Genomic DNA, 57,671 nt, shown 5'->3' with positions numbered 1-57,671 from the left:
GGAGAGGTCAAACTCAGCGGAGAACATCTTCGAATAGGATCGTCATCCGTTGCCGTCAACAGAGGGACCGCCGCCCTTCTGGCAGCGGCCGTGACGGCGGCGGAGGTACTAAAACAACCGCCACCATTTGCCTATCTCGTAGGCGATACGGGAACAGGGAAAGGAAGCGGGCGGTTATATCGCCATATGACCGACGTTTTGCCTCATATGTCCTTTCAAACGATCACCTTTCACTATATCCAACCCAACATCCACTGGCACAAGAGTTTGCATGTCGTGATCGGAAGCCTGAGCCAACGACCGAGTCTGATCGCCGATGCGGGATCCATGTATGCAGCCAAGATGAGCGGAGAGGCCTTGCTGTATGATCTCTTTACTCCCGATGTGGGAGAACTGGCCTTTCTGGCCGACGAGGAAGCCCCTCATCCCTTTTACACCCGGGGATTTATCCTTCACGAAGAGAATCGTGTTCCCGATCTCATTGCTAGGGCGTATAAGCATCATAACGCCGCCCGTTATCTTCTTGTAAAGGGGGAAAAGGATTATCTGGCCGATGAAAGTGGGATCCTTGAGACTGTGGATGACCCTGTCGAGGAGGCTTTGGAGGCCATCGGCGGGACGGGGGATACCTTGACGGGCCTGGTCTCCGTTATGATTGACGCAGGGATGAATATGCGGGAAGCGGCCGTGGCCGCCATGCAGGTAAACAGGACGGCAGGAAAGGGCGCACAACCCACACCGGCCACCCAGATCGAGGAAATTATCAGGTGCATACCGTCGGCTCTCCGGGATGTGCTGGGAGAAGAAGTGTTAAAAAGACTGAGGCGTGGGTAGGCATCATCATGGGTGAAATACCCTTGGCTGTTACATCGGAAATGGCGATTCTCGATGTGATCAGCCAACATCGAGAAACCGAGGAAATATTCAAGAGGCTTGAGGAAGAAACGGGGTCCTGCGTGTGCTGCCAGGGGTTGTTCTTATCCATAGGAGAGGCGGCGGAGCAATTCGGTTTTGACTTGGAGCGCGTGCTGTCAGACATTAACCTCGTCATTCATAACGAGAACAAATAAGTTTTTTCTCCCTCGAATTTTAGAGTAAATCTTTCCCGGCTTGTTTTGCCGAAGTCCAGCTGTTCTGCTGCGGAAATATCGTATCCGGATTACAGCGGTAAGATGCTTTCCCAGTCTGTTGTTCCCTGCAGAGCACCAACGACCCTTTCCTTCTGATCCGCATCAACCCGCACACAGACTCCGCAATCAGAACTGATATGCCGGGGTACAGGGATCAGCTTATGGTCGATTTTCCGATCTTTGAGGATCTTTTCCGCCTTCAGGACATGACTGACGGAAGGGAACAGGAAGACAACGTACTGTGGATCTGGAACTCGCATCATAAGGAACTCAGGGCAGCCCCGACGGCCCCCACGATTTGCGGGTCAGGGGGAACAAACACGGGCTGCCCCATCTCTTTTTCGAGAAGGACCCGTACACAGTCGTTGTAGGCGACGCCTCCGGCAAAAAAGATTTTTCCCGGCCCCGCAATTTTTTTCAGGAGTCCCACCGAACGGCTCACGATGGCCTTGTGAATACCCAGGGCCACCTCATCTCGCGCTGCTCCCTGCGCGGTCAGGGACACAACCTCGGATTCGGCGAAGACCGTGCACGTGCTGTTGATCTTGACCGCCTTGCCCGCCGAAAGGGCCGCCTTGGAGAATTCTTCAATGGTGAACCCAAGCGCCGTTGCCATGACCTCCAGAAAACGCCCCGTGCCTGCGGCACACTTGTCGTTCATTTCGAACTTTCTCAAATTCCCCTCTTGGTCCAGAGAAATGGCCTTCGTGTCCTGTCCGCCGATATCCAGGATGGACCGGCAATCGCTTGAGAAGAAGCGCGCCCCCCGGGCGAATGCCGTGATTTCGCTGATTACCGGGCAGTCGAGATGTCCTTTAATCAGATGGCGGCCGTATCCGGTGGCGGTGATGACATCGAATACGGCATCGCCCATCAGTTCCTGGGCCGTTGCCAGGGGGTTGTAAGAGGTCATCGTCTTCCTGGAGAGGATCAGCCGGCCGTCTTCAAGGACGGCCAGCTTGACGGTTCGTGATCCGATGTCAATGCCGGCGATTCTCATTTTTTCTCCAGCCGTTCGATAAAGGCCTCGATCCGCGTCTTGAGCTGTCCCGCGTCTTCCTGGCTGTAGTCGGTTTCCAGGCGCAGCGTCGGGATGCTCGCATGTTCCAGTTCCTTCTCGACGGGGCCGCTTTCGACGATGTAGGGCTGGCAGAATTGGAGGCTGTAGTGAATGACGCCCTGGGCATTGAGCTTTTTTGCCATCTCCTTCACGTATTCGACCCGTGAGGGATTCGGCGTGAAGACGGCGCAGTCGATGCTGAAATAGCGCGCCGTGATGGCGTCCAAGAGATCCTCCACCGTGCCGTCCTTGGATTCCGTCAGCCAGCGGACACCCCGCTCGCCCACGCAGGATTCCTCGCCGACGATGACCGCATTGCTTGATTCGATCAGCATGGGGAGTTTCCAATTGGGAACGGCCATGGGGCACCCGGAAACGAGGACTCGCGTTGTCTCCGGCGCAGAGACGCCGATTCCGTTTTTAACACGCTCCTCCAGTTCGTCGCAGAGCTGGTTGACCGAATGAGTAAAGCGAACCGGGTCGTCATAGAAAAACACCTGGTTGACCAGGAGGGCGTCCAGGCCGGAGATCGGCGCCGGGTCGGCCGCCCGGATCGCGGCCAGCCTTTTTACGGCAGCCCGTTTCGCATTGACGATTTCAATTCCCATCTTGAGCGATTCGGGGGTGATCTTCTTTCCACTGACACGTTCCAACTTCGCCATGAACCTGCGGTATTCCTCCTTCAGGAACGTCCGGCCCATGTCGGTCTTCATCTGGGGGAGATCCATGACATAGAGATCCTTGACCATCGGGGCCAGAATCTCATAGGATTTTTTCTTGCCGTCGCAGGTGTTCTCTCCCACGACCACATCGCTGGCTTCCAGGTAGGGGCACACTTTCCCGAGCTTGAACCCGAAGGCGGACTTGATGAGCGCGCAGGTATTTCGCGGCAGGACCTCTTCGGCGCCCTCGAAATTGAATTCGGCCCCGGCGCACAGTCCCACGGACACCCCGTCCACGGCCAGGATCAGTTCTTCCGGGACGAATACGCAGTACGAGCCGACGACGATCCTTCTCTGTGCCTTTGCCTCCATGAGCTCCTGGATGCGCAGTCCGTGAACTTCGCTCATGACGAAGTCGAAATACTTCATTCCCTCGGGGCGGTTTTTCTGGGAAAGAAAGATGTCTCCATAGGCGCTGCCCAGGATGGACAGCAGCGCGTTGTGACCTTCCAGGTCAAGGCCGAGTTCCGACCACATTTTTGTATAATCCGCCATGATATGCCTCCCAATATTTATTTTTTGAGTTCCAGGTTCTCGAACAGGGCCTCCACCCTCGTCCGGATCTGTTCGATGTCGCCTTTGGAGTAGTCCGTTTCGATCTTCAAACAGGGCAAACCGTGCTTCTTCTGGACATGCTTGCGAATCTTGTGGGACTCCACATTATAGGCATGGCAGGCGTGCAGGACGACATCGATGACGGCATCCGGTGAAAACCGGGCGATCATTTTGTCCAGCAGGTCCAGGCGGCGTCGATTCGGAGTCATGCAGGAGCAGGGAATGCTCAAGGTGCTTTCCGCCACGGCCCTCAGAGGGTCGCTGCTTTCCTCGGTGATCCGGACAAAGTAGTTTTTCATTCCGCTGCACGCTTCCATCGCCACGACCACACCGCCGGCTTCCTCGATGATCTGAAGAACCTTGCACGCGTCCCCCCCGACGGGACAGCCGCTGACCAGAATCCGAGGGGAGGAAAACGTACCGAAACATTGCCCCAGGGCAATCCGCTGATCAATACTGGAGGAGATCTTTTCGATCAGGTCCTGAAATTCATCACCGTTCGCCACATGTTCAAGGGTGATGACATCGTAGATCTCACGCCAGGAGACCGGGATCGGGCGACAGGCCAGATAGGCGAAAAAGCGGTCCATGAGGCGGTTCTTGCGATTGGTTTCCCGGATCTCCGCCTCCAGCCGATCCGCGGAAAGGGACGTCTGAAGGGTCTTTTCCAGAAAGCCCTGAAGCTTGAGGACACTTTTTCTCCAGCGGTCCAATACCTCCGTGTCATCGGGAAGTTGCGGGAGATCCATGATGAATGTCGGTTTGAGATGGGCGATCAACTCGAACATCTTCTTCTTGCCGTCGCACGTGGTTTCGCCGATGACGGCATCAGAGGCCGCATAGAAGAAGCAGGCGTTGGTCCGGATGAATCCGAAGCTGGATTTGATCATCGGGCAGAGATTCGCGGGCAGGATCGCCTCCGCGGCGGGAATCGTCCACTGTGAAGCGGAGCAGAGGGATACGGGAACGGCGCCCATCGCCCGGATCAGCTCAACCGGGGCATAGCCGCAATAGACGCCGACGACGGGGTTTCCCTGCTCCCTTTTGTTCAAGACATATTCAAGGAAGCGGCGAACGGGGTCCGCAATCTGCGCATTCTCAATCAGAGGCGGGACTGCTGCCATTGCTGCCTGCATGACTTTGGTTTTCCTTTCCGCTTCACGATATTCCCTTACATCCGGGCTGCATTGATCAAATGCTCTCCAGCAGAGCCTCAACCCTCGTCCGGATCTGTTCAACGTCCCCTTCGGAGTAGTCCGTTACGATTTTCAGATAGGGAAGGTTGTGCTTCTCTTTTACGTGGGTCATGATCTTGTAGGCTTCGATGTTGTATGAGTGGCAGGCGTGAAGGACCACCTCGACGATGGCGTCGGGCTGGAAACGATCAATAACCTTGTCCAGCTCGGTCAGGCGTCGCGTATTGGGGGTCATGCAGGAGCAGGGGATCTCGAGATAGTGTTGGGCCACGGCGCCGATGGGATCGCCGGTTTTTTCTTCAATGTCGGAAAGGAAAGGTTTCATTCCCGAACAGGCGTCCATGGCCACGACGATGCCCCCCGCCTCTTCTATGATCCGGTAGACTTTGGTCGAATCGCCGCCCACGGGGCAGCCCGTGACCAGCACCCGGGGGGAGGACGGGCTTCCATAATAAATGCCCTTGTCCTCTCTTTCTTCAATGGTTTCAAAGATTTCTTTGAAGATCGGCAGGAGGTGCTCCGTTGTGGCCACCTGGGCAAGGTAGGACAGTTCGTAGAGTTCCTGCCAGCTCAATAGCGGTGGCTTTTTCTCCGCATATTCATAGACGCGCCGGATCAGGCGGTTCTTGATGTTGGTTGCCTGAATCTCCGCCTCGATGCCTTCCGATGTTCCGGACGTGCCGAAGGTATTCTCCAGAAACCCCTTGAGTTTGGAAATCATCGTCGCCCAGTTCGATCGGGCCTCCGCTTCGTCGGGGAGCTGGGGCAGGTCCATGACGAACATGGGCCGATGGGAGGAGATCAGTTCAAACATCTTCTTCTTCCCGTCACAGGTCGTTTCCGCCACGACGGCATCGGAAAGGCCGAAAAAGGGGCAGGTATCCGTGATGATGTAACCGTAACTCGACTTGATCAGGGGGCAGAGATTGGCTGGCAGCACTTCTTCCGCCGCCGGGATAGGCTTGTCGGCGAAGGCGCAGAGGATGGCCGGTACGGCCCCGACGGCGCGGATCACCTCCAAGGGGGCGTAGCCACAGTAAAGCCCCACCACCGGCATGCCCGAGGCGCGTTGATTCGAGATATACTGGAGGGCCCGCTTGGTCGGCTCTCCTGTAAACTCGTCATTGATCAAAGGTTTTACATCCGATACATTGAACGTCATTCTTCTTTCCTCCATTTTATCCGTTCGTTCCAGTCGCGGAAAAAGCAGCCTCCCGTTCGAGGATCGAGAGGATGCGCTCCGCCAGTTGTCCATAGGCCGGATGGGCCCGGTCCCGCGGACGTTCCGTGTCCACATCGAAAATCTCCAGGATTCTACCGGGACGGGCGGACATGACCAGAATTCGGTCCGCCAGATAGATGGCCTCGTCGACGCCGTGGGTCACAAACAGGATGGTCTTGCGGTAATTTTCCCAGACGCGCAGCAGTTCCTTCTGCAGCAGGATTCTCGTGTGGGCGTCAAGGGCCCCGAAGGGTTCGTCCATGAGCAGAACATCCGGGTCATTGGCAAGGGCCCGGACAATGGCCACGCGCTGCCTCATCCCCCCGGAAAGCTCATGGGGAAAGGCCCCGGAGAAATTTGCCATCCCCACGAGGCGCAGGTACTCCATGGCCTTTGCTTCGCGTTCAGCCCGGGGCGCTCCGCCGAACTCCGGACCCAGGGCCACATTATCCAGCACCGTTCTCCAGGGGAGCAGGGAATATTCCTGGAAAACCATCCCGATTTCCTTCTGCGGCCGCAGGACCGGATTTTCCCGGTAGCCGATCCGGCCGGAGGAGATCGATTCGAGGCCAGCGATCATCCGGAGCAGGGTCGATTTGCCGCACCCCGAGGGTCCCACGATGCACACAAAGTCATTTTCGGAAACATCGAAGCTGGCCTCCGCCAGGGCTTCCAGTGCCCCGCCGTTGTTCGTCCGGAAGGTCTTGCTCAGCCCTTCGATGCGGAGAATGGGGCCGGATGTCATCGGGTCAATCTCGTCCAGACGAATTTCCGGTCCTCAATCAGGCGGAAGAAGAGGTCCAGCACGGCCCCGACGATGCCGATGCTGATCATCCCGGCAATGACGATATCCGTCCGGGCCAGGGTGTAAGCATGGGTGATCAGGTAGCCCACGCCGGAGATGCTTCCCGGAAGCATCTCCGCGGACACGAGGCACATCCAGGCGACCCCCAGCCCGATCCGCATGCCGTTGACGATAGAAGGCGAGGCGGCGGGCAGCAGGATCTTCCGGAAAATGTCCCACTCGCCGGCTCCCAGCACCCGGGCCGAATCCAGCAGGGTGCTCCGCACGCCCATCACACCGTGGATGGCGCTGGTCAAAACCGGGTAGAAGGCCCCGATGAAGATGATAAAGACCATCGATAACTTGAGATTGTTGAGGTACAGATAGGCCGTGCCTTCTTCCACTCCGAAGATCGAGGCGAGACTGGCCACCCCGAACCACGCCAGCACCAGCGGCACCCAGGCAAGAGGGGGAATGGGCCGGAACAGGGCGAGGAAGCCATTGAGGAGCCTGTGGGCCGTTCCGTAATAGCCCATCAGGATTCCCAGGGGGATGGCAAGGCAGACCGCAAGCAGATAGCCCGCCAGGACCCGGACGAGACTGATGGCCACATTGGTGGCGAGAGAACCCATGGCGATGAGGCTCTCCGTCGGCTGGAGGAACAGGGCGGCCACCTGTCCGACGCCGGGAAGGATCACCTCATTGTTCAATTGACGGTCGATCACACCCCACAGGACGAGAAAAAGAACAGGAACCAGCAGGTAAGCGCCGATCCGGACGAGTACAGTTCGAAACTCCATGACTACAATTTCACGTTGTCGATAAAGCGCATATCGAAAAGGACCGGTTTGACTTCTTGAATCGTTTTCCCTTTCAGACGGCCCGTAAAGTTGCCCATCGAATTCAGGATGGTCAGATACTTGTCGGCGTTGTGCATCCAGTTTTTCGTGAATTTCGGGAGGTAAACGAGCTGTGACGTCCTGGCGGTATCTCCGGGAAGGCCGATCCACTCGGCGGTCAGGGTTCCTGCTTCGATCCTGTGCTTATTGCACCAGACGTTTGTTTTGGCGATGAGTTCCACAAACTTCTGCACGATGTCGGGATGTTTGGCGATGGTCAGTTCGCTGGCCGCCGTGACGCAGCAGGGAAAGTCATACCAGTAGCCCTTAGGCGGCAGATCCCGCAGATTGACGATGATTTTTCCCACTCCCCGGCTGACGGCCACTTCCGGAAAGGGTGAGGGGCCGACGATGGCCTCGACCTGCTTGCTCGCCAGAGCGGGCACCATATTCGTCGTTTCTTTCAGATCAACGAGGAGAACCTGCGCCGACATGTTGGTGGGATCGCTCGTGACCCGGATCCCGGAGAACTTCAGGGAGCCTTCCAGGACGATTTTCGGTGCGCTTGTGGGTGAATGGTAGCCCACCTTGACGGGTTTCTTCGCCTTTTTCACGTAGGCCAGAAAGGAGTTCCAATCCTTGAGGGAGGATTCCCGGGGTACCACAAGGCCCATACCTTCCGTCTGGAGGGGAGAGAGAATCTTGATCGGTGTGCCCTTGTCGATTCCGGACATCATGGCGGTCACCGAAGCCATGGCCAGATCGAGCTGATTCCTCGCGAACAGAGACGCCGTTTCCGTACCGCTTTTTGCCACGATCAACTGAAAATTGGCGATCGGTTTGCCGTCGGCCACCAGTTCATACCTATCCTTGGCAATAAGCGGCCGCAGATAGACGCCCATGGACTTGAAGGCCTCCCCCTTCGTTGCCGCCACCATGAACGGGGTGTGGTGAGTCGTGAAAATATAGCCCACCTTCAGGGTGGGGATCTCCGCCGCCCGGGCTGCGGGAACCAGAAACAGGGCGGTAAGGGTCAAAAAAAGAATGGTGAATTTCAGATTTTTCAACATGGGTTGCTTGTGCCTCCTTAAAAGTGTCTTTATCCGGCGTGGCTGTGCCGGTTCCATATATAGCAATCCGGCATGTGTCCAATGAATAATTGTTATACATATGCCTGTTGTATAAACTTCTTGAATTTATGTGTGTACCGGATGCAGATAGTCAGAAAACAAGCCGAGCAAACTGCCTGAAGAGAATAACTTCTTCTCTATTATTCAATTTATTTATTGGCACTGCTGTCCAAATTATGTGCGATTTAGGATTCCGAGGTTTGAAATCATTACCAATTTGGACGCCTTTTTGCTGTTTTGAAAAACAGGTCTAACTCTTATATTTTCCTGCTGTCCCAATTAAGCGAGAGCCAGTTTCAATTGTTCCCGCGCATATGGAGCAGGAGGTGTCTCGAAAGGTTCATTCAGCCAAGTCCACAAATCCCGATAGGTAAAGAGGTTCATTCGCAGTATGGCAACAAGATTTGACAACGACCAATTGAACGTGGATTTGATCTGAAGATAACGTAGAATCAGCATGGCGATCAATGCTGTCCAAATTTGAATCTTAACCGCATTAGGCGTTGTTCCCACAAAGGTTTTGATCTTCAAATTCTGTTTCAAGGCTTTGAAGAATAACTCGATTTGCCAGCGATCCTTATAAATAGCGGCAATGGTTGTCGCGCCCAGCTTCAGATTATTTGTGAGAAAAACAAGGATTTCATCTTTCTCTGTATCATAGAACTCAATCCGTCGCATGGGGTAAGGACATTTTTCTGCCGCACCCGTTCCGCTAAAAAGAATGACTTCATCCTTGAGAACGGAACGTTTTTTAGGAAGGGTTCTCAACTTTCGCAGGTGCAAATGACTCTTAACATATTGTAATTATTAATTGTATAGCGTCACAACGTGTGATATATGGGTTTTGTTCGCCAACAATAACCCTTTACAACACGAGGTGACGCTATGAGCAAAATTGTAACAGACATCGTTTCCTGTGAAAACCAGATTCATCAATTCTTTCAAAATCAGAGAATCAGTAGCCTGCTGAAGCGCAGCAACATCGATAAGGAAAAAGGGATTGCTCCTGTCACTTTATTCCGGATGCTGTTCACACTGGTCTTTACCGGCAAGAACCTGTACCGCACCCTCGAAGGAGGTGGAAACTGCGGTATGGCCAAGGACACGGTGTATCGCTTCCTCAATTCGGTTCATACCCATTGGAGAAGGTTCCTTCTATTGTTAAGCTCCCGGCTGATCCGAGAGGAGCTGAGGCAACTAACTGGCGCTGGCAATATGAAGGTGTTGATCGCCGATGATACTCTTTACCGGCGCAATCGGAGCCGGCAAGTCGAGTTGCTATCGCGGGTTTTTGACCATACCGACCATCGGTATTATCGCGGATTCAGAATGCTCACCCTGGGTTGGTCCGACGGTAACAGTTTTCTGCCTGTTTCCTGTGCTCTGCTGGCTTCCAGCAGTGAAAAGAATCGTCTGGTTCCCATGCATTCAGATCTTGACCGTCGCACCAACGGAGCGAAGCGACGCCGGGAAGCGATCCGCAAGGCAACCGATGTCCTGGTCGAGATGGTCGCCGAGGCCACGGCAAGTGGGATCGAGGTCCGTCACCTTCTGTTCGATAGCTGGTTCGCTTATCCCACAATCATGAGGAAGTTGCTTGCCCAGGGGATGCATACCCTCTGTATGCTCAAGGTTACGGAAAAGATCTTCTATCGCTACCAGGGGGAAGATATCCATCTGGCAGCCCTCTACCGGAAGATCCGCAAGCGGCGAGGCCGCGCAAAGATTCTCGCTTCGGTCAGAATCGAGATTGGCAAGGACGACAAGGGCGTTCCGATTCCGGCGAAGATCGTCTTTGTGCGGGACCGCCGCGCAAAAAAGTGGCTGGCCCTGCTTTCCACCGATACAGCCCTGAGTGACGAAGAGATCATCACGACCTATAAGCGCCGCTAGGACATTGAGGTGTTTTTTAAAATGGCGAAATCGTTCCTCAATCTCGCCAAGGAGTGCCAGAGTCGGTCTTATGACGCTCTTGTTGCTCAGGCCCATGTGGTGTGCTGCCGATACATCATGCTGGCCCTTGCCAAGCGGACGAACCAAGATCCCCGAACTTTTGGGACCCTGTTTCACGCCTGCTGTGAAGAACTTGAGCAGGTGACTTTTGCGGAAGCGCTGGCCATTTTACTGATACTCTTAAAGCAGGCATTGGAAACCGTTCCCGAAATGACCAGGGATCTGATTCGATCCATGATCGAACGGTTTCTTAGGGAACTTCCGCCAATTTATGGGGCACGCTGGCTACTAGACTGGCAAAAGAACGCTGTTTCTTGTTAATGAACAAGCACTTAAGGACATTTAACCTTGTGCGAAAGTTGAGAAGGGTTCTTTCTTCTATGGTCGTATAGGTTGCATTACTTTTTTGCCGCGTCACGAAGAAAACCCCTTCCGACGTCCATTTGGCAAACAAATGATAATCGTTGTACCCTCGATCATCGACCACAATGGTGCCGGGGTCAAACTTTAGAAGATAAGCAACCTTTACCTCATGACACTTGCCATCGGTAAGGACGGCAAATGAAGGAAGATAACCGTCATGATCCAGCACCAGATGCAGTTTGATCGCTCCCTTGGTCTGGCGGAACTTCGCCCAGTCATACATGGACAAACAAAGGTCAATGACCGTGGCATCCAGGCTGACCAGCTTGTTCTTGAAACGAAACTTCTTCTTTCCAGTCATCTGATTCCTGCAAAGCTCAAAGAGATTGAAGAAGATCTTCTGATAAAGTTCCCACGGCCGGTGCTCATTGGCATAGGATAAGGTAGATCGATTCGGTGCCGTTATTCCCAAGTGCTTCAGTTTGCCCTCACAGCTACGAAGACCATTGGCGATTTCTCTCAAAGAATGGGCTCTGCCCAGCTGACAGAAAAGCATGGCTACAAACTGACCCCAACAGGTAAAGCCCCTTGCATGGCGTTCGGCTTTTGTCTCTTTCACAAGATGTTGAAATTCACGCCGAGGGAATAATTGTAACAACTGACTAAATATGCTACTGAACCTCATGGTTGAGCCCTCCTTCTGGTGTTTGTGATTTGGCCAAAATTCCTATACCAAATCAGGGCTCAACTTTCCCTTCTTAAAAAAGCTAATTTGGACAAGAGTGATTTATTGGACATATTCTATCAGGAAATATATTGGTAATCCGCTTTTAATAAACCGGTAAACCGATGGATGCCATGACCTTTGTGTTTCCACCCTGGCGGACGTCGGGGATCCCGCAGGGAAAAACCGTCCAAAATACCATGCCGCGACGCTTTGGGGGGACAGCCCACAGCGTAGGCTGGTGGGGTGCGTCCTTATTTAGGGCGTGCAGTGGTCAAGGAGAGGGATGTGGATAAAAAAGGGAGTGGGATGGAAAGACGGGCGTTTCTGAAGGCGGCCATGGCTTCTACGGTCGCCGCCGCGACGATGAAACCGGGCCGCCTGTCGGCAGGGTGGTTCCAGGCCGATTCGCTTCAGGTCTGGTCCTGCGGGGGGTTGGCGGAAGCCATGAATCCGGCGAATCGTATTTATGAGCAAAAGACGGGAATAAAAATACAATATACCGGCGCATTTGCGGCAGCACTGGGCAAATCGCTGCAGGGAAGTGCCGTCACGGATGTCTTTGCAGGGCGTGTCCTGAAACTGGCAAAAAGCCTGAAGGCGGCAAAAAAGATGCTTTATTTCCGTCCTTTTTGTTTTACCGAGTATGTGTTGATCACCCCGCGGGGAAATCCTGCCGGCATTTCCTCGGTGGAGGATCTGGCCCGTCCGGGCCTTCCGGTGATCCTGCCCCTTGGTGCCTCTCCGCCAGGCGGCGATGCGGTGATGGGCATCCTCAAAAAGGCAAAAATCGACCAGGCAGTTCTTAAGAACGCGATCAGGATGGAGACCTGCGTGATCAAAATGATGCCGGCGATCATCGCCGGGGAAGGAAAGGCTTCCATCGTGGAAAGGCGCCTGACGCGCATGGTGAGATATGAGGGGAAAGTAGACGTGATCCCCATTCCGGAGACGCTCTTTCCGCCGGGACCGCTGACGTTCACCATCGGGGTCATGAAATACGCGAAAGACCGCCCCCTCGCCGATGACTATGTTCAGTTTATGTGCTCCGACGAAGCGCAGGCGATCTTCGAGCGGCAGGGCTTCATTCCCGCTGCCTCTGAAAAAGGCCGGATGCTGATTGAAAAACTGGGGGTGAAAGATGTCTGAGAGCGATGTAAAGTTAAAAGTCCGCAACGTTCTTCCGTGGATTCGCAGAGCGACCCAGGCAGGCATGCTCGCCGTCCTGGGCCAATGGTCCTTTTACGGCATCTTCCGATGCCCCTTCCTTGTGCCTTTTGTCGATTGTCAGAACTGCCCGGTCATCACCTGCTGGGGAAGGATAACGACTCTCTTCTGGGGGTTCTGGCTCTTTCTTCCCCTTTCCGCCATCCTTTTCGGGCGGGCCTTCTGCGGCTGGCTCTGTCCCGGCGGTCTCGTCAACCAGATGATTGGAAAGATCGCGATTTTCAAGCTGCGCACCCGGAACCCCCTCCTGAAGATCGCCCCTCTGGGGCTCGGGGTTGGATTGGCCGTGGCCCTGTTTCTTTGGCTTGGCTATCACAACCCCCGCTCGATGGTCCCGATCCGGGTCGGTGAATTCTGGAGCGCAATCCGCCTTTCCTTCGAACATGCCTCTCCTTTCTGGCTGACCCGCACCTTTGTCGTTCTTGGACTGGTCGCGGCAGGATTGATCGTCGCCAATCTATGGTGCCGCTTTGCCTGTCCAACCGGCGGCCTGATGGAACTCGTCAAGCGGATTGCCCTGTTCCGGGTCTTCAAGACCAGCGCCTGCAACGACTGCAATGCCTGTCTTAGGGTCTGCGAGATGGGGACACGCCCCGATGAAGTCAACTGCACCAACTGTGGAGACTGCTTGAAAATCTGTCCCGTCGATGCGATTCAATTCGGCAGAAAGAAGAAATGAGATGACTCTGACGGGACTGTGTGAACGAAGAAGCCTTCTCGATCACCCCTGTTTTTACAGGAGCGCCGGTACACGGTGGGGTCGGGTTCACCTGCCCGTGGCGCCAAACTGCACCATCCAGTGCAACTTCTGCAACCGCCTCTACGATTGCGTCAACGAAAGCCGTCCGGGAGTGACCAGCCGCATTTTGGATCCCGCCGAAGCCCTGCTGTATCTGGACCGTCTTTTGAAAGCGAGATCGGATATCTCCGTGGTGGGGATCGCCGGACCGGGAGATTCCCTGTGCGACCCGGAACGAACTCTGGAAACGATGCGCGCCGTGCATGCCGCCTATCCGGATCTGCTCCTCTGTTTATCCACCAATGGGCTTAATCTGGCCGAGCATGTCGACGATCTCGTCGCAGCCGGAGTGACCCACATAACCGTCACCGTCAATGCCGTTGATCCGCTCATCGGGCAAAGGATTTATGCCTGGGTTTCCATCAATTCCATGATTTATCGAGGACTTGAAGCGGCGCAGCTTCTTCTCTCCCGTCAGGAAGAGGCCATGTCGAGGCTGAAGGGGAGGGGCCTTACGGTCAAGATCAATTCCGTTGTTGTTCCGGGAATCAATGCCGGTCACATCACGGCGATCGCCGAGAAGGCGGCGGAATGGGGAGTCGATCTGATGAACTGCATTCCCATGATTCCCGTTCAGGATACCCCCTTTGAGTGTCTGGGGGCGCCTGCCGATGCCGAGATGGTCCGTATTCGGGCACTGGCCTCCCTTCATCTCCCTCAGATGTATCACTGCCGGAGATGCCGGGCCGATGCAGTCGGTCTCCTCTGTTCGGAAAAATCATGAGAATGCCTGACGGCAGACAGGGGCAATTCAATCTTCATGGTTATTAATCTTATGAATACTTGCGTTATACTATTCCATATTTCTATTTGACGCATGCGTAATAATATAGTAGCCACCTTACCGTAACTCCAATCCAGCGATTGAGCTTGTTTTCAACAATGCAGAGAAATGAAGAGAAATTCAGGAAGATGAATAGATTAACTTTAATTTTCATACAGCAGATATGAAGCGCCTCTAGAGAACTTGGACGGTTCTCTAGAATGTGCTTTTCCGCTCCTTTCCTCCCGCAGGCCGAATAGGCCACGTCCCGTCCTGCCGTGATGAAAGCGGCGGAGTACGGGGAGAAAGCCACGTTTGGTCATCCAAATCCAAACCGCATTACCCCGAAATTAATTCCTTGAAAAAACGTGACGTCACCGGATGTTCCGCGCGTACTTTGCGCCTTGCTGAGTCCGGCTTTTCTTCCCGTGCGCATTGAATCCCCCTCTTTCTGTGGGCTTCAGCACCTTTTGCACAATCGTTTTCGTTCAGAAAGCACGGGACGATGGGCGCGACCGGCAACAGTAAAACTTCCCGTTCCCGGAAAGGAGAAAACGAAAAAGGGGAATCGTTTTCAGGAAATCAGAACCAGGCCATTTAACGAACATCTTTTAAGAAGGGGTATGGAGAAATGGAAAAAGAGCAAGTTGAACAACTGTGCAAAAGTTTAACGGACCGTAATTTTGGCGACGTCATGATTGTCGGTGGAGGCATCAGCGGGATCCAGGCTGCCCTTGATCTCGGCACGGCAGGATTCAAGGTCTATTTTGTCGAGAAATCGCCGACCGTCGGCGGGAAGATGGCCCATCTCGACAAGACCTTTCCCACCAACGACTGCTCCATGTGCATCGAATCTCCCAAATTCGTTGAATGCAAGCGGCATCCCAATATCGAGATGATCACCTATGCCGAGGTGGAGAGCGTGGAGGGGGAAGCGGGAGACTTCACCGTCACCGTCGTGAAGAAGCCCAGGTATATTGACGAGAGCAAATGCACGGGCTGCACCACCTGCGTGGAATACTGCCCGGTCGTGTATCCCGATAAATTCAATCAGGAGATCTCGAAGAACAAAGCGATCCATATCTACTTCGCTCAGGCCATCCCTCTGGTTCCCTATATCGATGACAGTTGTCTTTATCTAAAGGAGGGGAAATGCCAGATCTGCATCGGCGTCTGCCAGTCCAAGGCCATCGATTTCAGTCAGAAGCCGGAGAAGGTGGAAATCAGGGTCGGGGCGATTATTTTGTCTCCGGGCATCGAGGCCTATGATCCCCGGGCGAAGGAGGAATATCATTATGACGATTTTGCCAATGTGGTCACCGGCCTTGACTACGAGCGGCTCCTCTGCGCCACAGGTCCCCATGAAGGGGAAATATTGCGTGCCTCCGACATGAGGCATCCCCACAATGTCGCCTGGATTCACTGTGTCGGCTCCCGGCGGGTCACCCCGGGCGACAACAGCTACTGCTCCGCGGTCTGCTGCACCTATACACAGAAACAGGTGATTCTGACCAAGGATCATGACGACGGGGCCCATTGTACCATCTTCCATAACGATATCCGTTCCTACGGCAAGGATTTCGAGCGGTTCTACCAGAGAACGGAGAACCTTCCCGGAATCCGCTTTATCCGCAGTTATGCCTCCATCGTCCGGGAAGACCCGGTCACGAAGAATGTGACGATTCGATACACGACCCCCGAGGGCGTCAAAGAAGAAGAATTCGACATGGTGGTCCTTTCCGTCGGCCTGGTTCCTCCCCGCAATGTAGAAAAAATTGCCCAGGCCTTCGGAATTGAACTCAACGATCACGGCTTCTGCAAAACCGGACCCGCCAATCCCCTGGAGACGACGCGCCCGGGAATCTTTGTCAGCGGCGCTTTCATCGGTCCTATGGATATTCCCGAAGGGGTACTGGGCGCCAGCGGCGCCGGTTCCATGTGTGGCGAAATCCTCTCTTACCGGCGCGGAAACCTTTCCAAGGCAAGAGTCTATCCCCCGGAAAAGGACGTCTCGCAGGAGGAGCCGAGGATCGGCGTCTATGTCTGTCATTGCGGGGCCAATATCGGCCGGATCGTCAATGTTCCTCAGACGGTTCAATATTCCCTGACCCTGCCCCATGTCGTTCACGCCGAAGAAAGCCTTTTCATCTGTTCGACGGAAGCCGCGGCCATGCTGGCAAAGGACATCAAGGAAAGAGGCCTCAACCGTGTGATCGTCGCCGCCTGCACTCCGCGGACCCATGAACCGCTCTTCCGCGACACCCTCCGGGAAGCAGGGATCAACCAGTATTACTATGACATGGCCAATATCCGCGAGCACTGCTCTTGGGTCCACTCGAAGGAAAAGGAGGCGGCCACGGAGAAGGCGGAGGATATCATCCGGATGTCCGTCGCCAGGGCCCATTTTCTGGAACCCCTGCAGGAATTCGATCTTCCCGTCGACAAGAGGGCGATGGTCGTCGGCGGCGGCATTGCCGGCATGACGGCCGCCTTGTCCATCGCCAAGCAGAGGCATGAAGTCTTTCTGGTGGAAAAGGAGAAAGAGCTGGGAGGGATGGCGAAACGGCTCCACTACACGCTGGAAGGGTTGGATGTTCAGGCCTATGTGAAGGATCTGATCCAGCAGGTTTATTCCAATCCCATGATCCATGTCTATACGGGGGCGTCCATTCCGGAGACGACCGGTTACGTTGGGAACTTCACGACCACGGTACAGAACGGCCGGGGAACATCGGTGATCAAACATGGGGCCACCGTACTTGCCATCGGCGCCGACGAATATAAGCCCACGGAATACCTCTACGGCCAGGATGAGCGGGTCATGACCCAGCTGGAGCTGGAGGGCCGGATCGCCCAGGGAGAGGAGAAGATCGTTTCTGCCGAGAGCATGGTGATGATCCAGTGCGTAGGCTGCCGGAACGAGGACAGAAACTACTGCTCCCGGATCTGCTGCAGTCATGCCATCAAGAATGCCTTGAAACTGAAAGAGAAAAATCCCCAGATGGAAATCTCCATTCTCTTCCGGGATATGAGGACCTATCGTTATTTCGAGAATTATTACCGGGATGCTTCCAACAAGGACGTCAAATTTGTCCGCTATGAGCCGGAAAATCCACCCCAGGTGGAAGCCGTTGTGGAAGAGGGAAGGCCGGTTCTGCGGGTGACTGCGGCCGATCCGATTTTGGAAAAGAAGCTTGCCCTGGACGCCGATTTTCTGATCCTGTCCGTCGCCACAATTCCTGCGGCGGAAAGCCAGGAAATATCTAATAAATTCAAGGTAGCCCTGGGTCCGGATGGTTTCTGCCAGGAAGCCCATGTCAAATTACGACCCGTCGACTTCGCCGCAGAAGGGATTTACCTCTGCGGGATCGCACACTATCCCAAGCATATCTCGGAAACGATCGCCCAGGCTTACGGGGCCGCCGGAAGGGCCTTGACCCTGCTGGCCAATGATACCGTTGTCGCCTCGGGCTCCGTCTGTTCGGTGAACGAAAAGATGTGCATCGCCTGCGGAGCCTGCATCCCGGCCTGCACGTACGGCGCGGTCGAGTTCAAGGAGACCAAGCAGGGCAAAAAGGCCTCGGTCATCCCCGTCCTCTGCAAGGGATGCGGGCTGTGCAACTCCAAGTGTCCGACCGGGGCGATCCAACTGAAGCATTATACCGATGTCGAGCTTCTGAACCAGATCGACGCGGCGGGTTCCAAAGAACTGGTTCTGGGGTCTGCTGAAGCGGCTCTGGCAGAGGCATAGAGAGAACTCAACCCACAATCTATTTAAGCAGGATGATCCATTTAAGGAGGTATAAAAAGTATGAGTGCGGACGCAAGTTTTAAACCGAAGATGCTGGGTATTATTTGCAACTGGTGCTGTTACGGCGGGGCGGACCTGTGCGGTGTTTCCCGCTTTCAATATCCGACGTATATACGATTGATCCGGGTGATGTGCTCCGGAAGAGTCGACTTGAAATTCATCTTCCGGGCTTTTTTGACCGGACAGGACGCGGTGTTCGTCGGCGGCTGCCACATCAACGACTGCCACTACAATCCGGAGGGAAATTACGATGCCTACAGCATGGTGACCCTGTGCAGGAAACTGCTGGAGCACATCGGAATCAACCCAAAAAGATTAAGGATCGAATGGGTTTCCGCCGGTGAAGGAATCCGGTTCGCTCAGATCATGAACGAGTACAGCCGTGAGATTCAGGAGTTGGGACCTCTGGGAAGCAGTGAAGGCATCGACGAAGCCGAAATGAAGGCTCGACTGGAGGAAATGGCCAGGCTGATTCCCTACTTCAAGCTGGCAAAGATGAAGGAGCTGGCCTTGCACGATCATGATGAGGCGGCCTACGCCAGACTTTTCACCACCGAGGAGGTGGAACGGCTCATTCGCGAAGCACCGTCGTACTACATCGATCCGGAAAAGTGCCAGGCCTGTATGACCTGCGCCCGGAAATGCCCGGTAGACGCTATTATCAGCGCCAAGGGGCAGGTCCATGTCATTGATCAGGACAAGTGCATTAAATGCGGAACCTGCTTGTCCGCCTGCCCCCCTAAATTCAGCGCTGTGACGAAACTGGTCGGCCAGCCTGCACCGCCTCCTCTTCCGGAAGGCCAGAGAGCGGTCGTTAGAAAGAGCAAAGAAACAACAGCTTAAAAGACAGGTATCTTGCTTACATATTGCAACGGGCATCGGATTCTGCTCAGGCATACCTGTTCGAATTGAAACACTATCAGGTGCGTTCCGGTGAGAAGAAAGGGAGGAAATCGAATGAGACGATAGCTCGTTACAGAGACTTATGAACAAGCTGATTTCCCTTCGGAAGCCGACGTCACCATCCTTTAAACGATGTCCGGGATTCCCGCAAAAGGACTCATGCCGAGTCGCGTGAGTCCTTTTGCATGCTTGCTGAGCGCCTTGTCTGACTCATCCCCGCTATTCGTTTCCGATAAAGACCTCTTCTCTGTTGCCGACAATTTGTGGAGTGCATTGGTTGCGGTCATGGTAGAATTACGCTGTTTGTCGCTGACGAGTGAAGAGATTGGTCCTCGTGCGCGTTCCGAAAACAACGTTGATTCGTTTTAAAAATCCTTTCCCTGAAAAAAAGGAAAAATATCAATGATCAACCAATTAAATGGAGTCACCGTTTTAAGATTTACGAAGGCCTTTAGAAGCGGCGGCGGCATAGAGCAGTACCTTGATGACCTCGATCGTACGTTATTGAAAAGAAATAAGGCTCATATCATTCGAACGTATCTTGAGAAAGAATCAACTGCCGGGGAAGCAATCAACACGGAAATCGGACAGGGGCGTTTGGTTGAAATTCCCTTGCCCTTCACCGTCGGAATGCCAACCGACTCCATCTACAATATGGATAAATCGGGCCGATTAAAAACTGCCCAAAATGCCCCGCGCCCCGGACTTTTTCAAATAAGAAATGCGGCAGAAAAATTCAGAAATATACACAAGCGACACAAGGTTGATTTGCTCATCATGCATTACCTTGGCACAGTTGATAGTCTCGAAATAATGGAAGAGGCAAAGAAACTTACCATCCCTTCCATTTTTATCAATCATTTCTCAAATTCTTATTTTAACGATCCCTCAATCAATGCTCAATTGTGTTATTGTACCGGCTTAGCCGGGGTTTCAGGTATTGGTGTTCCAAGGAGGTTGAAAGGAGCGTTCTGTAATCTGTCCGATGGGATAGACATGGAGGTGTTCAATCCTGCCCATGCATGGCCATTGGAAATCGGGACGGATATTCCGATCATTTTCTATCCGGCTCGAATTCTCAGGCTTAAAGGCCAACACGATGTCATCAAGGCCTATGCCGCACTGAGGCGTGAGGGGTTGCTCGCTAAAATTGTGTTTGCAGGCAGAACGGATTCCGCTGAATATGAAGAGGAACTCAGAGGGTTGGTGAGTAAAGACGGGCTTACAGATCAAGTGTTATTTATCGGAGAACTAAATCAGGAAAGGTTGCGTGACTGGTATGGGGTTTCATCAATGATGGCTTTTCCGACCTATCATCATGAAGGCCTGGGAAGGATACTGATCGAGGCCCAGGCGATGAAGGTGCCTGTCGTTGCCTACAGAATTGGAGGAACCCCCGAAGGGATTGTCCATGGAAAAACGGGATTCCTCGTCCGTAAGGGAGACCTCAAATCTTTTGCCGATCGATTAAAAGAGCTTTTAACCGACGGAAAAAAGAGAAAGGCCATGGGAGAAGAAGGCAGGATGTTCGTTCAGAAGAAATTCAGTCTTGAGGCATTTGCAGACCGGCATGAGCAATATTACGCGACGATTTTGAGTCATTCCCGTAATGTTGAACATAGCGAGTTGCGCTGATCGTTGATTGGAATCCAGCAATGCCCGGTCAAGCAGTTGCACACCAATTGTGAAAGCCGGGCGGTTTTATAACCAGACGCATCGACAAGAGGGCCGGTGATGTCTGATTGTTATTTCCATTCCCGGATCCGGTGCTTTAAAAATTGAAGCATCTGGTTATTGGACCTTTCATGCGCCATTTTGAGGGCTTAGCCGGATCGGATTAAGCCCTTTTTCGTGACTTCATCTTATTGCCGCACCCCGGGTTTTTTTATTTTGTTCCCGATAAATCCGGCTTGCATGGCATGAGAGGCAAAACAAACTCTTATGGGAACAGCAAGGTGCAAAAATGCTCCCGTTGGATGTTCGGGATGCTCTGGTTGTGTTCCTATCTGCGCAGCGTAGCGATCAGCCGCCCGGGTTTCAGCAACAGATCCAGTGCGGCGTTGATATCGGAGATAACCAGATCACAGTTTGCCATCGTCTCGGAGGATGCCCCTTCAGGACCAAGAATACATATCCCCAAACCGGACTCCTTCAACATGGATGCGTCATTTGAGCCATTTCCCATGGACACCGTGACCGCACTGCCCAGTTGCCGTACCAGTCTGAGCTTCTGCTTCTGTTCATCGCCCGGATGGAGGATGTGGATTTTAACGCGAAGATCCTTGCCCAATTCCTGAGCTTTACCCCGGGTATCCGCCGTGACGACGACGATGTCGACCAACCGGCGCAGCAATTCCAGTCTTTCGGGAACCCCTTCGATGACGGCGCCGTCCAGGGAAATCGTTCCGTTGAGGTCCAGGACCAGGTGTTCAAACCTGTAAACGCCTTTCCCAGGGACATCAATCTCTATCAATCTTCCTTCACCTCACGATCATCTTTCTCTTCGGTTCATCCACAACTTTTCCGATTACAGCTGCGTCGTCAACACCTGCTTCATGGATTGATCTGAGTCGGCTCCGACATATTCCGGAGCCGTGCGGGAATGTCCCATTTCCTCATGAGGTGCGCCACACAGGGAGGCACCAGATGTTCCCACGGGCCACCCTGGATCATCCGGTTGCGGACGTCTTCCGCACTGATCCCCTTTGCCTCCAGGGGCACTTCCCAAAGGACATGGGTTTTGATCCCCAACGAATTGAAGTACTTCAGCTTTTTTCTGCCCCAGTCGTCATAGATGGAAAGAAAGAAGACGGCGTCCATGGGAACATAATATCGGTAAAGTTCGGGAAGGTTGATGGGAAGGGGAACGATGGAGAAATGCGACGACTCGATTCCGGCCTCCTCGAGCACGGTGCGGATCATGACGTAACGTTCATAGTAGGTAAGCGGATTGGCTAGGGAACTGCTGCGCTTCTTATCCGCGGCTTCTTCCATGGTCAGCTTCGGGTCCGGGTTGGTGATGCCCACCACCAGATGCCGGCAGAGCCGCATTCCGGCCAGAAGGTACTTGAGATGATCGTTGTGAAAAACCTGAAAGCGGCCGTGGATTACCCCTGTTTCGATTTTTGGGACTGTTTCGCCGATCATTTTATTATGCCCCTTCATCCTTTGCATGGCGTTGTTTTCCATCGGGCAGAGATACCCGGATCAGCAACGCCAGAAATTTTCCGACCTCTCCCTGGTTTCTCAGATAGAATTCAGCCTCCGTGCTTCCCCCGACGGCAACGGTTATCCCGTCTTCCCGAACTGCCCGGAATGCCTCTTCATCGTTCGTGTCATCTCCCATATAGACCGGAAGCCTTCCTTTCCCGACCTCCTTCAAGAGCTGCCGTACCGCGCTTCCCTTGTCCGGTGCGCCTTGCGGAAGGATCTCGAAGACTTTTCTCCCTTCGTTGGCGACGATCTCTCCCATGAACTTCCGGGCAATTTCCTGGAATAAATCGAAAAAATGTTCCAACAGCACGGGTGCTATCTTTCTGAAATGGATACTGACGGTCAACCCCTTGTCCTCTATCTCTACCCCGGGCAGGCATTCCAATGCCTGCCGCGCCGCAGGAAGAAAGGCATCAAGTGCGGCGCGGCCGCCGACATCGGCTACTCCATTGTCCGTTTCCATCCCATGGTTTCCTGCATAGACAAGGCCCGGCAAGCCGACACGATGCCTGATGTCGTCAAGACGTCTGCCGCTGATTACCGCGACGGGATGATGCTCTTGAAGCACGGAGAGGAGTAGGGAAATGTCGTCCGGCATGGCCGCCAGTTCAGGCTGCTCAACGATCGGGGCGAGGGTGCCGTCGAAATCCAGGCAGAAAAAGAGATCCCGACCGGCAAGGCGGCCGGCGATTTCATCTTCATGCGTGAGGGCATGTTTTCCTCCCTGTTTCATCACTGGGAGAAGGGAAAGCTCGTCCAGGATGTTGTCTACCCAGGAATAAATCGTATTTCCCTGCACCTGTCCCCGCAACTGCATCATCCGCTTCTTTTTCTCCCCGCTGGATAGAGTGAGAGCCCTATGGATAGCCGTGGCGAACATCTCGATATCGGTTGGATCGACAAGGATCGACTCGGTCAGTTCTTCGGCTGCACCAGCCTGTCTGCCCAGGATAAGAACGCCCTTCCCGTCTCCTCTTGAAGCTACATATTCCTTGGCCACCAGGTTCATCCCGTCATGAAGAGGAGTAATGACGGCCACATCCGCCATCCGGTACCAGGAAACAAGATCCTGCCGTTCGAGCTTGCTTCCGAAATAGATGATCGGTCTCCAGTCCGCCTTGCCGAACTTCTTATTGATTTCGGCGATTTGGTCCTCAACTTCCTGCCGGTAGCGCAGGTACGGCTTCCCGCTCCGAGTCATGACGGCGACTTGGATGAAGGAAAATCTCCTGTGGAATTCCGGATTGCGCTGGAAAAAAAGCTCAAGCGCCTGGAGTCGCTGAAGAATTCCCTTGGTGTAGTCGAGTCGGTCGACGGCAAGACCGACACGCCGGGGCAGATGGTGTTGCTTCCTGATTCGCCGAATCCGGGCAGCCGTGGAAGCAGAGTTCGCCAAGGCATTGAAACACTCGAAGTCGGTGCTGATCGGAAAGGTCCGAATCTGGGTGGTGCGTCCATCCCAGGCAACGGTCATGGCATCGTCATCGATGACTGCGCCAAGCCGCGCTGCGGCACAATCCATGAAATTTCGGGCATAGAGAGGAGTCTGAAAGCCAAGGAGATCATTGCCGAGAAGTCCGGCAAGGATTTCCTCGCCATGGGGGGCGCAGTCATACCGTTCCCGTTCGGGCCAGGGTATGTGCCAGAAATGAGCGATGATCCGCTCCTGATCGGCCGCGCGGATCATCCGGGGAACCCGGCAGAGGTGATAATCATGGATCCAGATCGTCGAATTCCAAGCGCATTCTTCAAGAATCGCCTCGGCAAACGCCCGGTTGGTCTTTTCATACTCCTCCCAGAAAGAGGGTAAGTAGACGACGCGATCCGTTTCACCATGAAAGAGCGGCCAGAGGACCAGATTGCAGAATCCGTGATAGTAATTTTCCTCTGCCGATGCGGAAAGCCAGATCCTTCTTAGGGTATAGGCAGGGTTTTCCGGCGGTACCAATAGACGGCCGCCGGCATCCGTCTGCTCCATGTCGCCGCTGCCGCTGCCCCAGGCGACCCATGTTCCCCCGGTCACCCGCAGGACCGTATCAAGAGCCGAAACGACTCCGCCGACGGGAATCTCCCATCGCAGGCCCTCGGGGGTTTTCCGGTGACAATAAGGTTCCCTGTTGGAGGCAACAATGAGGCCACCCCGGAACCTGTCACCCCTTCCGGAGAGCCGGGCGTCCTCTGGAAACCGCGGTTTCATGGGTTCAGCCCATCAGCAGGGGGGTGAATCGGCCCGGAGAAAACGGCTGGTCGTCGGGCGAATCCATGAGTCCCCAGAGCTTTCCCCGATCCAGGAAGTTGAGCACCAGATACATGAGTTCCTTTCCCCGGACGAGGCTGAGCCCGCCGGCGGCACAACTGACTTCGTCGAATTTTCGAACGTCATCCCTCCGCACATATTTGCCTGTCATGACCAGCGGCACGCTCTCGCCGGTATGGATCATCGTGCCGGAAGCGGCGGTGGAATGATCGGCGGTCACGATGAAAAGGACGTTCTCGTCGGGGACGATCTCTTTGACGGCATAGTCCAGCGCCGTGTCGACCGCCTCGATCACCCTTTTCTTGATCAGGGGATTTTTCGTGTGACCCGCCTCGTCCGTGACCTTGGTATGAACGTGGATAAAATCATATTTCCGCGCCCGATGCGCCCTTTCGAGCCGCTCCCGAAGATCCCTCCCGGGGTCTTCCGTATCTCCGACCTTCTGGATATCCATGCCGATCACCTGCCCGATCCCATGGTAAACTGCACCGGAAGCGATCATCAAGCCCTTGAGCCCCCACTTTCCCGAAAACGAAGGCAGTCTGCTCATCATCCCGGCCCGCTGGGTGCCGACGGCGTTGATGGGAGGAAGCCCATTTTCAATCCGGTTTTTGTTGAGAGGATGCTCCGAAAGCGTCCAATGGCTCCAGCGAAGATAGGCGTTGAGGACTTTGGCGGTTTTCCGGGCGCTGGGATTCTCGGCTGCCGTTCGCAGGGGAAGGACCTGCATGAGAGGGCGCCCTTCGGCGATCGGATTGGAATCGGTGACGGCTTTGGATACGTCCCCACGAAGCAGGAGGATGCCCGCTATCCCTTTGGTGGGTAGAAAAGCCACCGAAATGTCGTCCAGGGTGAAGCGCCCGACGGCCTCATGGAGAATTCGGCAGCTTTTCCGATCCAGCTTCGGATTCTCATGACGGAGGACGAGGGTGTTCCCGTCCCTGACCACGGAAAAGATCCGGGCCAGGAGGGCCGTGTCCCCCTCACGGATGCCGATCCCTTCCCCGAGCGCCTCCACGATGCCCCGGCCCGGGAATTCCTCAAGGCGATATCCGAACATCAGGAAATGGGCCAGTTCGCTTGGCAATGCCGTTCCCTGGAGGTGGGAGTGAAAAAGTCCGGTCATGCCGATTTCCGCGATTTTATCGAGATTTGGGGTGCAGGCCGCCTGGAGAGGGGTTTGGCCGTTCAGAACGGGATGGCTTCGGTCACCGAGGCCGTCGAGAAGAAGAAGGATGCAGCGCATGTCCACTCCCTGAAAAAGCTACTCCGGCTTGCCTGGGATTCCTTATGCGGCAAAAAGTGGCAGCGGCTGACTATGCCGTTCCGCGACAGGCGGAATGGAGCGGCAATCGAGGTATGTTTCGAGAAAATTGCGGGTCGAGAGAACTTCCTCCGGATTCATCAGTTCGATAACCCACCAGTCGCAGGGCTCTGCCAGACTGAGGAGATCCAGACGGCTGGCGATGTCCTGCAGGCTCGTAGGGGGTATGTGCCCATACCCTTCCAACTCGGTATTATAAATATGGGCATTGAGAAGCTTATCCCTGTTGGGGAGAACATACTCGCCGCAGATGTTCATTTGCGGATGAAGATGCCTTACGGCATGGGCATGTCCGATATCGATGGTCACGAATGCATCGCTTCGGGAAACGATGAAATGGAAGAGAAAGGGATCATTGGTCAGCGGGGTCATCAAGTTTTCCAGGGCAACGGCTACACCGTTCCGTTTGCCGTATTGCACAAGAACGGATAGATTGTCGATGGCTCTTGCCAGGCTGATCCCTTCCCCGGAGCGATTGCCGAGGCCGGAATGGATCGTCATGTGTCCTTTGCCGGTCTTGGCCACCATATCAACGGTACGCATCAGCAGCGCAAGAGAGTCGTCGCCACGCCGGTCGGCATAGGCGATGTCCACTCCGAAGAAGCGGCAGTGAAAACGAAGCTGGAAGTCGGAGAGGGTCTCCACCCGGGAGAGAAACTCCTCTTCCGGCAGAGACGGGTCGATTGACCAGTCGATAGCCGAAAAACCATGCCGGGAAGCGAATTCCGCCAGCTGATCCGCATCCTGGTCAAAGATATTGCACATGGCGATCTGTGGCTGCATTTTTATGGAGAACCTCACCTTTGAAATAAATTTCAATTGGCCGATACAAAAAATAGAAGCCCTTGATGGATATCCCCAAGAGCACAGTAGACGGATTCCTACCAGCAGGCGCTTATTTCAGGCCGAACAGGATGCCTGGGCCATCGAGAGGAAATGTAAAAAATCCTTCCGTCACAGAGCGTACGGGTTAACAGAAATGGAAATAAACGTCAAATCAAGAATATGCATAATAGATTTGTATTATTCCTTTTTTTTATAGAGGATACGGATTGAGATGAGGAAGGTAAAATGACGTTACATAACAAAAAGGAATAATAAACCGTCATGCATCAAGAGGATGAATTTGACTAATAACTCTTCGTTCTATACTAGTGGGATTCATTGACAGCTGATTTTTTAGCAGACGTCGGAAGCAGTAAAACAAGTGATTCAGGAGGATCCCATGAGAAAACAATATGTCGTTGCAGCGCTTGCCGTGATCTTTTCCCTGTTTGTTCTAACCGCTGACTGTATTTCGGGCGAACTGGAAGCCTTTGGAGGGCAGAAAGGGACCTTGAAGATCTCGGGGGGTACGGCTCATATTCCCGTAATGAAAGAGGCGGCTCAGAGGATCATGAGCGCATTTCCCGACATCCAGATCAGTATTGCCGCCGGGGGCTCCGGCGTCGGCATCAAGCAGGTGGGCGAAGGTCTGGTCAACATCGGGAACACCGGAAGAAAACCGACGGACGATGAAATCGCCCGGTATCAGCTCAAGGTGCATCAGTGGGCTCTGGACGGCGTCGGAGTCGTTGTCAATCCGAAAAATAGAGTCAAGGCGCTCACCAAGGCGCAGGTGATGGATATTTTCGCAGGCCGGATCGACAACTGGAAAAGCGTCGGTGGCGAAAACAGGAAAATAAACCTTTACACCCGTGATGAAGCAAGCGGAACCCGAGAGGTTTTCTGGGAAAAAGCACTGGACAAGGGGACGATTTCGCCCAGTGCCAATGTGGTGGTTTCCAACGGGGCGATGAAATCGGCGGTTGCCCAGGATTCTTATGGCATCGGTTACGTTTCCGTCGGTCATATTGACAGTACCGTGGCGCCGGTCGCCCTGGACGGCGTGATCCCAACGATCAAGACGGTTAAAGAAGGCAAATACAAGATTGCCCGTGGGCTTTACAGCAACACGAAAGGCGAGCCCACCGGTCTGACCAGGGCCTTCATCAATTACCTGTATTCTCGGGAAGGTCGTAAAATTGTAGAAAAGGGAGGATTTATTCCCTTCCCATGAATAACTGGAAGGAAAGGGGCATTGAGAAGATTTTTCTCCTCTCCACCATAATCAGTTCATCCATAACACTGCTGATTCTCGGTTTCATGGCGTACATGGCTTTGCCTCTTCTCCGTGGTGGTCTTTTCCGTCTTCTCACGGAGCCATGGATGCCTCAGCAGGGATTTTACGGGATCTATCCCATGATCGTGGGGACCTCGGTCATCTCGCTTCTCAGCCTGCTTATTGCCTTTCCCGTGAGTCTCGGTTGTTCGTTTCTCATCAGCTCGATCGGCCCGAAATCATTGAGCGCTGTCTTCCGGAGGATCGTTCAGATGATGACGGGCATTCCCACCGTGATCTATGGCTTTGTCGGCATTTTTCTCCTTGTTCCGTTGATCCGGGAATTTTTCCAGGGCGGATCCGGGATGTGCATTCTCACAGCGGCCCTGATGCTTGGAGTCCTGATTTCGCCGACGATGATCCTCTTTTTCTGTGACAGTTTCGATCGGGTCCCTCGATCGTACATCGACGCAGCCGATTCCCTGGGCGCGAACCGCGTGCAAACGCTTTTATACGTTATTCTTCCCTCGGCACGGGAGGGCATTGTCATCGGGGTTCTTCTGGCTTTCGGCCGTGCGGTGGGGGACACCCTCGTTTCCCTCATGATTGCGGGAAATTCCATTGCTGAGCCGAAATCGATCCTGGATTCGGTGCGCACGCTGACGGCCCACATCGCCCTGGTCATTGCCGCTGATTACGAGAGTCCTGAATTCCGTTCCATCTTTGCCTGCGGTCTGGTTCTGTATCTTTTCATCACCATAGTCATTCTTGCCGTGCGACGCCTGGCCTTCCGGAACAGCGAGGAACGGGCATGAAGCAAGCGGGGGAAAGACTGACGATCTGGTATTCCTGGACTTGCGGGCTGATTCTGACCGCCGCCGTTTTCTCCATTCTTGTCTATCTTCTTTTCAAGGGGGCCGGTGCGTTTCATCCGAAGCTGATCTTCGGGGACGTTTCCCCTCTCAAGGCCGTTCTTCTTCAACAGCGCGTTTTCGACGGACTGTTCCCCGCCGTTGTCGGCACGTTGATGCTCGTCTCTCTGTCCGTTTCCATTGCTCTGCCGATCGGGTTTGCAACGGGCATTTACCTGGCGGAATACGCGGACTTTCGGATCAAAAACGCATTCAACCTGATTTTCGACATCCTTGCCGGCATTCCGTCCATCGTGGTTGGGCTCTTCGGGTTCGCGCTGGCCGTTTTTCTCCACAAACACTATTCCAGCAGCATACAGCCCTGTCTGCTCATATCGGGTCTTGCCCTCGCCTTTCTTGTTCTGCCGTACATCATCAGAACTACGCAGATCGCCCTGGAAAGTCTTTCTCCCGAGATCCGCCTGACGGCTCTTGCCCTGGGAGCGACGAAACTGCAGAACCTGGTTTATGTCCTTCTCCCCCAGTCTCTTACCGGGATGATCAGCGGGGTCATTCTCGCCATCGGCCGCTGCGCGGAGGATACTGCGGTCATCATGCTTACGGGAGTGGTGGTGGCGGCGGGGGTTCCAAAATCCGTTTTTGCCCCCTACGAAGCGCTGCCGTTCTACATCTATTACATTTCTTCCCAGTATACCACTCCAGAAGAACTAATGAACGGCTATGGAGCGGCACTGCTTCTGCTTCTGTTATGTCTGTTCCTTTTCGCCCTTGCCTTCGTCATAAAAAAGCGTCTTTCTTATCTCGCTTTCTATCGTCCATGAACACGACTCTTCCGGATAATACAAAAATACGGGTTGCCGATCTCAACTTTTTCTATCGGGAACGCCGAATCCTTCAAGACCTGACGGTCCATTTTGCAGAACATTCGATCACGGCGCTCATTGGCCCCTCAGGGGCGGGAAAGTCCACCTTTCTGATAACGCTGAACCGGCTTTGGGAAAACCTCCCAGAGGCCAGGATGAGCGGCAAAGTGGAGATTACCCTCGGTGGTCTGCGCCGCGATATCTATCAGGAGGCCTTTCCTGTGACGGAGTTGAGAAGAAGGGTCGGGATGGTCTTCCAAACCCCAAACCCTTTGCCCATGAGCATCTACAAAAACGTTGCCTTTCCCTTGAAGATGGCGGGTGGTACTGATCAAAAGGAAATGAGGCGCAAGGTGGAACAGACTCTGAAAATGGCCTATCTCTGGGAGGAAGTCAAAGACCGAATGAACGATGACGCCCGCAAACTTTCCGGGGGACAGCAGCAGCGGCTCTGCATCGCCCGGGCGCTGATTCTCGAACCGGAGGTTTTACTGATGGACGAGCCCACATCATCACTGGACTCGACCGCCACAGAAGTCATTGAGGGTCTGTTGCTGGAGCTGAGAAAGCACATGACCATTCTGGTGGTTTCGCATTACCTGGATCAGGTGAAAAGGGTAGCCGATCGGGTGGTCAGCTTTGAAGAAGGCGCCATTGTTTCGTCGTGAACCCCCCCAAAAAATCCGTTATTTGGAGCTTATTTCTCAATGATATATAGTCGAGATATATATAACAAATATGAATTTGACAAATGCAATTATGTTATATATGGGAGTGCAGTATCGAGGTGCCGATTTCAGGCAGACTTATTCAGACTCATCTTTTCAGGCTTTTCCGTAATTGCTGTTTTAAAATATTTCGATTGATCGAGGTAAAACAATGGATCCGGCATTGATTAAATTAGCTCTTGGGGGAATCGCATTTCTCGGCTGTATCGGTCTTTTATTCGGCATTGGTCTGGCTCTCGCGGCTCAGAAATTTGCTGTCGAAGCTAACCCAAAGGTGGAGGAAGTCCTTGAAGTCCTTGCTGGAGCGCAGTGTGGTGGATGCGGTTACGCAGGTTGCGAAGCTTATGCGGAAGCGGTTGTTAACGATCCGGAGGTACCTGCCAATCTCTGTTTCCCGGGCAAGGCGGCAGTAGCGGAAGCTGTTGCGGAAATTACCGGGAAAAAGGTGGCCGGTGCCGCCAACATGGTCGCTTCAATGAGATGCTCCCGTCTTGAGGGAAACGTCGGACAGAAATATCATTATCTTGGTGATCAGACCTGTGCGGGTGCGAGCATTTGCTTTGGTGGTGGACCCCAGGAATGTGCTTATTCGTGCCTCGGTTTCGGGGATTGTGTTGAGGTTTGCCCCTTTGGGGCCATTACCCTGGAGAACCACTTCCCAGTCGTAAATGTTGAAAAGTGCGTAGGCTGTGGTTCCTGCGTTCGGATATGTCTCAAGAAGATCATTGAAATCATTCCCCTAAGCGCTCGCGTCTGGGTGCCCTGCAGCACGAAGGATCCTGGAAAGGTGGTTCGGTCCGTGTGCGAAGTGGGGTGCATAAGCTGCAGGATGTGCGTCAAAGCCTGTCCGGCAGAAGCCGTGAGTTTAGACGGCAATCTCATCCGAGTTGATCATGGAAAATGCGCGGCCTACGGTGTCGACTGCAAAGAAATCTGCGTTGAGAAGTGCCCTCGTAATATTTTTAGGCCGTTTAAGTCATAAGCAGGAGGTGGGGGCTATCCCAAAAGACGAGTTGCATCAAGCCTAAATTTTACCATTGCGGCCTTTCGTAAAGGTCCTTTACCTCCCCCTTTTTTTATCCTGAAAGGATAATTTTATTAAGCCCCCTTTTCTAAAAAGTTGAAAGACAATCCCGTGCAGGCTAAAAAAGCGCGAAGTTGGGTCAAGATTAAATGGAGTACTTGTTTTTACAGGGCTCGCCAGGTTGAAAGCAAAATCGATTTGTGCTGAAAAACATCTTGAATGTCAACTCGAGCTGTGATACAAAACAGCCGTTTTGTGAGTACGGTTAAGCTTAGGATTGGTGGAAACGGAAGTATCTCGTTGTTTTTAAGAGTAAATTATATTGATGACCTTCTCCTGTGGCCGCACCGCCGAAATCCGTTGCAGCCTATATCAGCCTTCCTGCCGTGATACAAGCTCTTTGTCACTTGTAATGAAGATTTCTTCCCTCAGGGGAGTAATGGATTTGAAAAATAGGGATTGAAAAAAAATTGAGGGGGTGATAAGCAAGCGTTACTTTGCAGTAACAGGGATGTTAAATATTCTTATGGAGGTGTTTAATGGCTGGAGTACCAAGTGTGATTAAAACGTGGCAGATGGTGACGCCATGGGGGAAGAACAAGGAAACGGGAGAAAAGATTGAAGGGAAGCTGGCGCTAGCTGAACTGCCCGTACCGGAACTTAAAGAGGGCGAAGCCCTGGTTGAGATTGCGGGTTGCGGTGTCTGCCATACCGACCTCGGTTTTTTCTATGACCGTGTACCGACCGTTAACAAACCGCCGTTGACATTGGGCCATGAAATCAGTGGAACCGTTGTTGCGGGCGATAAAGCATGGGTAGGCAAGGAAGTGGTTATTCCCGCCGTTATGCCCTGCCGCAAGTGCATCCTTTGTAAAACCGGCCGTGGCAACCGCTGCCTTGCTCAGCTCATGCCCGGTAACAGCTTGGGAAATTATGGTGGTTTTTCAAGCCATATCGTCGTTCCTACCATAGACCTCTGTGAAATTCGCAATCGCGGTAGTTATCCGCTGGAAAATTTTGCCGTTGTGGCAGACGCCGTGACGACGCCTTACCAGGCTTCCAAGAGGGCGGATCTCCAGCCCGGCGACAACTGCATCGTCATCGGTGCAACCGGTGGTGTCGGTGTATACATGGCTCAGACGGCGAAGGCCCTTGGGGCAAAAACGGTCATCGGCATGGCGAGAAACCAGGAGAAACTCCAGAGAGCGCTCGGCTATGGCTGTGATTTCGTCATCAGCACCCAGGATAAAACCACCAAGGACATTTCCGGTGAGTTAAGCGCGATCCGCAAGGCCAATGGGCTTCCCAACGTAGGCTGGAAGATCTTTGAAGTATCCGGAACCAAGGCAGGTCAGGATCTGGCCCTGGATCTCCTTTCCTTCACGGGGAAGATGATCGTTGTCGGGTTCGGAATGGCTAAAAATGAATACATGGTTTCTCGGCTCATGGCCTTTGACGCAGAAATCATCGGGACCTGGGGATGTCTGCCCGAGTACTATCCCATCGTTCTCGATATGGTGCAGTCCAAGAAGATCGATATCGATCCCTTCGTGGAAGTCCGCCCGATGAGCACGATTGCGGCGACCTTCGATGAGATTCACAAGGCCGGCTCTCCTGCAAAGAGAGTTGTTCTGAAACCTGATTTTTAATGTGCAGCAAGCACTAACACCCAAAAAATAACACCAAAAAACGAAAGAGGAGAAAAGTATGAGTTTAGCATGGATGCCAAGAGAAAATGAGATGAAGAACCATGACCGACACACCTCTCAGTGGTGGGGCACGGAAGCACCCTGCACCGTATACGAGAAGCGGCCCCTGAAGGACCCCAAGGGCAATGAAGTTCCCGGTCTGTTCACTTCCTGGATTCGCCTGAACAACCCCGCCCAGTACAATTCCTACACGACCGAGATGGTGAAAGGTGTTATCGCCGGTTTCGAGAATGCCTCCACGGACCGCAGCGTTGTCGCCGTCGTCTTCACGGGCACGGGCCCCTTCGCCTTCTGCACCGGTGGAAACACGAAAGAGTATTCCGAATACTACAGCATGAGGCCGGAAGAGTACGGTTCCTACATGGAACTCTTCAACAACATGGTCGACTCCATCCTGATGTGCAAGAAACCGGTCATCTGCCGTGTCAACGGTATGAGAGTCGCCGGTGGTCAGGAAATCGGTCTGGCCTGTGACATCGCCGTTTCCTCCGACTTGGCCATTTTCGGTCAGGCCGGTCCCCGTCACGGTTCCGCTCCGGTGGGCGGCTCCTCCGACTTCCTGCCCTGGTTCCTCAGCAACGAAGACGCCATGTGGAACTGCGTAAGCTGCGAAATGTGGTCCGCCTACAAGATGAAGGCTAAGAACCTCATCTCCAAGTGCCTTCCCGTCCTGAAGGACGCCAATGGCAACTTTGTCCGCAATCCCCAGGTCATCACCGAATCCTACGTGAAAGACGGCGAGATCGTCTACGGCGAGAACAAGACGGGTCAGGAAGCCAAAGACGCCCGCGCTTTCGTCAACGACGCGCTGAAGGCCGGCAATTATGATTTCTCCCTGATCGACGCGGAAGTCGAGAGAATCATCTGGATCTTCGCCAACCTGTTCCCCGGCTGCTTGATGAAGTCCATCGACGGCATCCGCCAGAAGAAGAAATCCTGGTGGGATCAGGTGAAGAACGACCACCGTTACTGGCTGGCCACCAACATGATGGGCGAGGCCTTCGCAGGCTTCGGCGCCTTCAACACCAAGAAGATCACCGGTGTGGACACCATCGACTTCATAAAGAACCGTCAGCTCATCGCCGAAGGCGCCCTGAACAACGAAGCCTACTTCGAGCAGATCCTCGGGAAACCCAAAGCGTAATCAGTTCTTCGCTCAGTTGGTGAAATTCAAGGGGGGGGTGGGTATCCCCCCCTTTTTTATTTCGGACCGGCACGCCGGAATGAAGTCATTCAGGAACGTTCCTGACTTATAAACGTTACATCAGAAGGAGGAAGGGAGATTCTTATGGGATTCGAACATATTACATTTGAAAAGAAGGATAAGGTCGCCACTATTACCCTCAATGAACCGCCATCCAACTGGCTGACCATCCTGATGATGAAGGAGATCAATCGGGTTCTGCTGGATGTCAAGATGGATCCGACCGTACAGCTCCTCGTTTTTGATGCTGCAGGAGGAAAGGCCTTCTGTGACGGTGTCGATGTTGCCGATCATACCCCGGATAAAGTGGATGAGATGATTTTCGTTTTCCACGAAATGTTCCGAATTATGGCCAGCCTGGATGTTACGACCGTGGCGCTGGTCAACGGCCGTTCCCTGGGTGGCGGCTGCGAACTGATGGCCTTCTGCGATATCGTCATCGCTTCTGAAAAGGCCAAGATCGGCCAGCCGGAAATCGCCGTCGGCGTCTTCCCGCCTGTTGCCGCTGCCTGGTTCCCCAAGATCATCGGCCTCAAGAAAACCATGGAACTGCTCCTTACCGGAAAGATCATTTCGGCAAAAGAAGCGGAAGCCATTGGCCTGGTCAATGTGGTTCTGCCGGCAGAGAATTTCAAGGAAGGCGTGGACAAATTCCTGGCCGATTTCCTCAACAAGAGCAGACCGGTTGCCATGTGGACGCGCCGCGCCATTATGGCCGGCCTCAATCTGGATTTCATTGGAGCCCTCAAGGCCTCCGAAATTCTCTATCTACAGGGTTGCATGGCGACGGACGATGCCAAGGAAGGCATTTCCGCATTCATGGAAAAGAGAAAAGCGGTATTCAAGGACAAGTAACGACTTATGATCTACACGCCGAAAGAAGAAATTCAAAACCGGACGGCAAGATTAAGGGCGTTAATGGAGAAGGCCTCACTGGATGGGGCCTTCTTCCATTACAAGATTGATTATTATTACCTTGCCGGCACCATGCAGGATGCGATCCTCTATGTGCCCCTGGAGGGAGAGCCCACGCTCTTCGTCCGTCGGGAGATACGCCGGGCTCGACGCGAGTCGCCCCTTTCTGAAGTGATTCCCATCCGCTCCCTCAAGACCATTAAGGAATACATTGGCAATCCCCGCCGGGTAGGCCTTCAACTCGATGTTCTGCCGTACAATTTTGTGACAAGCTTTAAAAAGGTCCTGGGTGATGTGGAACTGGCAGATATCTCGCCGCTGATTAACAACCTCCGTAAGATAAAGAGCGTCTTTGAAATTTCATTGATGGAAAAGGCGGCGGCGATTGCCAAAAAGGTTTATGAAAAAATCCCCGAAGTCCTCCGGGAAGGTATGATGGAAATCGAACTCGGCGGGATCCTGGAAGCTTATGCCAAGACCCTCGGACACGAGGGTCTGCTGCGTGTGCGCTCCCAGAATTTTGAAGCCTACAGCTGGCATATCCTCAGCGGCAAAGTGGGAAGCGTTGTCAGCCAGATGAATTCTCCCATGGGAGGTTTGGGGATGTCGCCGGCCTTTCCCGTGGGGGCGAGCCGCAAGAAAATCCGCCGGGGCGAACAGATCATGATTGATTTCGGTATCTGCTACCACGGATACCAGGTGGACGAGACCCGGATGTTTGCCATTGGTTCCATACCGGAATTGTTCAGCAAAGCCTATGAAGCCTGCCGGGAGATCCACTACCGGGTGCTGGACAAGGCCCTGGAGGGGGTGACCTGCGCCGAGCTGTTCCAGTATTCCGTTGATTTAGCCGAGAAGCTGGGATTCGGGGACAATTATCTGGGATATGCCCCCCATAAGGTCAATTTTCTTGCCCATGGAATCGGCATTGAACTTTCCGAGCCGCCATTTATCGCGACAAACATGGATTACCCCATTGAGGAGGGGATGACCTTTGCGATCGAACCCAAGATGGTCTTCCCGCGAAAGGGTTGCTGCGGCATCGAAAATACGGTGCTCATGGAAAAAGGCCGCTACCGTGTTCTGTCGGAGATCGACGAACGGATCATTATCGTTGATTAAGTTGCAGAATTCCCGGCAGCCGGGTACGGGACTCGAACGGGAGCTTTGTTTCAGCATCTCCCGGAATCAGGAACCGGTGATCGCCGGCCATGACACCGAAACGAGGTCATTATGCAAATAAAGAGAGTGGATCATATCTGTATTGCCGTCAGGAACCTCGATGAGGCCCGCAGGACATGGGAACCTCTGCTGGGTAAAGACAAGCCGGACGATGTCTACATCGATGAACCGGAAAAGATCAGGGTCGTACGCTACTGGATCGGAGAAGTGGGGTTCGAACTGATGGAATCCCTGACGCCCGACGGCGAGGTCGCCAGGTTCATCGAAAAGAACGGTGAAGGCGTGATGCTCGTCAGCCTCAATGTGGACAATACCCGGAAGGCCGTGAAAGAGTTTCAGGAAAAGGGCTATCCGTTCATTCCCGACAGCCGGGGCGGGTTTGTCCGGCCGTTCCGCAAAGGGGAGTTTGCCTTCCTGTATCCGAAGAAGCTCAACGGAGTCCTGATGGAACTGATCGACGACGACGGGCTGGAATCTTCCGGCAGTCTGCTGCAGGACTGAACCGCGTCCCGTTCCCTGCGGCAGAGATTTCCATCGAAGTTCCGCGGCGAAACCAACGGAATCGGTAACATCCGGCGTTGCCGCCTTGGTCAGTCGAAGGGGGTTCCGAAATCGTATCTCCGTTTTACGTATTTTATAATGACGGCCGTCTCGACTTTCTGGATCCCATCGATACGGCTGAGGCGGTTGTAGACGAGATCGTGAAGGTCCTCCAGGTTTTTGACGACAAATTCGGCGTTCAGGTTGGAGCTGCCGGTGGTTGAAACGATATACCACAGTTCCTTGAATTTGCTGATCGAGCCGATGACATGTTCCATCTTTGCGATGTCTACGCTGATATAGAGATCCCCCGTGATCTCGAACCCGACCTTGAGAGGATTCGTTACGGCAACGATCTGGATGATCTCATCATCGATAAGGCGCTTTATTCTTCCCCGGATCGTTGCCTCCGAAACCGAAAGCGACTTCCCGATTTCCGTGTTGCTGATTCTGCCGTCCGATTGAAGAATCGCAATGATCTTTGCGTCGAGTTCATCCATGTGTCTTTTTTCAGATGTCATAAGAATCGTCTTTTTTAGCGCCATAAGCATAAGCTTGCGGCGGTCTAATAGAGCTTATCCAGTTCCTCCTGGCTCATCGTGAACATGTGCTCGGGACCCGGGAAGGCCCCTGTCTCTACGGCCGTTTTGTACTGGATAACGGCATCCCGGATCATGGGCGTGAGATTGAGGTACTGCTTCGCGAACTTGGGAATGAACCGTTCAAAGAGGCCGACCGTGTCGTGATACACGAGAACCTGGCCGTCGCAGTCTTTCCCCGCACCGATGCCTATGGTGGGAATCTTCAGCTCTGCCGTGATCCTTGCCGCCAGGGTATCCGGTATGCATTCAAAAACGATCATGAAGGCCCCTGCCTCCTCAAGATCCTTGGCGGATTGTATCAGTTTCCTGGCTCCTTCCGCGTCTTTTCCCTGTACTTTGAACCCGCTGAGCATGGTTGCCGTCTGCGGTGTCAGGCCGATATGAGCGCAGACAGGTATCCCGGCTCTGACGATCGCCCGGACGGTGGAGGCGAAATCACTTCCCCCTTCCAGTTTCACGGCGTCGCACCCGGCCTCCTTGATGAAGCGCCCGGCATTGTCAACCGCCCTCTCATCGCTTCCCTGGTAGGACATGAACGGCATGTCCGCTATGATGAAAGCGCTCTGAATCCCCCTGGCGACCGCCTTGGACATGAACAGCATCTCCTCCATGGTCACGGGAACGGTTGATTCATATCCCAGGGCAACCATGCCTCCTGAATCTCCAACCAGGACCGTGTCGATCTCTGCCTGATCCAGGATCCTTGCCGTCGGATAATCGTAAGCCGTGAGCATGGTGATCTTCTCTTTCTTCTGTTTCTTCTGCTGCAATTCAGCAATGGTAACCTTTTTTCTGCTCATGTTTTATCTCCCTCCAAAACGCGTATTAAGGTAACTTCCTGTGAGATCAAAACCACCATCCAGTCCTCTCCGGCCTTTATTGCTGTCAGGGCCGCGAAGTCTCAGGGCATGCACCTGCTCGACAGGGCCTTCCAGGTTCATGGATGGGGCTATTATTCGATATTCGATATATTTGTCAATATATATTTCGATTTATATTAAATATATTTTTATAGTCTACGATATTAGCAAAATTGCTTGGGTTGAAGAGTGACAGGCAGGTTTCCTGCAGGGGAAAGTTTATCCGGTCTCGTTTCTTCCGGCGGTCGTTTCGACCGCTGGGAAGGATTTCTATGATCCTTAAATCCAGAGTGAAAGAGGGGGCGATAAGAAGGCCTGCTGAGGCTGACGGAATAAAGCGAGTCGGGAAAAATCAGGAAACTCAGGAACGTTCCGGCCGGTAATTACTGCGATAGCGGCATCCCTGCCGGGCATCCCGCCGCTCCATCTCCCGGTCGATGGCGTTGAGAACGACCATCTTGTTGGTGGCCCAGGCGGGGGCCAGGTAGATATCGGCATAGCCGTCGGCCGTCAGGCGCTGAATCACCATCTCCGGCGGCAGGATTTCCAGGACATCGCAGACCGTCCGGACATACTCCTCCTGGCTCCAGAGACTGAAGCCTCCCTTCTGATACTCTTCCCCAAGGGACGTACCCTCCAGAACCAGCAGGGAATGGATCTTGATCCCTGCAATCGGCAGAGAGGCCAGGGTTTGCGCCGTCCCCAGGACATCCTCGGGAGTTTCGCCGGGCAGGCCGACGATGATGTGGGTGCAGATCAGCAGATTTTCATCGGCGGCCCGCTTGACGGCATCAAGAAATTCAGCCGCCGTATGGCCCCGGTTGATCCGCAGCAGCGTTGTGTCGGAAATCGACTGCAGTCCGTATTCCAGCCAGACATGAGCATTCCGGGCGTAGCCCTTCAAGAGATCCAGGACATCGTCGGGTACACAGTCGGGGCGGGTTCCCACCGAAAGGCCGATAACGTCTTCCTGGGCCAGGGCCTCGTCATAGAGGCGCTTCAAGCGGTCGCAGGGGGCGTAGGTATTGGTGAAAGTCTGGAAATAGGCGATGAACTTTTTTGCCCCCTTGCGGTTCCGATAGAATTCCCTTCCCCGCCGGATCTGTTCGCTGACGGAGGGTAACGGGCCTTCCCGGCGGAGGCGCGATCCCCGCCCGTCGCAGTAAGTGCATCCCCCCGTCCCCCGTGAGCCGTCCCGGTTCGGGCAGGTGAAGCCGGCGTCCACGGGCAGTTTATACACCGTGCATCCGAAGCGGTTTCTCCAGTAGGTCTTCAGGTCACAATAGCGTTTCAGGCGGTTTTCCGGCTGCGATGCGGACACGAAATGCGGTCTCCCTCTTGTAATTTTTACGCTTTATACTATTATAGGCCTCCCCTTTTCAAGGGGGCATTGTCAAAGCGAAGAATCGCTTCGATAGTTCCAGAAAGAGACACCGATGAAGCAATTTGACGTGATAGTCGTAGGGGCCGGCCATGCCGGCTGCGAGGCGGCGCTGGCGGCGTCCCGGATGGGGTGCGAAACCCTCCTGCTCAACATCAATCTCGATTCCATCGCCCTGATGTCCTGCAACCCCGCCATCGGCGGACTGGCCAAGGGGCAGCTCGTCAAGGAAATCGACGCCCTGGGCGGCGAGATGGGCAGGGTGGCGGACAGAACCGCCGTTCATTTCCGCATCCTCAACGCCTCCAAAGGGCCGGCCGTCCAGTCATCCCGGGTCCAGTGCGACAAGCAGCTTTACCGGCTGACCATGAAATCCATCGTGGAACGGCAGCCGCGGCTTCATCTCCATCAGACCCTCATCGATCGCCTCCTCATCGAGGATGGGCGGGTCACCGGCGTGGTGGACCACACGGGCGTTTGCTACGGCGCCAGGGCGGTGGTCATCACGCCCGGGACCTTTCTCAACGGGCTGATCCATGTCGGCACAGCGCACTATTCGGCGGGAAGGGCCGGAGAGATGGCTTCCTTGCCCCTGGCTCAGTGCCTCTGTGATCTCGGCTTTGAAATGGGCCGGATGAAGACCGGAACGCCGCCGCGCCTGAAGGCCTCGACGATCGATTTCTCCCGTCTGGAGCGGCAGGACAGCGATCCCGCCTTTGAACCCTTCTCTCTGTCCACGGAACGCCTGGGAGAAAATCGGCTTCCCTCCTATTTCGGGTACACGACTTCGGAAACCCACCGACTGATCCGGGAAAATATTCAATGTTCCCCTCTCTATTCCGGGGCCATCAAAGGAGTCAGCGCCCGCTACTGCCCGTCCCTGGAGGATAAGGTGATGCGCTTTGCCGACCGGGGGCACCATCCCGTGGTTCTGGAGCTGGAGGGACTGGACACGGAAGAGGTTTATGCCAAGGGATTGGGCAACAGCCTGCCCCTCGACCTCCAGGAACAAATCGTCCACAGCGTGCCGGGTCTGGAGGAGGCGGAAATTATGCGCTCAGCCTATGCCATTGAATACGATTTCGTTCAGCCGACGCAGCTTCACCATACGCTGGAAACGAAGAAAATCCGGGGGCTTTACCTGGCCGGACAGATCAACGGCACGTCGGGATACGAGGAGGCCGCCGCACAGGGGATGTGGGCGGGAATCAATGCCGCCCTGGCGGTGCAGGGCCGTCCGCCTTTTGTTCTGGATCGCTCGGAGGCGTATATGGGCGTCCTGATCGATGATCTTGTAACCCAGGGCGTGGATGAGCCTTATCGGATGTTTACCTCGCGGGCGGAGTACCGGCTGATCCTCCGGGAGGACAATGCCGCCCTCCGACTGACCCCCAGAGGCTTCGAACTGGGCCTGATCCCACCTGAACATTTCGGGCGGATTTCCGATCGGATTCAGAGGATTTCGAAAGGAATAAAGCGGCTTTCCTCGCTGCGGATCTATCCCGGTGCAGATGTGAATTCAAAGCTGGAGAAAAAGGGGAGCCCGGCCATCAAAAACCCCCTTTCCCTGTTTCAGCTTCTCAAGCGCACCGATTTCTCCTGGGAGGATCTTGATCTTTTTCGGGATGTTCCGGATTTTCCGGAGGATGTTTTCGCGGACTCCGACAGGCACGTCCGGAAGCAGATCGAAATTGAAGCGAAATACGAGGGATACATCTCCCGCCAGCGGGAAGCCGTCGCCCGGATGAAGAACCTGGAAAGCCGAAGGATTCCTGAAGGATTCGATTATTCGGCCGTTCCGGGACTGTCCAATGAATTGAAGATGAAGCTTTCCAGGATAGAGCCGGAGACGCTCGGGCAGGCCCGGCGCATCACCGGGATGACCCAGGCCGCCCTGGCTGCTGTTCTGATCATGATCAAGAAAAGGGAGCAGGAGATGAGAGGACCGGCTCCTGCTCCTCCCCAGTCAGACTGATTCCATCCCCTCCCTGTCCCCGTCGTTTCCCGTATGGTCCCGGCGTTCACATTCTTTTTCCCGGCGGCCGCTTTGGCTTCATAATTGCGTTATCTTCGCTGAAACAGGCGCCATGCGCGAAAAGTTCGTTCCGGGACGCCGTTCAAATCTCCCGGACGGCCTGATGAGAAGGAGGCGGCTTCCGCTCGGCCTCAACGTTCATGGAATCCCGGTACATTTAAAAGACATGCATTCAGGCAGTTTATCGAGCATAGGTCCCTTTATGCCGGGATGAACATCGGATAAAAATTTTTGGCGCCATTCCTGGAAATAATCTTGCGGATGCTTCGCGATGCTGCTACAAAAATGTATCGATGTCCTGAAACGATTCTGATGATGGTGATGGAACGTGAGCAGTCATAATTATGAAGAACTGGCGGCACTGCACGCCATTGCCAGAACCCTTGCCCAGCCGGGGGAACTTCGGGATCAGCTGGAACTGGTTCTTCAGGCCATGAACCAGCGGGTCGGCATGCAGCGGGGGATGATCTCTCTGCTGGACCGCGAAACGGGTGAAGTCTGGCTCGATGTGGCCCATGGGGTCGATATCCAGGGGATGGAGGTCTCGTACGCGCCCGGAGAGGGCATTACCGGGAAGGTGGCCCAGACGGGCCGCCCAATGGCCGTAGCCAATCTCGGACAGGAGGCGCACTTTCTCGACCGTACCGGTGCGCGGCGCTTTATCAACCGTTCGGACCTTTCTTTTCTCTGCGTGCCGATTGTCTATGACGAACGGGTTGTCGGAGTCTTATCGGCGGATAAGGCCGTCCTCCAGGTGGAGGACCTCGACCGGGAACTGGCCATGCTTTCCTCCATCGCCGAACTCATCGCCAAAAGCGTTCACAGCCGCGCCCTGGAAGAGGATAACCGGCGTCTTCGGGATATGCTGGGGCGTTCGACCATCACCCATTCCGAGATTATAGGCCATTCCAAGGTCATGCAGGAAGTTTTCGGCCTGATTGTCCAGGTGGCCGATTCCAATGCGACCGTATTGATCAACGGGGAAACGGGAACGGGGAAGGAACTGGTCGCCCGGGCGATTCATAACCGCAGCCCTCGGCGCAAGGGGCCGCTCATCCAGGTCAATTGCGCCGCCATGCCGGATACTCTCATCGAAAGCGAGCTCTTCGGCCACGAGAAGGGGTCTTTTACAGGGGCCTTTCATCACCGCCGGGGCCGTTTTGAGGAGGCCCACGGAGGGACTATTTTCCTCGATGAGGTCGGCGAACTGTCCGCAGCGGCGCAGGCAAAGCTGCTCCGGGTGATCCAGGAGAAGAAATTTCAGCCTCTGGGTGGGTCCCGGGTCGTCTCCGTGGATGTCCGCATTATCGCCGCCACCAACCGGAACCTGGAGCAGGATGTGGCCTCGGGCCAGTTCCGGGCCGATCTCTATTACCGGCTGAATGTCTTTCCCCTTTACCTTCCGCCCCTTCGAGAACGGGGCAGCGACATCATCCTCCTGGCGGACCACTTTATCATGAAGTACAATAAAGAGCTGGGAAAATCCATCAAGACCATTTCCAATGCCGTCCTGGAAGCCTTTTTGAGCCATTCCTGGCCCGGCAATGTCCGGGAGCTGGAAAACTGCATCGAGCGGGCGGTACTCCTGGCAACGGGATCTTCCATCGAAACGGTCCACCTGCCCCCCTCGCTTCAGACTCGGAGCCGCGAAGGGGAGCGAAAAGAGTCCGGCAAGCTCAATGCCATGATTGAAGCCCAGGAGCGGGGGATGATTGTGGACGCCCTGAAGGAAAGCCGGGGAAACCAGAGCCAGGCCGCCCGAATCCTTGGGACGACAAAGCGGATCATTCAATATAAAATCCAGAAGCTCGGAATCGATCCCCGGAGATTCAAGGCGAAATATGCAAGCCCCTCCTCACCCCGGGATTGAGGCAGGAGGACAAGAGGTGATCCGGGACAACCGGGAATTTTCGGACAAATTTGTTCTCTTTGAGATGTTATATACAATTTTGTTTTGTTCGTTCCTGGCATTTCTTTTCTTGAAAAAAAAAGAACTTCCTGTTGCCGCCAGAGATTTTATCCATTGATATCAGGTTGCGTTTCATAAGCTGACAGGCCTGGCGAGGGTAAGGCGAGGTGCCCGCGTGTCGGGGGTTCATCGGGAGCCGGGACAGATCCCATGCTTGAGCCTCTATGGCACGCTTTTGGCCTTTTCTATCGTGTCCTGTTCCAACGAAGCCGATGCAAGCCGCGTTTTGAGGTGAAATGGGATTTTTGCCCGCTGACGTATGAAGAAAGGAGGCTTCAATGTTCAACTGCCAAACGAAGGAAGAAGTTCATAAGATCGTCAGGCAACAAAACGTGAGTTTCATACAGTTCTGGTTTACCGATGTCCTGGGGGTGCAGAAAGTCTTCAGCGTGACCCCTTCGGAACTCGAGGAGGGCATGACGGAAGGGATGGGGTTTGACGGGTCTTCCATCGAAGGCTTCTGCCGCATTGAGGAAAGCGACATGATTGCCATGCCGGATCCGACCACCTTTCAGATGATCTCCTGGCGGCCGTCGGAACGCCCGGTGGCCCGCATGATCTGCGATATTCTGAATCCGGATGGAACGCCCTACCAGGGGGATCCCCGCTATGTCCTGAAGCGGGCTCTGAAGAAAATCGCGGACCGGGGATACACCTTCTACGTCGGTCCGGAACTTGAGTTTTTCTACTTCATCAGCGACAAATCCCCGGAATTTCTTGACAGAGGCGGATACTTCGACGGCCTGCCCGTGGATGTGGCCACGGATCTGCGCAGGCAGACCATATTCGCCCTCCAGGAGATGGGAATCCGCGTCGAATACTCCCATCATGAAGTGGCGCCGAGCCAGCATGAAATCGATCTCCGTTACGATGAGTCCCTCCGCATGGCGGATAAAGTGATGACCTACCGGACGACGGTAAAGGAGATCGCCCGCCAGAACGGATTTTACGCCACCTTCATGCCCAAGCCGGTCTTCGGGGAAAACGGCAGCGGGATGCACACCCACCAGTCTCTCTTTGTCGGGGATAAAAATGCCTTCTTTGACGGAAACGACGCGTATCATCTCTCCACCATGGCAAAGCACTACATTGCCGGACTGATGAGGCACGCCCCTGAAATTACGGCGATCTGCAATCAGTGGGTCAATTCCTACAAGCGCTTGGTGCCGGGCTACGAAGCGCCGGTCTATGTGTCCTGGGCGCGGCGCAACCGTTCCGCCATGATTCGCGTTCCCATGTATAAACCGGGAAAGGAGCAGGCGACCCGCATCGAGTTCCGTTCCCCCGACCCGGCGTGCAACCCCTACCTGGCCTTCGCCGTGATGCTGGCTGCCGGATTGAAGGGGGTGGAGAAGGGCTATGAGCTGCCGGAGCCGATTGAAGAGGACATCTTTGAAATGAAGGAAAAAGCCAGGGAGGAGGCCGGCATCCGCTCTCTGCCCGGCAGCCTCTATGAGGCGATTGTTGCGGTGTCCGCGAGCGAACTGGTCCGGGAGACCCTGGGAGACCACATCTTCGAGAAATTCGTGGAAAACAAGAAGCTGGAATGGGATCGATTCCGTACGCACGTGAGCCGCTATGAAATTGACCGCTATCTGCCGATGCTTTAACGATCTGCAGAAACGGCTGCTCCGTCATTATGGTGTTGCATTATCCGGACGGGTGCTGATATAAGAAGCGGAACAAAATTATTTAATAGTTAATGATTCCAGGTAGATAGTTCATAGCCAAGCAGCGGCGGCCGGTCATCGGCGGCCGGAATGTCAAACGGCATTCGCCTTGCTCTCCTGCGGGAGATTCAAAGGCGGTCAGAGAATTGGGGGAAAACCGGGTGACCCTGTTGCGAAAGCAGAAAGCAGCCTTGCTGGTTCTGGAAGACGGTAGCGTCTTCCGGGGGGAGGTCTTTGCAGGGGGCGGTGAAGTTCTGGGGGAAGTCGTCTTCAATACGGGAATGACAGGGTACCAGGAAATCCTGACCGATCCGTCCTACAAGGGGCAGATCGTGACCATGACCTATCCGCTGATCGGCAATTACGGGATCAATCCCAGGGACATGGAGTCTGCCGGAATTTGCCTGGAAGGGTTGATTGTCCGCGAGTACTCGGATTTTCCCAGCAACTGGCAATCCAGGCAGACCCTCAAGGCCTTCCTGGAGTCCCAGGGGACGCTGGGAGTGGAGGGAATGGACTGCCGCGCCCTGACCAGGCGTCTGCGTGTTAACGGGGCCATGCGCGGCGTATTGAGCTCGGAAACTTCGGACATCGAACTTCTGCTGCAGAAGGTGCGGGCCTATCCCGGTCTCGTGGGGCGGGATCTGGTCCGGACTGTCGGCTGCCGGCAGCCTTACCGCTGGGTGCAGGGATGTGCCGAAAAGGCGGATCCGGACCGGCTGGCGGAACAGGTTGGACATCCGAGGGTGGTCGTTCTGGACTGCGGGGTCAAATACAACATCCTCCGCTGTCTGGAAGAGGCCGGATGCGAGGTGGTCGTCGTGCCCGCCGGCTTGTCTTCCACGGAGATCCTGTCCTGGTCTCCCGACGGGCTGCTCCTGTCCAACGGGCCGGGTGATCCGGCCGCGCTGCCTCATATTGTGGCCACCGTCCGGGAGCTTTTGGGAAAACTTCCGATCTTCGGCATCTGCCTCGGGCATCAGATTCTCGGACAGGCCGTGGGCGGCCGCACGGAAAAACTGAAGTTCGGCCATCACGGGATCAATCAGCCGGTTCGGCAGAAGCGGACGGGAAGGGTGGAGATCACTTCCCAGAATCACGGTTTTGTCGTCCTGCCGGAATCCCTTCCCTCCGAGCTGGAACAGACCCATGAAAACCTGAACGACGGAACCTCCGAGGGGATTGCCTATCCATCCCTTCGTGCCTTGAGCGTCCAGTATCATCCCGAAGCGGCGCCGGGACCGCAGGATGCGTCTTATCTTTTTAAATCCTTTATTGAAACCATGTCTTCAGAGAAGAAGCGCGCGCCGCGGAACCCTTCCTGAAGGCCGCGAGGCATCTATCATGATTCTTATTATCGATTTCGGATCCCAATACAACCAGTTGATCGCCCGCCGGGTCCGGGAGCTGGAGGTGTACTGCCAGATCGAGCCCCCGGACATTTCCCTGGAGGCGATCAAGGCGCTCAATCCGGAGGGGATCATTCTCTCCGGAGGGCCGGCAAGCATTTACGAACCCGACAGCCCACGGGTGGACAAAGGCATCTTCGAGTTGGGCATTCCCACTCTCGGCATCTGCTACGGGCTGCAGTACATGGTGGACTGCCTGGGCGGCAAGGTAATCCGGTCGGCCAAGCGGGAGTACGGTTTTGCCGAACTGCACGTGATCCGGCGGGAGGGGGACGGAATCTTTTCGGGCGTCGCCGAGAACACCCGCTGCTGGATGAGCCACGGGGACACGATCGACCGGTTGCCTGCAGGATTTGAAATCACCGCGGAAACGGCCAATACCCGGGTTGCCGCCGTTGAGGATTCGAAGCGGCGCTTTTACGGACTCCAGTTCCATCCTGAAGTCGTGCACACCCCGGAAGGGAAGAAGATGCTGGAAAACTTTCTCTTTCTCATCTGCGGCTGCGGGAAAAGCTGGACCATGGCCTCCTTTGTCCGGAATTCCGTGGAGGAGATCCGCGCCACAGTGGGAGACCGACGCGTCGTCCTGGGATTGAGCGGCGGAGTGGACTCTTCCGTCGCGGCGCTGCTTCTCCACCAGGCCATCGGAAACCAGTTGACCAGCGTCTTTGTCGACAACGGCCTGCTGCGCCAGGGGGAAGCGGAAAAGGTCCTTTCTCTGTTCAAAAGGCATTTTCGCATGAACATCCGGTTCGTCCGGGCCAGGGCCCAGTTTCTTGCCGCCTTGAAGGGCGTCGAGGATCCGGAACGGAAGCGCAAGATCATCGGGCGGGTCTTTGTCGAGGTCTTCGACAGCGAGGCACAAAAAATCCGGGATGTGGACTATCTGGCCCAGGGGACCCTCTACCCGGACGTCATCGAATCCCGCTCGGCCTTTGGAGGCCCCAGCGCCGTGATCAAGTCCCACCACAATGTGGGTGGCCTTCCCCGGCGGATGAAAATGAAGCTCATCGAGCCCCTGAAGCACCTCTTCAAGGACGAAGTGCGCCTCCTGGGAAGGGAACTGGGCCTTCCCGACGAGATGATCTGGAGGCATCCCTTTCCCGGTCCCGGTCTCGGCATCCGGATCATCGGCGAAGTCACATCCAGGCGGCTGGCCCTCCTCCGCAAGGCCGACGCCATTCTCCTGGAGGAGATCAAGGCCGCCGATTACTATCGCCGACTCTGGCAGTCTTTTGTGATCCTGCTGCCCCTGAAAAGCGTGGGGATCATGGGGGATCAGCGGACCTACGAAAACATTGCGGCCATCCGGGCCGTCACCAGCGATGACGCCATGACGGCGGACTGGGCGCGGCTGCCCCATGAACTGCTGGGAAGCATCGCCAATCGGATCATCAATGAAGTCCGCGGGATCAACCGGGTCGTCTACGACATCAGCTCCAAACCTCCAAGCACGATTGAATGGGAATAATCAAGAAGACATTTTATGCCGAAGCGGAAAGACCTTAAAAAGATCCTGATCATCGGTTCCGGGCCGATCATCATCAGCCAGGCCTGCGAATTCGACTATTCCGGCACACAGGCCTGCAAGGCCCTGCGGGAGGAAGGCTGTTCCGTGGTCCTGATCAACAGCAATCCGGCCACGATCATGACCGACCCGGAAACGGCCGACCGGACCTACATCGAACCCATTACCCCCGAGGCCGTTGAAAAGATCATCGTTCGAGAACGGCCCGATGCACTGCTGCCCACCCTGGGCGGCCAGACGGGGCTGAACACCGCCGTGGCCGTCGCTGAAAGCGGCATCCTGGATCGTTACGGGGTGGAGATGATCGGGGCCTCCCTGCCCGTCATTCACAAGGCCGAGGACCGGGAGCTGTTCCGCAGGGCCATGGAGAACATCGGCCTCCGGGTTCCCGGAAGCCGCTTTGCCCGGACGGTGGAAGAGGCCCTGGCCGCCGCGGAGGAGGTCGGATTTCCCGTTATTGTCCGCCCGTCATTTACCCTGGGCGGCACGGGAAGCGGTGTGGCCTACAATTGGGAGGAGTTGATGGAGCATGCCCGGGCGGGCCTCGAGGCCAGCATGATCCATGAAATCATGCTGGAGGAGTCGGCGCTGGGCTGGAAGGAATATGAACTCGAGGTCATGCGGGACCGGGCGGACAACGTCGTCATCATCTGCTCCATCGAGAATCTCGATCCCATGGGGGTGCACACGGGCGAATCCATCACGGTGGCGCCGGCCCAGACCCTGACCGACGCCGAATACCAGCGTTTGCGGAATGCCGCCATGGCCATCATGCGGGAAATAGGCGTGGAAACGGGCGGGTCCAATGTCCAGTTCGCCGTTCATCCCCAAACGGGGGAGGTGATCGTGATTGAAATGAACCCCAGGGTTTCCCGCTCCTCAGCCCTGGCCTCAAAGGCGACGGGTTTTCCCATCGCCCGGATCGCCGCCAAGCTGGCCATCGGCTATACCCTCGATGAGATCCCCAACGACATTACCCGGGAGACCCTGGCTTCCTTTGAGCCGACCCTGGATTACTGCGTGGTGAAGATTCCCCGCTGGACCTTCGAGAAATTTCCCGAGACGGAGGATTTCCTGACCACCTCCATGAAATCCGTGGGAGAGACCATGGCCATTGGCCGGACCTTCAAGGAAGCCCTCCAGAAAGCGGTCCGCTCCCTGGAGATCGGCCGGTTCGGGTTACTCGAACCCCTGCAGGAGGCCCCTGGCCTGGAGGAGCAGATAAAGGCCAAACTGATCACCCCCAACTCCCTGAGGCTGTTCTACCTGGCTGCGGCCCTGAAATACGGGATGACCCTCGAGAAGATCCATCAGCTCACACGCATCGATCCCTGGTTTCTCGATCAGATCCGTCAGATTGTCCAGGCAGAGGCCGTCCTGCAGCTGGAAGGGCCATCGGGGGAAATGCTTCGGGAGGCGAAGCGATGGGGCTTTTCGGACCGCAGGCTGGGGGAGCTCTGGGGTGTTCCGGAAGGTGAAATCCGCTCCCGGCGATTTTCCGAAAATCTGCTGCCCGTCTATAAGCTCGTCGATACCTGCGCCGCCGAATTCGAAGCCTATACCCCCTATTATTACGCGACTTATGAGGAAGAGACGGAGGCGCGGCCCTCGGATAAACGCAAGGTCCTGATCATCGGCGGCGGCCCCAATCGCATCGGGCAGGGCATCGAATTCGATTACTGCTGCGTCCATGCCTCCTTCGCCCTCCGGGAAGAGGGGTACGAAAGCCTGATGGTCAACTCCAACCCGGAGACGGTGAGCACCGATTACGACACCTCCGACAAGCTCTTTTTCGAACCTGTGACCCTGGAAGACGTCCTGCACATTATCGCCTGTGAAAAGCCCGATGGCGTCATCGTCCAGTTCGGCGGCCAGACGCCGCTCAACCTGGCGAAAAACCTGGAGGCCGCGGGAGCGAGAATTCTCGGTACATCGCCGGATTCCATCGACCGGGCGGAGAACCGGAAACGGTTTCAGGAGATTGTAAACAAGCTCAAGCTCAACCAGCCGGACAATGCGACGGCGACGGATGTGGCCGGGGCTCTGGCGGCGGCGGAGCGCATCGGCTATCCCGTCCTGGTCCGGCCGTCCTATGTCCTGGGCGGGCGCTCCATGGAAATCGTCTATGACGCTGCAACCCTGAGCCAGTTCATGGAGCGGGCCTTGAAGGTCTCCCCCGATCATCCCATCCTGATCGATCAGTTTCTCGAAGATGCCATCGAGGTGGACGTGGACGCCATCAGCGACGGCAGCGAGACGGTGGTGGCCGGCATCATGGAGCACATCGAGGAGGCGGGGATCCATTCCGGGGACAGCGCCTGTATTCTGCCCACCCTGAGCTTCTCCGAAGAGTTCCTCGGAAGGATTGAGGAGCAGACGAAAAAAATCGCCCGGGAACTGAAGGTGGTCGGCTTGATGAATATTCAGTATGCCGTCAAGGATGGCGTTCTCTATCTCCTGGAAGTCAACCCCCGGGCTTCGCGAACGGTGCCCTTTGTCAGCAAGGCGATAGGGGTCCCCCTGGCCAGGCTGGCGACCAAGGTCATGCTGGGGCGCTCCCTCAGGGAACTGGGGTTTACGAAAGCCATCCGGCCTGCGCACGTGTCTGTAAAGGAGGCCGTTTTCCCTTTCAACCGCTTTCCCGACGCAGAGATTGTCCTGGGTCCGGAAATGCGGTCCACGGGCGAAGTCATGGGAATGGACGCCTCCTTCGGGCTGGCCTTTGCCAAATCCCAGATGGCGGTGGGGTTTGCCATTCCAAGGGAGGGAAGGGTCTTCATCAGCGTACATGACATCCACAAGGAAAAGATCGCACCCATTGCCCGACGCTTCCGGGAAATGGGCTTCGAGCTCCTGGCGACCCAGGGGACGGCCGCTTATCTGCGTGGCCTGGATATCCCCGCGGAAACGGTTTTCAAGGTCAGCGAAGGGCGGCCCCACATCGTGGACCGGATCAAAAACGGCGAAGTGGCCCTCGTCATCAACACGAGCGTGGGAAGGCGGCCGACCCGGGACGCCTGCGTCATCCGGCGCAGCGCATTAACCTGCAACATCCTCTATTCCACGACCATCGCCGGCGCCGGGGCGCTGTGCGAAGCCGTTGCGGCCGTCCGCCAGGGAGAGTGGGAGGTCAAACCCCTTCAGGCTTATCATTTCAAGGACATCAGAGACAGGGTGCAGGCATGAAACCCATGGATGAAGATCTTGTTTTTGAAGATAAACCCCGCGAGGCCTGCGGCATTTTTGCCGTGTACGGGCATCCCGAGGCTGCACGGCTCACCTTTTTCGGGCTCTTCGCCCTGCAGCACCGGGGGCAGGAAAGCGCAGGCATTGCAACGGCGGATGGACACACGGTCCGGACCTACAAGGGGATGGGGCTTGTCTCGGAAGTGTTCCATGAAGAACATCTGGCCCGCCTTCCCGGCACCATGGCCATCGGACACGTCCGCTATTCCACAACCGGTTCATCCTCCCTGTCCAACGCTCAGCCCTTTGTCGTTCATCACGGCGAAGAATACTACGCCCTGGGGCACAACGGCAATCTGATCAATGCCCAGTCCCTGCGCCGGGAGTTGGAAGACTCAGGATCCATCTTCCAATCCACCATGGACAGCGAGGTCATCGTTCACCTCATGGCGCCCCATCTCAAGAGAGGCATTGAGGCGGCTTTGAAAGCGGCGCTCCAGCGGGTTCAGGGCGCCTACAGCATCGTCATGCTGACCCGGAACTCGATTATCGCCTTCCGCGACCCCCGCGGCTTCCGCCCTTTGTCGCTGGGCCGCCTCAATGACGGATGGGTTGTGGCATCGGAGACTTGCGCCTTTGATCTTCTGGGCGCCCAGTATCTGCGGGACGTCGAACCGGGTGAGATTATTCTTATTGATGAACAGGGGGTGACCAGCCTGAGCCCCTTCCCCCGCATGCCCCATTCCCACTGCGTCTTCGAGCTCATCTATTTCGCCAGGCCGGACAGCCAGATCTTCGGGCAGAATGTCTATCTCTGCCGGAAGCGGTTCGGCCATGCCTTGGCGCAGGAATACCGGCCTGATGCCGATTTTGTCATGCCTTTCCCCGATTCGGGCAACTATGCCGCCCTGGGGTATGCGGAAGAGAGCAGATTTCCCTTCGAGATGGGGATGATCCGCAACCACTATGTGGGCCGGACCTTTATCCAGCCGACCCAGCCCATGCGGGATTTCGCCGTCAGGGTGAAGCTGAACCCCGTCAAGCCGCTGATTGCGGGAAAAAGGATATTGATTGTCGAAGATTCCATCATCCGGGGGACAACCAGCCGCAACAGGGTCCGTTATCTCCGGGAAAACGGGGCGAAGTCTCTCCACATGGCCATCAGCTGTCCGCCGACCCGCTTTCCCTGCCCCTACGGGATCGATTTTTCGGCAAAGGGAGAGCTCCTGGCCGCCCATCGAGACAACGAAGAGGAGATCGCCCGGTTCATCGGTCTGGACTCCATGCACTACCTCAGCCTGAGCGGGCTGGTCCGCAGTGCGAACATGAACCCGGAGTCCTTCTGCCTGGCCTGCTACACAGGAAAATACCCCCTGAAACCGCCCGGGGAAATCCAGAAACTCTGTTTCGAGTAGTCAGCGGGAAGACGTTCGAAAAGCGGGGATGTCCAGCCGGACATTCCGAAATACGTGGAGGATGACCCGTGGAAATCATTGATTCGCATACCCACTGGGGGCCTTCCGCGCAAATGGGCATAACCGTGACCACCGATGAGCTGCTTCGGCAGGCCCGGCAGAGCGGCGTGGACCGGATCGTGATCTTTCCTTTCCCCTCACAGGCCCTGGCGGATGAAGGCATCAACGGGGGACTCCTCGATGAAGCCCGCCGCATTCCCCAGTTCATTCCCTATTATTACATCCCCGACGACCTGCGGACGATCCCCGGGGAAAAAGGTTTTTTCGGGGGAAAATGGCACTGGACGCGGGGGATATCGGACTGCTCTTCAAACTATGAGGTCCTGGATGACCCGGCGCTGCCGGAATTTCTGGAACAGTCGGAGGCCATCGGCCTGCCCCTGATCGTCGAGGAAGAGCTTGAATTTACCGAAGCGCTGGCAAAGCGGTCCGGAAAACTCAACCTCATTATTCCCCACCTGGGGATGCTGGGCGGAAATCCCCTGGAGTTCCTAGCCACCTTCAAGAAGAACGAGCACGTCTTTTTCGATACGGCCCTGGCCACACCGCAAACCATCGGGCGTTTTGTTCAGGAAGTTGGAGCGGAGCGGATTCTCTTCGGGTCGGATATCCCCTTCGGCACCATGAAGGCCGAGCTGCAGAAAGTGCTTTCCCTGGCCATCGGTGATCGGGAACGGGAGGCCATCCTTGGTGGAAATCTCCGCCGACTGACCGGTCTTTCCTGCCGCCGTGATTCAGAATGATTCAACAAAGCCCCAGAAGGATTTCCTCCTTGGCTTGTCGGGAAGCGTAGTCCGCTGCCGGTCAAAAAAAACCTAGACAAAAATGTCCTATTTCAAACCCTGATTTGAATTCCTGGGCCTTCGGAATGAAAAAAATATCCTCTTATGATGCACGTAAGCCCGTTCGTGATGTAAATCTGATGGAAGCAGAAGTAATTGACTCTTTCGGTCAGGACATCAATCTGCTTTACCGCCAGTTTTTCGGTCAATGAATCCTCATTGGAATATGAGTTTCCCATGAGGACCAATTCCAGCACTGCTTCGTCAACTTATACTTCTTGCCGCCCGTTTTTTATATAGAATCAACAGATTGGAAGAATCGTGAGAACCAGGATATGTTTGCTTGGATCAATAAAATTGACAAACATAGGATTGCCTGCTATTAAAAAATATAATAAAAATCGAGGATGTTTTTTTAATAGTAAACCTTTATCAGCATCACATGAAACAGAGAGATTTCACAATGTCTTTTTTATGTTGTTAACTCAACTTTCGCAGGTGCAAATGACTCTTAACATATTGTAATTATTAATTGTATAGCGTCACAACGTGTGATATATGGGTTTTGTTCGCCAACAATAACCCTTTACAACACGAGGTGACGCTATGAGCAAAATTGTAACAGACATCGTTTCCTGTGAAAACCAGATTCATCAATTCTTTCAAAATCAGAGAATCAGTAGCCTGCTGAAGCGCAGCAACATCGATAAGGAAAAAGGGATTGCTCCTGTCACTTTATTCCGGATGCTGTTCACACTGGTCTTTACCGGCAAGAACCTGTACCGCACCCTCGAAGGAGGTGGAAACTGCGGTATGGCCAAGGACACGGTGTATCGCTTCCTCAATTCGGTTCATACCCATTGGAGAAGGTTCCTTCTATTGTTAAGCTCCCGGCTGATCCGAGAGGAGCTGAGGCAACTAACTGGCGCTGGCAATATGAAGGTGTTGATCGCCGATGATACTCTTTACCGGCGCAATCGGAGCCGGCAAGTCGAGTTGCTATCGCGGGTTTTTGACCATACCGACCATCGGTATTATCGCGGATTCAGAATGCTCACCCTGGGTTGGTCCGACGGTAACAGTTTTCTGCCTGTTTCCTGTGCTCTGCTGGCTTCCAGCAGTGAAAAGAATCGTCTGGTTCCCATGCATTCAGATCTTGACCGTCGCACCAACGGAGCGAAGCGACGCCGGGAAGCGATCCGCAAGGCAACCGATGTCCTGGTCGAGATGGTCGCCGAGGCCACGGCAAGTGGGATCGAGGTCCGTCACCTTCTGTTCGATAGCTGGTTCGCTTATCCCACAATCATGAGGAAGTTGCTTGCCCAGGGGATGCATACCCTCTGTATGCTCAAGGTTACGGAAAAGATCTTCTATCGCTACCAGGGGGAAGATATCCATCTGGCAGCCCTCTACCGGAAGATCCGCAAGCGGCGAGGCCGCGCAAAGATTCTCGCTTCGGTCAGAATCGAGATTGGCAAGGACGACAAGGGCGTTCCGATTCCGGCGAAGATCGTCTTTGTGCGGGACCGCCGCGCAAAAAAGTGGCTGGCCCTGCTTTCCACCGATACAGCCCTGAGTGACGAAGAGATCATCACGACCTATAAGCGCCGCTGGGACATTGAGGTGTTTTTTAAAATGGCGAAATCGTTCCTCAATCTCGCCAAGGAGTGCCAGAGTCGGTCTTATGACGCTCTTGTTGCTCAGGCCCATGTGGTGTGCTGCCGATACATCATGCTGGCCCTTGCCAAGCGGACGAACCAAGATCCCCGAACTTTTGGGACCCTGTTTCACGCCTGCTGTGAAGAACTTGAGCAGGTGACTTTTGCGGAAGCGCTGGCCATTTTACTGATACTCTTAAAGCAGGCATTGGAAACCGTTCCCGAAATGACCAGGGATCTGATTCGATCCATGATCGAACGGTTTCTTAGGGAACTTCCGCCAATTTATGGGGCACGCTGGCTACTAGACTGGCAAAAGAACGCTGTTTCTTGTTAATGAACAAGCACTTAAGGACATTTAACCTTGTGCGAAAGTTGAGTTGTTAAATACAGGAGGCTGTTAATGCTTTTGGGTTGAAGGAAAGTAAAAAAATCGAAAGAGTGTTTCATGCTCACAAATGAACTTAAGTAAGAAGGAAAAATAATTAATTGGATTCACTGAGTAACTTGAACAGTTCTAACTATTTTAAACAGCTTTGGATCGAGGAGGTAAGACAATGCTTATTGTCAACGCAAGAGATATGTTAAAGGCAAAAGGGTACAGTGACATCTTTTCCATTAGTCCTGACGATAGCGCCTATTCGGCCCTTCAGCTGGCGCTGGAAAAGAATGTGATGGCACTTACCGTGGTCGAGAACAACGAACTGGTGGGTATTGTAACAGAACGGGATTATTCGAGGAAGATCACCCTGGCAGGCAGAGATCCTAACGCAACAAAAGTCAGGGAAATTATGACCGCACCGGTTATGAGCGTTAATGTCAGCAGCACAGCAGCGGAATGTTTGGCCGTCATGTCGAACAATAACATCCGTCATTTGCCTGTTTTCGATGGGGATAAGATGGTGGGCATCATTTCCATCGGTAATGTTGTTAAAGCCACGCTTTCGGAACATGAGGATCTGATCAAGCACCTGAATGATTATATCCAAGGGACATACGTGTAGTTTTTTCTGTTGCATCCCCGGCTTTGCCGGGGGTGCAACAGAGGCACATAATTCGTAAAAAATAATAACCTCTCTCGAGAGTGAACCTTCCATCTCAGTAAGAAAGTTCTTTAAGGCGCTTTCCGCACGGCTGAATTCTGAGCGTCCTGCCCAAGTCCTACTTCCATGAATGAACCCGCTTTTTTATAGGATCAATATGTGCCATCAGCGAGTTCTATTCAAGGGATTGGTCGCAATAACAAAGATTCCTTAAAGAACAAATTTGTTCTGAAATTAAAATTTTATACAATTTAGTTCCTTTATTTTTCCTCTCAAAGTTTGCTACAGCTTCAAAAATGGATTTGTTGAGTAATCATATCGAAGTTTCTTGCTGCTTGGAAACGAGGAAATTTAATTTTTCCCCTTTATTATTGGCCAATTGAAATACTAGGTCTCAATATCCCCCCCCTCAGATATAAAAAATGCATTCTCCCTGGAGCCCCGGGAAGTAACGTTCAGATCGTGGCACTCATCTTGCGCTTAAGGGAACAAATGAGAGTTCATTCTGTCATCTCTGAGAACAAGAGGGGGTCTTGCCTCTCGATATGAATGAGAGTTGAAGAGACATGGGAAACATGAAACCGATTGAAGAATTCATAAAGGCCGCGGGCGATATTACCATCCTCGACAAGCCGGAAGAAAGAGAGATGTTCTCCCATGATATCGGGGATGTCCCCGACATCATGACCAGGGCATTTTTTAAAACGCAACCCGATTTTGTCGTCCAGCCGAAAAGCGTGGACGAGATCCAGAAGATCCTGGAGTTTGCCAACAGGGAGAAAATTCCCGTCATACCGAGAGGTTCTGCATCATGGGGCTTCGGTGGCGTGATTCCGACGAAGGCCGGGATTGTTGTGGACCTGTCTCCGTTCCGGAAAATCCTGGAGATGAACACCGGGAATAAGACCGTTACCGTTGAGGCGGGCGCAAGGTGGAGCGATATTGACCTGATGGCCAAGA

Annotated in this window: 46 protein-coding genes and 2 pseudogenes (2 of these 48 running past the window's edge); 30 read left to right on the top strand and 18 right to left on the bottom strand. The window is 54.5% G+C overall.

Annotation, left to right across the window (positions count from 1 at the left end; all coding sequences use genetic code 11):
* Positions 1-834 carry the 3' portion of an NAD(P)H-hydrate dehydratase gene (locus tag ACJ77P_RS13835; RefSeq protein WP_273696876.1) on the top strand. 51 nt of this gene lie to the left of the window's left edge, so 834 of the gene's 885 nt are visible here — the last part of the coding sequence; the start codon falls outside the window, past its left edge; its stop codon occupies positions 832-834.
* 8 nt (positions 835-842) lie between these two features.
* Positions 843-1,070, top strand: a complete 228-nt coding sequence (locus tag ACJ77P_RS13830) for a hypothetical protein (RefSeq protein WP_273696877.1) — start codon at positions 843-845, stop codon at positions 1,068-1,070.
* A gap of 89 nt (positions 1,071-1,159) precedes the next feature.
* On the opposite strand, the gene ACJ77P_RS13825 is transcribed toward ACJ77P_RS13830, so the two are convergent.
* From ACJ77P_RS13825 to ACJ77P_RS13785, 9 genes and pseudogenes are all read right to left on the bottom strand, one after another.
* Positions 1,160-1,393 (bottom strand): DUF3343 domain-containing protein, encoded by a 234-nt coding sequence (locus tag ACJ77P_RS13825; RefSeq protein ID WP_273696878.1) that lies wholly within the window; start codon positions 1,391-1,393, stop codon positions 1,160-1,162.
* A complete protein-coding gene (locus ACJ77P_RS13820) occupies positions 1,390-2,130 on the bottom strand; it encodes an acyl-CoA dehydratase activase (RefSeq protein ID WP_408998569.1) in 741 nt (246 codons plus the stop codon). The genes ACJ77P_RS13825 and ACJ77P_RS13820 overlap by 4 nt, the downstream gene beginning before the upstream one ends.
* Positions 2,127-3,407 carry a double-cubane-cluster-containing anaerobic reductase gene (locus ACJ77P_RS13815; RefSeq protein WP_367360050.1) on the bottom strand — a complete coding sequence of 427 codons (1,281 nt, stop codon included), beginning with the start codon at positions 3,405-3,407 and terminating at the stop codon, positions 2,127-2,129. The genes ACJ77P_RS13820 and ACJ77P_RS13815 overlap by 4 nt, the downstream gene beginning before the upstream one ends.
* Before the next feature lie 17 nt (positions 3,408-3,424).
* Positions 3,425-4,603: a double-cubane-cluster-containing anaerobic reductase gene (locus ACJ77P_RS13810; RefSeq protein ID WP_408998568.1), complete on the bottom strand. Its 1,179-nt coding sequence runs from the start codon at positions 4,601-4,603 to the stop codon at positions 3,425-3,427.
* Between the two features lie 55 nt (positions 4,604-4,658).
* Positions 4,659-5,825, bottom strand: a complete 1,167-nt coding sequence (locus ACJ77P_RS13805) for a double-cubane-cluster-containing anaerobic reductase (protein WP_367360048.1) — start codon at positions 5,823-5,825, stop codon at positions 4,659-4,661.
* A 16-nt stretch (positions 5,826-5,841) separates the two neighbouring features.
* The gene (locus ACJ77P_RS13800; protein WP_367360047.1) at positions 5,842-6,630 is read right to left on the bottom strand and encodes an ABC transporter ATP-binding protein; all 789 of its coding nucleotides are present in this window, start codon (positions 6,628-6,630) and stop codon (positions 5,842-5,844) included.
* Positions 6,627-7,469 carry an ABC transporter permease gene (locus ACJ77P_RS13795; RefSeq protein WP_408998567.1) on the bottom strand — a complete coding sequence of 281 codons (843 nt, stop codon included), beginning with the start codon at positions 7,467-7,469 and terminating at the stop codon, positions 6,627-6,629. The genes ACJ77P_RS13800 and ACJ77P_RS13795 overlap by 4 nt, the downstream gene beginning before the upstream one ends.
* A 2-nt stretch (positions 7,470-7,471) precedes the next feature.
* Positions 7,472-8,578 carry an ABC transporter substrate-binding protein gene (locus ACJ77P_RS13790; protein WP_408998566.1) on the bottom strand — a complete coding sequence of 369 codons (1,107 nt, stop codon included), beginning with the start codon at positions 8,576-8,578 and terminating at the stop codon, positions 7,472-7,474.
* A gap of 518 nt (positions 8,579-9,096) precedes the next feature.
* Positions 9,097-9,319: pseudogene (locus ACJ77P_RS13785) on the bottom strand (transposase); the annotation flags it as partial.
* Between the two features lie 204 nt (positions 9,320-9,523).
* Between ACJ77P_RS13785 and ACJ77P_RS13780 the strand changes: the two are divergent.
* Positions 9,524-10,912: pseudogene (locus ACJ77P_RS13780) on the top strand (transposase).
* Here the strand turns inward: ACJ77P_RS13780 and ACJ77P_RS13775 are convergent.
* Positions 10,842-11,639, bottom strand: a complete 798-nt coding sequence (locus ACJ77P_RS13775; protein ID WP_408998565.1) for an IS4 family transposase — start codon at positions 11,637-11,639, stop codon at positions 10,842-10,844. The pseudogene ACJ77P_RS13780 and the gene ACJ77P_RS13775 overlap by 71 nt on opposite strands.
* Before the next feature lie 327 nt (positions 11,640-11,966).
* Here ACJ77P_RS13775 and ACJ77P_RS13770 point away from each other — a divergent pair, with 327 nt between their 5' ends.
* The 6 genes from ACJ77P_RS13770 to ACJ77P_RS13745 all read left to right on the top strand — a co-directional run bounded on the left by ACJ77P_RS13770 (position 11,967) and on the right by ACJ77P_RS13745 (position 20,816).
* Positions 11,967-12,827 carry a substrate-binding domain-containing protein gene (locus ACJ77P_RS13770; RefSeq protein ID WP_408998564.1) on the top strand — a complete coding sequence of 287 codons (861 nt, stop codon included), beginning with the start codon at positions 11,967-11,969 and terminating at the stop codon, positions 12,825-12,827.
* On the top strand, positions 12,820-13,584 hold the full coding sequence (locus tag ACJ77P_RS13765; RefSeq protein ID WP_273697146.1) for a 4Fe-4S binding protein: 765 nt from the start codon (positions 12,820-12,822) through the stop codon (positions 13,582-13,584). The genes ACJ77P_RS13770 and ACJ77P_RS13765 overlap by 8 nt, the downstream gene beginning before the upstream one ends.
* A 1-nt stretch (position 13,585) precedes the next feature.
* The gene (locus ACJ77P_RS13760) at positions 13,586-14,428 is read left to right on the top strand and encodes a radical SAM protein (RefSeq protein WP_273697147.1); all 843 of its coding nucleotides are present in this window, start codon (positions 13,586-13,588) and stop codon (positions 14,426-14,428) included.
* A 670-nt stretch (positions 14,429-15,098) separates the two neighbouring features.
* Positions 15,099-18,218 (top strand): FAD-dependent oxidoreductase, encoded by a 3,120-nt coding sequence (locus ACJ77P_RS13755; protein WP_408998563.1) that lies wholly within the window; start codon positions 15,099-15,101, stop codon positions 18,216-18,218.
* 60 nt (positions 18,219-18,278) lie between these two features.
* Positions 18,279-19,121, top strand: a complete 843-nt coding sequence (locus ACJ77P_RS13750) for a hydrogenase iron-sulfur subunit (protein WP_367360042.1) — start codon at positions 18,279-18,281, stop codon at positions 19,119-19,121.
* A gap of 462 nt (positions 19,122-19,583) precedes the next feature.
* Complete coding sequence (locus ACJ77P_RS13745; RefSeq protein ID WP_408998562.1) at positions 19,584-20,816, top strand: glycosyltransferase family 4 protein; 1,233 nt, start codon at positions 19,584-19,586, stop codon at positions 20,814-20,816.
* A 367-nt stretch (positions 20,817-21,183) separates the two neighbouring features.
* Here the strand turns inward: ACJ77P_RS13745 and ACJ77P_RS13740 are convergent, their stop codons facing one another.
* The 5 genes from ACJ77P_RS13740 to ACJ77P_RS13720 form a co-directional block, all read right to left on the bottom strand.
* Complete coding sequence (locus tag ACJ77P_RS13740; protein ID WP_408998561.1) at positions 21,184-21,654, bottom strand: HAD family hydrolase; 471 nt, start codon at positions 21,652-21,654, stop codon at positions 21,184-21,186.
* A gap of 80 nt (positions 21,655-21,734) precedes the next feature.
* Entirely contained in the window at positions 21,735-22,328 is a 594-nt protein-coding gene (locus ACJ77P_RS13735) for a nicotinate-nucleotide adenylyltransferase (RefSeq protein ID WP_408998560.1), read from the bottom strand.
* Between the two features lie 4 nt (positions 22,329-22,332).
* Complete coding sequence (locus ACJ77P_RS13730) at positions 22,333-24,591, bottom strand: bifunctional alpha,alpha-trehalose-phosphate synthase (UDP-forming)/trehalose-phosphatase (RefSeq protein ID WP_408998559.1); 2,259 nt, start codon at positions 24,589-24,591, stop codon at positions 22,333-22,335.
* A 4-nt stretch (positions 24,592-24,595) separates the two neighbouring features.
* Complete coding sequence (gene apgM, locus ACJ77P_RS13725) at positions 24,596-25,897, bottom strand: 2,3-bisphosphoglycerate-independent phosphoglycerate mutase (RefSeq protein WP_408998558.1); 1,302 nt, start codon at positions 25,895-25,897, stop codon at positions 24,596-24,598.
* A gap of 42 nt (positions 25,898-25,939) precedes the next feature.
* Positions 25,940-26,758, bottom strand: a complete 819-nt coding sequence (locus tag ACJ77P_RS13720) for a TIM barrel protein (protein WP_408998557.1) — start codon at positions 26,756-26,758, stop codon at positions 25,940-25,942.
* 442 nt (positions 26,759-27,200) lie between these two features.
* On the opposite strand from ACJ77P_RS13720, the gene ACJ77P_RS13715 reads away from it, so the two are divergent.
* From ACJ77P_RS13715 to ACJ77P_RS13670, 10 genes are all read left to right on the top strand, one after another.
* Entirely contained in the window at positions 27,201-28,034 is an 834-nt protein-coding gene (locus ACJ77P_RS13715) for a phosphate ABC transporter substrate-binding protein (protein ID WP_408998556.1), read from the top strand.
* Positions 28,031-28,891 (top strand): phosphate ABC transporter permease subunit PstC, encoded by an 861-nt coding sequence (gene pstC, locus ACJ77P_RS13710; RefSeq protein WP_408998555.1) that lies wholly within the window; start codon positions 28,031-28,033, stop codon positions 28,889-28,891. Before ACJ77P_RS13715 ends, pstC begins: the two co-directional genes overlap by 4 nt.
* Positions 28,888-29,769, top strand: coding sequence for a PstA family ABC transporter permease (locus tag ACJ77P_RS13705; RefSeq protein ID WP_408998554.1), 882 nt, complete (start codon positions 28,888-28,890; stop codon positions 29,767-29,769). Before pstC ends, ACJ77P_RS13705 begins: the two co-directional genes overlap by 4 nt.
* A complete protein-coding gene (locus tag ACJ77P_RS13700) occupies positions 29,766-30,479 on the top strand; it encodes a phosphate ABC transporter ATP-binding protein (RefSeq protein WP_408998553.1) in 714 nt (237 codons plus the stop codon). The genes ACJ77P_RS13705 and ACJ77P_RS13700 overlap by 4 nt, the downstream gene beginning before the upstream one ends.
* Before the next feature lie 211 nt (positions 30,480-30,690).
* Positions 30,691-31,521, top strand: a complete 831-nt coding sequence (rnfB, locus tag ACJ77P_RS13695; RefSeq protein WP_408998552.1) for an RnfABCDGE type electron transport complex subunit B — start codon at positions 30,691-30,693, stop codon at positions 31,519-31,521.
* 581 nt (positions 31,522-32,102) lie between these two features.
* Positions 32,103-33,212 (top strand): 6-hydroxycyclohex-1-ene-1-carbonyl-CoA dehydrogenase, encoded by a 1,110-nt coding sequence (had, locus tag ACJ77P_RS13690; RefSeq protein WP_367360030.1) that lies wholly within the window; start codon positions 32,103-32,105, stop codon positions 33,210-33,212.
* A 58-nt stretch (positions 33,213-33,270) separates the two neighbouring features.
* Positions 33,271-34,416 (top strand): 6-oxocyclohex-1-ene-1-carbonyl-CoA hydratase, encoded by a 1,146-nt coding sequence (gene oah / locus ACJ77P_RS13685; protein WP_408998551.1) that lies wholly within the window; start codon positions 33,271-33,273, stop codon positions 34,414-34,416.
* A gap of 144 nt (positions 34,417-34,560) precedes the next feature.
* Positions 34,561-35,331, top strand: a complete 771-nt coding sequence (locus tag ACJ77P_RS13680; protein WP_367360028.1) for an enoyl-CoA hydratase/isomerase family protein — start codon at positions 34,561-34,563, stop codon at positions 35,329-35,331.
* A gap of 6 nt (positions 35,332-35,337) precedes the next feature.
* Positions 35,338-36,513 (top strand): M24 family metallopeptidase, encoded by a 1,176-nt coding sequence (locus tag ACJ77P_RS13675; RefSeq protein ID WP_408998550.1) that lies wholly within the window; start codon positions 35,338-35,340, stop codon positions 36,511-36,513.
* 111 nt (positions 36,514-36,624) lie between these two features.
* Positions 36,625-37,074, top strand: coding sequence for a VOC family protein (locus tag ACJ77P_RS13670; protein ID WP_408998549.1), 450 nt, complete (start codon positions 36,625-36,627; stop codon positions 37,072-37,074).
* 89 nt (positions 37,075-37,163) lie between these two features.
* Here the strand turns inward: ACJ77P_RS13670 and ACJ77P_RS13665 are convergent, their stop codons facing one another.
* From ACJ77P_RS13665 to ACJ77P_RS13655, 3 genes are all read right to left on the bottom strand, one after another.
* Positions 37,164-37,613 (bottom strand): Lrp/AsnC family transcriptional regulator, encoded by a 450-nt coding sequence (locus tag ACJ77P_RS13665; RefSeq protein ID WP_367360025.1) that lies wholly within the window; start codon positions 37,611-37,613, stop codon positions 37,164-37,166.
* Between the two features lie 65 nt (positions 37,614-37,678).
* The gene (gene panB / locus ACJ77P_RS13660) at positions 37,679-38,515 is read right to left on the bottom strand and encodes a 3-methyl-2-oxobutanoate hydroxymethyltransferase (protein ID WP_408998548.1); all 837 of its coding nucleotides are present in this window, start codon (positions 38,513-38,515) and stop codon (positions 37,679-37,681) included.
* A gap of 421 nt (positions 38,516-38,936) precedes the next feature.
* The gene (locus ACJ77P_RS13655; RefSeq protein ID WP_408998547.1) at positions 38,937-39,896 is read right to left on the bottom strand and encodes a TIGR01212 family radical SAM protein; all 960 of its coding nucleotides are present in this window, start codon (positions 39,894-39,896) and stop codon (positions 38,937-38,939) included.
* A 115-nt stretch (positions 39,897-40,011) separates the two neighbouring features.
* Between ACJ77P_RS13655 and mnmG the strand changes: the two genes are divergently transcribed.
* The 11 genes from mnmG to ACJ77P_RS13600 form a co-directional block, all read left to right on the top strand.
* Positions 40,012-41,931, top strand: coding sequence for a tRNA uridine-5-carboxymethylaminomethyl(34) synthesis enzyme MnmG (gene mnmG, locus ACJ77P_RS13650; protein ID WP_408998546.1), 1,920 nt, complete (start codon positions 40,012-40,014; stop codon positions 41,929-41,931).
* A 388-nt stretch (positions 41,932-42,319) separates the two neighbouring features.
* Positions 42,320-43,861: a sigma-54-dependent Fis family transcriptional regulator gene (locus tag ACJ77P_RS13645; protein WP_367360020.1), complete on the top strand. Its 1,542-nt coding sequence runs from the start codon at positions 42,320-42,322 to the stop codon at positions 43,859-43,861.
* Positions 43,862-44,238: 377 nt separating this feature from the next.
* Complete coding sequence (locus ACJ77P_RS13640; protein WP_408998545.1) at positions 44,239-45,570, top strand: glutamine synthetase family protein; 1,332 nt, start codon at positions 44,239-44,241, stop codon at positions 45,568-45,570.
* Between the two features lie 221 nt (positions 45,571-45,791).
* On the top strand, positions 45,792-46,955 hold the full coding sequence (carA, locus tag ACJ77P_RS13635; RefSeq protein ID WP_367360018.1) for a glutamine-hydrolyzing carbamoyl-phosphate synthase small subunit: 1,164 nt from the start codon (positions 45,792-45,794) through the stop codon (positions 46,953-46,955).
* 19 nt (positions 46,956-46,974) lie between these two features.
* Positions 46,975-48,510 carry a glutamine-hydrolyzing GMP synthase gene (gene guaA, locus ACJ77P_RS13630; RefSeq protein ID WP_408998544.1) on the top strand — a complete coding sequence of 512 codons (1,536 nt, stop codon included), beginning with the start codon at positions 46,975-46,977 and terminating at the stop codon, positions 48,508-48,510.
* 15 nt (positions 48,511-48,525) lie between these two features.
* A complete protein-coding gene (carB, locus tag ACJ77P_RS13625) occupies positions 48,526-51,753 on the top strand; it encodes a carbamoyl-phosphate synthase large subunit (RefSeq protein ID WP_367360016.1) in 3,228 nt (1,075 codons plus the stop codon).
* Positions 51,754-51,758: 5 nt separating this feature from the next.
* Entirely contained in the window at positions 51,759-53,168 is a 1,410-nt protein-coding gene (gene purF, locus ACJ77P_RS13620; protein WP_408999434.1) for an amidophosphoribosyltransferase, read from the top strand.
* A 68-nt stretch (positions 53,169-53,236) separates the two neighbouring features.
* Complete coding sequence (locus ACJ77P_RS13615) at positions 53,237-53,971, top strand: amidohydrolase family protein (RefSeq protein WP_408998543.1); 735 nt, start codon at positions 53,237-53,239, stop codon at positions 53,969-53,971.
* Positions 53,972-54,616: 645 nt separating this feature from the next.
* Positions 54,617-56,005 (top strand): transposase, encoded by a 1,389-nt coding sequence (locus ACJ77P_RS13610; protein WP_273697206.1) that lies wholly within the window; start codon positions 54,617-54,619, stop codon positions 56,003-56,005.
* Positions 56,006-56,225: 220 nt separating this feature from the next.
* Complete coding sequence (locus ACJ77P_RS13605; protein ID WP_367360014.1) at positions 56,226-56,672, top strand: CBS domain-containing protein; 447 nt, start codon at positions 56,226-56,228, stop codon at positions 56,670-56,672.
* Between the two features lie 614 nt (positions 56,673-57,286).
* Positions 57,287-57,671, top strand: the start of a protein-coding gene (locus ACJ77P_RS13600; protein WP_367360013.1) for an FAD-binding protein. It continues 1,460 nt past the right edge of the window; only the first 385 of its 1,845 coding nucleotides appear in the window; the start codon lies at positions 57,287-57,289; its stop codon lies beyond the right edge, outside the window.

Source organism: Syntrophus buswellii (genome assembly GCF_046097065.1).
In the GTDB taxonomy this organism is placed as follows: Bacteria; Desulfobacterota; Syntrophia; order Syntrophales; family Syntrophaceae; genus Syntrophus; species Syntrophus buswellii.
The sequence above is the reverse complement of the archived record's forward strand: the minus strand, read 5'-3'. Positions and strand labels throughout refer to the sequence as shown.

What these genes read in the sequence shown, in the direction of transcription:
- ACJ77P_RS13665 (WP_367360025.1), bottom strand. Translation starts at nt 37,613, where the DNA reads ATGGATGAACTCGACGCAAAGATCATTGCGATTCTTCAATCGGACGGC.
- mnmG (WP_408998546.1), top strand. Translation starts at nt 40,012, where the DNA reads ATGAAGCAATTTGACGTGATAGTCGTAGGGGCCGGCCATGCCGGCTGC.
- ACJ77P_RS13760 (WP_273697147.1), top strand. Translation starts at nt 13,586, where the DNA reads ATGACTCTGACGGGACTGTGTGAACGAAGAAGCCTTCTCGATCACCCC.
- ACJ77P_RS13640 (WP_408998545.1), top strand. Translation starts at nt 44,239, where the DNA reads ATGTTCAACTGCCAAACGAAGGAAGAAGTTCATAAGATCGTCAGGCAA.
- oah (WP_408998551.1), top strand. Translation starts at nt 33,271, where the DNA reads ATGAGTTTAGCATGGATGCCAAGAGAAAATGAGATGAAGAACCATGAC.
- ACJ77P_RS13745 (WP_408998562.1), top strand. Translation starts at nt 19,584, where the DNA reads ATGATCAACCAATTAAATGGAGTCACCGTTTTAAGATTTACGAAGGCC.
- ACJ77P_RS13765 (WP_273697146.1), top strand. Translation starts at nt 12,820, where the DNA reads ATGTCTGAGAGCGATGTAAAGTTAAAAGTCCGCAACGTTCTTCCGTGG.
- ACJ77P_RS13730 (WP_408998559.1), bottom strand. Translation starts at nt 24,591, where the DNA reads ATGAAACCGCGGTTTCCAGAGGACGCCCGGCTCTCCGGAAGGGGTGAC.
- ACJ77P_RS13800 (WP_367360047.1), bottom strand. Translation starts at nt 6,630, where the DNA reads ATGACATCCGGCCCCATTCTCCGCATCGAAGGGCTGAGCAAGACCTTC.
- ACJ77P_RS13705 (WP_408998554.1), top strand. Translation starts at nt 28,888, where the DNA reads ATGAAGCAAGCGGGGGAAAGACTGACGATCTGGTATTCCTGGACTTGC.
- had (WP_367360030.1), top strand. Translation starts at nt 32,103, where the DNA reads ATGGCTGGAGTACCAAGTGTGATTAAAACGTGGCAGATGGTGACGCCA.
- rnfB (WP_408998552.1), top strand. Translation starts at nt 30,691, where the DNA reads ATGGATCCGGCATTGATTAAATTAGCTCTTGGGGGAATCGCATTTCTC.
- ACJ77P_RS13790 (WP_408998566.1), bottom strand. Translation starts at nt 8,578, where the DNA reads ATGTTGAAAAATCTGAAATTCACCATTCTTTTTTTGACCCTTACCGCC.
- ACJ77P_RS13810 (WP_408998568.1), bottom strand. Translation starts at nt 4,603, where the DNA reads ATGCAGGCAGCAATGGCAGCAGTCCCGCCTCTGATTGAGAATGCGCAG.
- ACJ77P_RS13830 (WP_273696877.1), top strand. Translation starts at nt 843, where the DNA reads ATGGGTGAAATACCCTTGGCTGTTACATCGGAAATGGCGATTCTCGAT.
- apgM (WP_408998558.1), bottom strand. Translation starts at nt 25,897, where the DNA reads ATGCGCTGCATCCTTCTTCTTCTCGACGGCCTCGGTGACCGAAGCCAT.
- carB (WP_367360016.1), top strand. Translation starts at nt 48,526, where the DNA reads ATGCCGAAGCGGAAAGACCTTAAAAAGATCCTGATCATCGGTTCCGGG.
- ACJ77P_RS13750 (WP_367360042.1), top strand. Translation starts at nt 18,279, where the DNA reads ATGAGTGCGGACGCAAGTTTTAAACCGAAGATGCTGGGTATTATTTGC.
- ACJ77P_RS13755 (WP_408998563.1), top strand. Translation starts at nt 15,099, where the DNA reads ATGGAAAAAGAGCAAGTTGAACAACTGTGCAAAAGTTTAACGGACCGT.
- ACJ77P_RS13815 (WP_367360050.1), bottom strand. Translation starts at nt 3,407, where the DNA reads ATGGCGGATTATACAAAAATGTGGTCGGAACTCGGCCTTGACCTGGAA.
- ACJ77P_RS13805 (WP_367360048.1), bottom strand. Translation starts at nt 5,825, where the DNA reads ATGACGTTCAATGTATCGGATGTAAAACCTTTGATCAATGACGAGTTT.
- ACJ77P_RS13715 (WP_408998556.1), top strand. Translation starts at nt 27,201, where the DNA reads ATGAGAAAACAATATGTCGTTGCAGCGCTTGCCGTGATCTTTTCCCTG.
- ACJ77P_RS13735 (WP_408998560.1), bottom strand. Translation starts at nt 22,328, where the DNA reads ATGATCGGCGAAACAGTCCCAAAAATCGAAACAGGGGTAATCCACGGC.
- ACJ77P_RS13825 (WP_273696878.1), bottom strand. Translation starts at nt 1,393, where the DNA reads ATGATGCGAGTTCCAGATCCACAGTACGTTGTCTTCCTGTTCCCTTCC.
- ACJ77P_RS13700 (WP_408998553.1), top strand. Translation starts at nt 29,766, where the DNA reads ATGAACACGACTCTTCCGGATAATACAAAAATACGGGTTGCCGATCTC.
- ACJ77P_RS13605 (WP_367360014.1), top strand. Translation starts at nt 56,226, where the DNA reads ATGCTTATTGTCAACGCAAGAGATATGTTAAAGGCAAAAGGGTACAGT.
- ACJ77P_RS13720 (WP_408998557.1), bottom strand. Translation starts at nt 26,758, where the DNA reads ATGCAGCCACAGATCGCCATGTGCAATATCTTTGACCAGGATGCGGAT.
- ACJ77P_RS13795 (WP_408998567.1), bottom strand. Translation starts at nt 7,469, where the DNA reads ATGGAGTTTCGAACTGTACTCGTCCGGATCGGCGCTTACCTGCTGGTT.
- ACJ77P_RS13680 (WP_367360028.1), top strand. Translation starts at nt 34,561, where the DNA reads ATGGGATTCGAACATATTACATTTGAAAAGAAGGATAAGGTCGCCACT.
- ACJ77P_RS13775 (WP_408998565.1), bottom strand. Translation starts at nt 11,639, where the DNA reads ATGAGGTTCAGTAGCATATTTAGTCAGTTGTTACAATTATTCCCTCGG.
- guaA (WP_408998544.1), top strand. Translation starts at nt 46,975, where the DNA reads ATGATTCTTATTATCGATTTCGGATCCCAATACAACCAGTTGATCGCC.
- ACJ77P_RS13670 (WP_408998549.1), top strand. Translation starts at nt 36,625, where the DNA reads ATGCAAATAAAGAGAGTGGATCATATCTGTATTGCCGTCAGGAACCTC.
- purF (WP_408999434.1), top strand. Translation starts at nt 51,759, where the DNA reads ATGGATGAAGATCTTGTTTTTGAAGATAAACCCCGCGAGGCCTGCGGC.
- ACJ77P_RS13820 (WP_408998569.1), bottom strand. Translation starts at nt 2,130, where the DNA reads ATGAGAATCGCCGGCATTGACATCGGATCACGAACCGTCAAGCTGGCC.
- ACJ77P_RS13610 (WP_273697206.1), top strand. Translation starts at nt 54,617, where the DNA reads ATGAGCAAAATTGTAACAGACATCGTTTCCTGTGAAAACCAGATTCAT.
- panB (WP_408998548.1), bottom strand. Translation starts at nt 38,515, where the DNA reads ATGAGCAGAAAAAAGGTTACCATTGCTGAATTGCAGCAGAAGAAACAG.
- ACJ77P_RS13675 (WP_408998550.1), top strand. Translation starts at nt 35,338, where the DNA reads ATGATCTACACGCCGAAAGAAGAAATTCAAAACCGGACGGCAAGATTA.
- pstC (WP_408998555.1), top strand. Translation starts at nt 28,031, where the DNA reads ATGAATAACTGGAAGGAAAGGGGCATTGAGAAGATTTTTCTCCTCTCC.